52 protein-coding genes (1 of these 52 running past the window's edge) are annotated in these 56,402 nt (G+C 64.1%); 34 read left to right on the forward strand and 18 right to left on the reverse strand.

What is annotated here, in order from left to right:
- Window positions 1-205 precede the first annotated feature (205 nt).
- The 4 genes from leuA to HU766_RS05295 all read right to left on the reverse strand — a co-directional run bounded on the left by leuA (window position 206) and on the right by HU766_RS05295 (window position 5,463).
- Complete coding sequence (gene leuA / locus HU766_RS05280) at window positions 206-1,879, reverse strand: 2-isopropylmalate synthase (RefSeq protein WP_033701014.1); 1,674 nt, start codon at window positions 1,877-1,879, stop codon at window positions 206-208.
- A 366-nt stretch (window positions 1,880-2,245) separates the two neighbouring features.
- Window positions 2,246-3,073 carry a M23 family metallopeptidase gene (locus HU766_RS05285; protein WP_033701012.1) on the reverse strand — a complete coding sequence of 276 codons (828 nt, stop codon included), beginning with the start codon at window positions 3,071-3,073 and terminating at the stop codon, window positions 2,246-2,248.
- Window positions 3,074-3,076: 3 nt separating this feature from the next.
- Window positions 3,077-4,456, reverse strand: coding sequence for an exodeoxyribonuclease VII large subunit (gene xseA / locus HU766_RS05290; protein ID WP_033701011.1), 1,380 nt, complete (start codon window positions 4,454-4,456; stop codon window positions 3,077-3,079).
- 125 nt (window positions 4,457-4,581) lie between these two features.
- The gene (locus HU766_RS05295) at window positions 4,582-5,463 is read right to left on the reverse strand and encodes a LysR substrate-binding domain-containing protein (protein ID WP_186654245.1); all 882 of its coding nucleotides are present in this window, start codon (window positions 5,461-5,463) and stop codon (window positions 4,582-4,584) included.
- Window positions 5,464-5,560: 97 nt separating this feature from the next.
- On the opposite strand from HU766_RS05295, the gene HU766_RS05300 reads away from it, so the two are divergent.
- From HU766_RS05300 to tadA, 8 genes are all read left to right on the forward strand, one after another.
- Entirely contained in the window at window positions 5,561-6,316 is a 756-nt protein-coding gene (locus tag HU766_RS05300) for a sulfite exporter TauE/SafE family protein (protein WP_186654247.1), read from the forward strand.
- Between the two features lie 46 nt (window positions 6,317-6,362).
- Entirely contained in the window at window positions 6,363-6,920 is a 558-nt protein-coding gene (locus tag HU766_RS05305) for a hypothetical protein (RefSeq protein WP_033701006.1), read from the forward strand.
- Window positions 6,921-7,006: 86 nt separating this feature from the next.
- A complete protein-coding gene (gene guaB, locus HU766_RS05310) occupies window positions 7,007-8,476 on the forward strand; it encodes an IMP dehydrogenase (RefSeq protein ID WP_027595680.1) in 1,470 nt (489 codons plus the stop codon).
- A gap of 119 nt (window positions 8,477-8,595) precedes the next feature.
- Window positions 8,596-10,173 (forward strand): glutamine-hydrolyzing GMP synthase, encoded by a 1,578-nt coding sequence (gene guaA, locus HU766_RS05315; protein WP_027595681.1) that lies wholly within the window; start codon window positions 8,596-8,598, stop codon window positions 10,171-10,173.
- Window positions 10,174-10,311: 138 nt separating this feature from the next.
- A complete protein-coding gene (locus tag HU766_RS05320; RefSeq protein ID WP_186654250.1) occupies window positions 10,312-10,899 on the forward strand; it encodes a TetR/AcrR family transcriptional regulator in 588 nt (195 codons plus the stop codon).
- 85 nt (window positions 10,900-10,984) lie between these two features.
- Window positions 10,985-12,046 carry an FAD-binding oxidoreductase gene (locus tag HU766_RS05325; protein ID WP_186654252.1) on the forward strand — a complete coding sequence of 354 codons (1,062 nt, stop codon included), beginning with the start codon at window positions 10,985-10,987 and terminating at the stop codon, window positions 12,044-12,046.
- A gap of 117 nt (window positions 12,047-12,163) precedes the next feature.
- Window positions 12,164-13,546, forward strand: coding sequence for a multicopper oxidase family protein (locus tag HU766_RS05330; RefSeq protein ID WP_033701003.1), 1,383 nt, complete (start codon window positions 12,164-12,166; stop codon window positions 13,544-13,546).
- The gene (gene tadA / locus HU766_RS05335; RefSeq protein WP_186654254.1) at window positions 13,546-14,025 is read left to right on the forward strand and encodes a tRNA adenosine(34) deaminase TadA; all 480 of its coding nucleotides are present in this window, start codon (window positions 13,546-13,548) and stop codon (window positions 14,023-14,025) included. Before HU766_RS05330 ends, tadA begins: the two co-directional genes overlap by 1 nt.
- Window positions 14,026-14,080: 55 nt before the next feature.
- Here the strand turns inward: tadA and mltF are convergent, their stop codons facing one another.
- Window positions 14,081-15,538: a membrane-bound lytic murein transglycosylase MltF gene (gene mltF / locus HU766_RS05340; protein ID WP_186654256.1), complete on the reverse strand. Its 1,458-nt coding sequence runs from the start codon at window positions 15,536-15,538 to the stop codon at window positions 14,081-14,083.
- A 255-nt stretch (window positions 15,539-15,793) separates the two neighbouring features.
- Here mltF and purL point away from each other — a divergent pair, with 255 nt between their 5' ends.
- Complete coding sequence (purL, locus tag HU766_RS05345; protein ID WP_186654259.1) at window positions 15,794-19,693, forward strand: phosphoribosylformylglycinamidine synthase; 3,900 nt, start codon at window positions 15,794-15,796, stop codon at window positions 19,691-19,693.
- Between the two features lie 3 nt (window positions 19,694-19,696).
- Window positions 19,697-20,008, forward strand: coding sequence for an NGG1p interacting factor 3 protein, NIF3 (locus tag HU766_RS05350; protein ID WP_033700996.1), 312 nt, complete (start codon window positions 19,697-19,699; stop codon window positions 20,006-20,008).
- A 71-nt stretch (window positions 20,009-20,079) separates the two neighbouring features.
- Here the strand turns inward: HU766_RS05350 and HU766_RS05355 are convergent, their stop codons facing one another.
- The 4 genes from HU766_RS05355 to tatA form a co-directional block, all read right to left on the reverse strand.
- A complete protein-coding gene (locus HU766_RS05355; RefSeq protein WP_186654261.1) occupies window positions 20,080-22,137 on the reverse strand; it encodes an HET-C-related protein in 2,058 nt (685 codons plus the stop codon).
- Between the two features lie 99 nt (window positions 22,138-22,236).
- Window positions 22,237-22,980, reverse strand: a complete 744-nt coding sequence (gene tatC / locus HU766_RS05360) for a twin-arginine translocase subunit TatC (protein WP_186654264.1) — start codon at window positions 22,978-22,980, stop codon at window positions 22,237-22,239.
- The gene (gene tatB / locus HU766_RS05365; protein WP_186654266.1) at window positions 22,977-23,267 is read right to left on the reverse strand and encodes a Sec-independent protein translocase protein TatB; all 291 of its coding nucleotides are present in this window, start codon (window positions 23,265-23,267) and stop codon (window positions 22,977-22,979) included. The genes tatC and tatB overlap by 4 nt, the downstream gene beginning before the upstream one ends.
- Window positions 23,267-23,500 (reverse strand): twin-arginine translocase TatA/TatE family subunit, encoded by a 234-nt coding sequence (tatA, locus tag HU766_RS05370; RefSeq protein ID WP_033700993.1) that lies wholly within the window; start codon window positions 23,498-23,500, stop codon window positions 23,267-23,269. Before tatA ends, tatB begins: the two co-directional genes overlap by 1 nt.
- A gap of 146 nt (window positions 23,501-23,646) precedes the next feature.
- Between tatA and gspK the strand changes: the two genes are divergently transcribed.
- Complete coding sequence (gene gspK / locus HU766_RS05375) at window positions 23,647-24,612, forward strand: type II secretion system minor pseudopilin GspK (protein ID WP_186654269.1); 966 nt, start codon at window positions 23,647-23,649, stop codon at window positions 24,610-24,612.
- A 78-nt stretch (window positions 24,613-24,690) separates the two neighbouring features.
- On the opposite strand, the gene HU766_RS05380 is transcribed toward gspK, so the two are convergent.
- The gene (locus tag HU766_RS05380) at window positions 24,691-26,766 is read right to left on the reverse strand and encodes a PhoX family phosphatase (protein ID WP_186654271.1); all 2,076 of its coding nucleotides are present in this window, start codon (window positions 26,764-26,766) and stop codon (window positions 24,691-24,693) included.
- Window positions 26,767-26,990: 224 nt separating this feature from the next.
- On the opposite strand from HU766_RS05380, the gene HU766_RS05385 reads away from it, so the two are divergent.
- From HU766_RS05385 to HU766_RS05440, 12 genes are read left to right on the forward strand one after another with little or no spacing between them, the layout of a single operon-like run.
- Entirely contained in the window at window positions 26,991-28,631 is a 1,641-nt protein-coding gene (locus tag HU766_RS05385) for a lipoprotein UxpA (RefSeq protein ID WP_033700990.1), read from the forward strand.
- Window positions 28,628-29,053, forward strand: coding sequence for a pilus assembly protein PilZ (locus HU766_RS05390; RefSeq protein WP_095064066.1), 426 nt, complete (start codon window positions 28,628-28,630; stop codon window positions 29,051-29,053). The genes HU766_RS05385 and HU766_RS05390 overlap by 4 nt, the downstream gene beginning before the upstream one ends.
- A gap of 21 nt (window positions 29,054-29,074) precedes the next feature.
- Window positions 29,075-30,832: a type II secretion system secretin GspD gene (gspD, locus tag HU766_RS05395; RefSeq protein ID WP_186654678.1), complete on the forward strand. Its 1,758-nt coding sequence runs from the start codon at window positions 29,075-29,077 to the stop codon at window positions 30,830-30,832.
- Window positions 30,832-32,280: an ATPase, T2SS/T4P/T4SS family gene (locus HU766_RS05400; RefSeq protein ID WP_186654287.1), complete on the forward strand. Its 1,449-nt coding sequence runs from the start codon at window positions 30,832-30,834 to the stop codon at window positions 32,278-32,280. The genes gspD and HU766_RS05400 overlap by 1 nt, the downstream gene beginning before the upstream one ends.
- Window positions 32,281-32,283: 3 nt before the next feature.
- Window positions 32,284-33,486 carry a type II secretion system inner membrane protein GspF gene (gene gspF / locus HU766_RS05405; protein ID WP_186654290.1) on the forward strand — a complete coding sequence of 401 codons (1,203 nt, stop codon included), beginning with the start codon at window positions 32,284-32,286 and terminating at the stop codon, window positions 33,484-33,486.
- A 17-nt stretch (window positions 33,487-33,503) separates the two neighbouring features.
- Entirely contained in the window at window positions 33,504-33,938 is a 435-nt protein-coding gene (gene gspG / locus HU766_RS05410) for a type II secretion system major pseudopilin GspG (protein WP_033700983.1), read from the forward strand.
- 2 nt (window positions 33,939-33,940) lie between these two features.
- Complete coding sequence (gene gspH, locus HU766_RS05415) at window positions 33,941-34,378, forward strand: type II secretion system minor pseudopilin GspH (RefSeq protein WP_186654300.1); 438 nt, start codon at window positions 33,941-33,943, stop codon at window positions 34,376-34,378.
- Window positions 34,375-34,743 (forward strand): type II secretion system protein GspI, encoded by a 369-nt coding sequence (locus HU766_RS05420; protein ID WP_186654303.1) that lies wholly within the window; start codon window positions 34,375-34,377, stop codon window positions 34,741-34,743. The genes gspH and HU766_RS05420 overlap by 4 nt, the downstream gene beginning before the upstream one ends.
- Window positions 34,740-35,330, forward strand: coding sequence for a prepilin-type N-terminal cleavage/methylation domain-containing protein (locus tag HU766_RS05425; RefSeq protein ID WP_186654307.1), 591 nt, complete (start codon window positions 34,740-34,742; stop codon window positions 35,328-35,330). Before HU766_RS05420 ends, HU766_RS05425 begins: the two co-directional genes overlap by 4 nt.
- Window positions 35,327-36,412 carry a GspL/Epsl periplasmic domain-containing protein gene (locus HU766_RS05430; protein WP_186654310.1) on the forward strand — a complete coding sequence of 362 codons (1,086 nt, stop codon included), beginning with the start codon at window positions 35,327-35,329 and terminating at the stop codon, window positions 36,410-36,412. Before HU766_RS05425 ends, HU766_RS05430 begins: the two co-directional genes overlap by 4 nt.
- Window positions 36,409-36,795, forward strand: coding sequence for a type II secretion system protein GspM (gspM, locus tag HU766_RS05435; protein WP_186654313.1), 387 nt, complete (start codon window positions 36,409-36,411; stop codon window positions 36,793-36,795). Before HU766_RS05430 ends, gspM begins: the two co-directional genes overlap by 4 nt.
- Complete coding sequence (locus HU766_RS05440) at window positions 36,792-37,451, forward strand: general secretion pathway protein GspN (RefSeq protein WP_186654316.1); 660 nt, start codon at window positions 36,792-36,794, stop codon at window positions 37,449-37,451. Before gspM ends, HU766_RS05440 begins: the two co-directional genes overlap by 4 nt.
- A gap of 122 nt (window positions 37,452-37,573) precedes the next feature.
- Here HU766_RS05440 and HU766_RS05445 read toward each other — a convergent pair whose 3' ends face one another.
- The 4 genes from HU766_RS05445 to HU766_RS05460 all read right to left on the reverse strand — a co-directional run bounded on the left by HU766_RS05445 (window position 37,574) and on the right by HU766_RS05460 (window position 45,096).
- Window positions 37,574-42,100, reverse strand: a complete 4,527-nt coding sequence (locus HU766_RS05445; RefSeq protein ID WP_186654318.1) for a hemagglutinin repeat-containing protein — start codon at window positions 42,098-42,100, stop codon at window positions 37,574-37,576.
- 27 nt (window positions 42,101-42,127) lie between these two features.
- A complete protein-coding gene (locus HU766_RS05450; RefSeq protein WP_186654320.1) occupies window positions 42,128-43,807 on the reverse strand; it encodes a ShlB/FhaC/HecB family hemolysin secretion/activation protein in 1,680 nt (559 codons plus the stop codon).
- Window positions 43,808-43,968: 161 nt separating this feature from the next.
- A complete protein-coding gene (locus HU766_RS05455) occupies window positions 43,969-44,523 on the reverse strand; it encodes a L,D-transpeptidase family protein (RefSeq protein ID WP_033700971.1) in 555 nt (184 codons plus the stop codon).
- Between the two features lie 21 nt (window positions 44,524-44,544).
- Entirely contained in the window at window positions 44,545-45,096 is a 552-nt protein-coding gene (locus HU766_RS05460) for an NUDIX hydrolase (protein ID WP_033700970.1), read from the reverse strand.
- Between the two features lie 125 nt (window positions 45,097-45,221).
- Here HU766_RS05460 and HU766_RS05465 point away from each other — a divergent pair, with 125 nt between their 5' ends.
- The 5 genes from HU766_RS05465 (at window position 45,222) to purT (ending at window position 48,407) form a co-directional block, all read left to right on the forward strand.
- The gene (locus HU766_RS05465) at window positions 45,222-45,821 is read left to right on the forward strand and encodes a CoA pyrophosphatase (protein WP_033700969.1); all 600 of its coding nucleotides are present in this window, start codon (window positions 45,222-45,224) and stop codon (window positions 45,819-45,821) included.
- 57 nt (window positions 45,822-45,878) lie between these two features.
- Window positions 45,879-46,403: a gamma carbonic anhydrase family protein gene (locus tag HU766_RS05470; RefSeq protein WP_033700968.1), complete on the forward strand. Its 525-nt coding sequence runs from the start codon at window positions 45,879-45,881 to the stop codon at window positions 46,401-46,403.
- A complete protein-coding gene (locus tag HU766_RS05475) occupies window positions 46,396-46,602 on the forward strand; it encodes a DUF1289 domain-containing protein (protein WP_186654323.1) in 207 nt (68 codons plus the stop codon). The genes HU766_RS05470 and HU766_RS05475 overlap by 8 nt, the downstream gene beginning before the upstream one ends.
- 79 nt (window positions 46,603-46,681) lie before the next feature.
- Window positions 46,682-47,149, forward strand: coding sequence for a VUT family protein (locus HU766_RS05480; RefSeq protein WP_033700966.1), 468 nt, complete (start codon window positions 46,682-46,684; stop codon window positions 47,147-47,149).
- Between the two features lie 76 nt (window positions 47,150-47,225).
- Window positions 47,226-48,407 carry a formate-dependent phosphoribosylglycinamide formyltransferase gene (gene purT / locus HU766_RS05485; protein WP_047581517.1) on the forward strand — a complete coding sequence of 394 codons (1,182 nt, stop codon included), beginning with the start codon at window positions 47,226-47,228 and terminating at the stop codon, window positions 48,405-48,407.
- Between the two features lie 38 nt (window positions 48,408-48,445).
- Here the strand turns inward: purT and HU766_RS05490 are convergent, their stop codons facing one another.
- The 3 genes from HU766_RS05490 to HU766_RS05500 all read right to left on the reverse strand — a co-directional run bounded on the left by HU766_RS05490 (window position 48,446) and on the right by HU766_RS05500 (window position 52,050).
- Complete coding sequence (locus HU766_RS05490) at window positions 48,446-49,747, reverse strand: MFS transporter (RefSeq protein WP_186654325.1); 1,302 nt, start codon at window positions 49,745-49,747, stop codon at window positions 48,446-48,448.
- A 278-nt stretch (window positions 49,748-50,025) separates the two neighbouring features.
- Window positions 50,026-51,231 (reverse strand): transporter associated domain-containing protein, encoded by a 1,206-nt coding sequence (locus HU766_RS05495; protein WP_186654336.1) that lies wholly within the window; start codon window positions 51,229-51,231, stop codon window positions 50,026-50,028.
- A gap of 9 nt (window positions 51,232-51,240) precedes the next feature.
- Window positions 51,241-52,050, reverse strand: coding sequence for an inner membrane protein YpjD (locus HU766_RS05500; protein WP_033700961.1), 810 nt, complete (start codon window positions 52,048-52,050; stop codon window positions 51,241-51,243).
- 262 nt (window positions 52,051-52,312) lie between these two features.
- On the opposite strand from HU766_RS05500, the gene ffh reads away from it, so the two are divergent.
- The 6 genes from ffh (at window position 52,313) to HU766_RS05530 (ending at window position 56,376) form a co-directional block, all read left to right on the forward strand.
- Window positions 52,313-53,689, forward strand: a complete 1,377-nt coding sequence (gene ffh, locus HU766_RS05505) for a signal recognition particle protein (protein WP_033700960.1) — start codon at window positions 52,313-52,315, stop codon at window positions 53,687-53,689.
- A 235-nt stretch (window positions 53,690-53,924) separates the two neighbouring features.
- Entirely contained in the window at window positions 53,925-54,176 is a 252-nt protein-coding gene (gene rpsP, locus HU766_RS05510) for a 30S ribosomal protein S16 (RefSeq protein WP_016501232.1), read from the forward strand.
- Between the two features lie 5 nt (window positions 54,177-54,181).
- Window positions 54,182-54,718: a ribosome maturation factor RimM gene (rimM, locus tag HU766_RS05515; RefSeq protein ID WP_033700959.1), complete on the forward strand. Its 537-nt coding sequence runs from the start codon at window positions 54,182-54,184 to the stop codon at window positions 54,716-54,718.
- Between the two features lie 3 nt (window positions 54,719-54,721).
- Entirely contained in the window at window positions 54,722-55,474 is a 753-nt protein-coding gene (trmD, locus tag HU766_RS05520) for a tRNA (guanosine(37)-N1)-methyltransferase TrmD (RefSeq protein ID WP_033700958.1), read from the forward strand.
- A gap of 43 nt (window positions 55,475-55,517) precedes the next feature.
- A complete protein-coding gene (gene rplS / locus HU766_RS05525; protein ID WP_008094487.1) occupies window positions 55,518-55,868 on the forward strand; it encodes a 50S ribosomal protein L19 in 351 nt (116 codons plus the stop codon).
- A 100-nt stretch (window positions 55,869-55,968) separates the two neighbouring features.
- Window positions 55,969-56,376: an acyl-CoA thioesterase gene (locus tag HU766_RS05530; RefSeq protein WP_009683444.1), complete on the forward strand. Its 408-nt coding sequence runs from the start codon at window positions 55,969-55,971 to the stop codon at window positions 56,374-56,376.
- Window positions 56,377-56,379: 3 nt separating this feature from the next.
- On the opposite strand, the gene HU766_RS05535 is transcribed toward HU766_RS05530, so the two are convergent.
- Window positions 56,380-56,402 carry the final stretch of a sodium:proton antiporter gene (locus HU766_RS05535; protein ID WP_186654339.1) on the reverse strand. It continues 1,804 nt past the right edge of the window, so only the last 23 of its 1,827 coding nucleotides appear in the window; the start codon falls outside the window, past its right edge — the gene reads right to left on this strand; the stop codon is at window positions 56,380-56,382.

Raw genomic sequence — 56,402 nt, forward strand, 5'->3', positions numbered from 1 at the left:
CGCTACCATCTAGGTAGGCTGAGATGGCTGTGAGTTTGAACTGCTCTGTGTATTTGCCCATCGGTCCCCCCAAGGGTTGGATTTTTTGTCCAACTTCTTGGGGGCAGTCCATTCTGTGGGAGCGGGCTTGCCCCGCGAAAGGGCCAGTTCGGGCAATAAAAAAGCCCGCATCAAGGATGCGGGCTCTTGGCCATCAAACCGCAGCTTACGCCGCCTTGGCCTCTTGCTGGCTCAGCGAGCGGTTCAGCGCACTGAACAGCGCCTTGAAGCTGGCGGTGGTGATGTTCTCGTCGATGCCCACACCATGCACCGGGCGGCCACCGGCCACGCGCAGCTCGATGTAGGCCGCCGCCTTGGCGTTGGTACCGGCACCGATGGCGTGCTCGTTGTAGTCCATGATCTCCACGGCAATCGGCAGGCCGGCGACCAGGGCTTCCAGGGCGCCATTGCCCTTGCCGCGCCAGTGCAGGGTGGTTTCGCCTTCACCAGCGACTTCCACTTCCACGGCGCTGTGGCCGTTTTCTTCCTGCAGGCGGTGGCTGACCAGTGCATACGGGGCGTTGGCCTGGAGGTACTCTTTCTGCAGCAGGCTGTAGATCTGCTTGGCAGTCATTTCCAGGCCCAGGCGGTCGGTTTCACCCTGGACCACCTGGCTGAACTCGATCTGCATGCGGCGTGGCAGGCTGATGCCGTATTCCTGTTCCAGCAGGTAGGTGATGCCGCCTTTGCCCGACTGGCTGTTGACGCGGATCACCGCCTCGTAGCTGCGGCCGATGTCGGCCGGGTCGATCGGCAGGTACGGCACTTCCCACAGTTCGCCTTCCTGTTGCTTGGCGAAGCCTTTGCGGATGGCGTCCTGGTGCGAGCCGGAGAACGCAGTGTGAACCAGGTCGCCGACATACGGATGACGCGGGTGCACCGGCAACTGGTTGCACTCTTCGACGACCTTGCGCACGCCGTCGATGTCGGAGAAGTCCAGTTGTGGGTCGATGCCTTGGGTATAGAGGTTCAGTGCCAAGGTCACCAGGTCGACGTTGCCGGTACGCTCGCCGTTGCCGAACAGGCAGCCTTCGGCGCGGTCGGCGCCGGCCATCAGGCCCAGCTCGGTGGCGGCGATGCCGGTGCCACGGTCGTTGTGGCAGTGCAGGCTGATGATCACGCTGTCACGGCGGCTGATGTTGCGGCAGAACCACTCGATCTGGTCGGCGTAGATGTTCGGCGTGGCGACTTCCACGGTGGCTGGCAGGTTGAGGATGAGCTTGTGCTCAGGCGTTGGGTTCCACACTTCAATGACCGCGTCGCAGACTTCCTTGGCGAACTCCAGCTCGGTGGCGCTGAAGGTTTCGGGCGAGTACTGGAAAGTCCACTGGGTGTCCGGCTGCTGGGCAGCGTACTTGACGAACAGTTTGGCCGCGTTCACGGCGATGTCCTTCACGCCTTGCTTGTCTTGGTTGAAGACGATGCGGCGGAACGACGGGCTGGTCGCGTTGTACAGGTGGACGATGGCCTTCTTGGCCCCACGCAGCGATTCGAAGGTACGGGCGATCAGGTCTTCACGGGCCTGGGTCAGCACCTGGATGGTGGTGTCGTCCGGGATGTGGCCATCTTCGATCAGGGTGCGCACGAAGTCGAAGTCGGTCTGCGAAGCGGACGGGAACGAGGCTTCGATCTCCTTCACGCCAACCTGCACCAAGGTCTTCCAGAAACGCAGCTTCTTCTCCGCATCCATCGGCTCGATCAGCGACTGGTTGCCATCACGCAGGTCGGAGCTGCACCAGATCGGCGCTGCGGTGATGGTTTTCGATGGCCAGGTGCGATCAGGCAGGTCGATGGTCGGGAAGGCGCGGTATTTCTTCGAAGGGTCTTTGAGCATGGTCATGGAAGCAATCCTTTTGTATGCGGCCGAGATCGGGCCTGCCGAGCAATAACGAGATGAAGAGGCGAGGCGACGCGATTCAACCTGGTAGTCGTGCGCTGACCAGGCAGAGGCTGCGATGTTGTCGGAGCAGAATGAGGGTGCTGGAGGTTTTCATGCTTCAACCCTAAGCCAGCGGGGTGAGGGATGGCAAGTGTTCGCGAAAAATTGAGAGGAATGCTTAAAAAAAGCTGGATGGCGAGATTTTGTAGCGCTTATTGCTGCGAGGCTTTCGGGTTTTTGCGCTGTAGGTTTTGATGGCGCAAGACACGGGAAGTGGGGTGTCAGTGCCGGCTTCTCGCGGGTAACCCCGCGAAGAAGCCCGCCCTTTCAGGGCTGGAATGCACCAATGAAGATGGCCGGGTCCACCCGCGCATCATTCAGGCTGACATTCCAGTGCATGTGCGGCCCGGTAGCCCGCCCGGTCGAGCCAACCCGGCCAACCACCTCACCGCGGCGCAGCGCCTGCCCCACGGCCACATCGATTTTCGACATGTGGCAGAACATGCTGATGAAGCCCTGGCCATGGTCGACGAACACGGTACGGCCGTTGAAGAAATAATCACCCACCAAGATCACTTTGCCATTGGCCGGGGTCTTGATGGGCGTACCGGCGGGCACGGCGAAGTCCAGGCCGGCATGCGGGTTGCGCTCTTCGCCATTGAAGAAGCGGCGCACGCCGAACTTGCTCGACAGTGGGCCGTTGACCGGCTTGTCGAGAATCAGGTTGCTCGGCAGGGCCGGGCTGAAGCTGCGGTAGGCCTTGATCTGTTCGGCCAGTTCGCCCTCGATGCGCTTGAGGTCCGCCGGGTTCGGGTTGACCTGCCGCGTGTTCTTCAGGGTGATGCGCTGCTCGGGGTACTTCTTGCTCCCGACCGTGAAGGGCAGGCTGCGGCCGCCCTGGCTCAGCACGGCGGTGCCGGGCTTCTGGGTCAGCGGAATACCGACGATCGCCAGCCAGTTGTCCTGTTCCTTGACCACCAGCACCGGCTTGCCGTCAAAGCGTGCATTCGGCGCCGTGCTGGCAGGCCCCAGGTCGACCACGGCCACGCCGCCGGGCACCGGCTTGTTCAAGGTACGGGTGATGTAGCTGGCCTGAGCGCCGCAGGCCAGCAACAGCAGGGAAAGGGCGAGCAGGGGCGCGAACAGGCGGGGCATGGTTCAGTCCAGTAGTGAGAGGGTAACGGGCGTCAGGTGGTTGTCTTCGACCCGCACCTGCAGTTCGCCTTCATTCAGGCGAGCGGTCAGGCGCTGGCCGTTGTGGGTCTGCTCGGCGCTGCGGATGGCCTGGCCGCGCTCATCGAGCAGGATGCTGTAGCCGCGGGCGAGGGTGGCCAGCGGGCTGACCACTTGCAGCGTCTGCAGTTGGGCCTGGAAGCGCTGGCGACGGTCCTTGAGCACCTCGCGCATGGCCCGGGGCAGGCGTTCGGCAAGGCTGTCCAGGCGCTGGTTCAGCAGCTTCAGGGTGCGCCCCGGGTGCTGCGCGGCCAGGCGGGTATCAAGGCGCCCCAGGCGCTCGCGGCGCTGGTTGAGGTTGCCGAGGAAAGCGCGACGCAGGCGCATGTCCAGATCGTCCAGGCGCTGAGCCTGCTGGCGCAGACGCTCGCCTGGGTGGCGCAGGCGCCGGGCCAGCGACTCCACGCGCAGGCGGTCGTGGCTCAGGCGGTTCTGCATGCGCAGCAGCAGGCGCCGTTGCAGGCTGTCGAGGCGGTGCTGCAAGCCACTGTTGTCGGGGGCCAGCAGTTCGGCGGCGGCGGACGGGGTGGGCGCGCGGACGTCGGCGACGAAATCGCAGATCGACACGTCGGTCTCATGGCCGACGGCACTGACGATAGGCGTGACACAGGCGGCCACGGCGCGGGCCACGGCTTCTTCGTTGAAGCTCCACAGGTCTTCCAGCGAGCCGCCGCCGCGTGCCAGGATCAGCGCATCGAAACCAAGGCTGTCGGCCAGTTGCACGGCGCGCACGATCTGGGCGATGGATTCGCGGCCCTGCACAGCGGTGGGTATCAGGTTCAGTTCGACTTGCGGGGCGCGGCGGCCGAATACGCTGATGATGTCGCGGATCACCGCGCCCGTGGGCGAGGTGATGATGCCGATGCGTTGCGGATGCGCCGGCAGCGGTTTCTTGCGTTCGGCGCTGAACAGGCCCTCGGCGCCGAGTTTCTCTTTCAGTGCTTCGAACGCCAGGCGCAGCGCACCGTCACCGGCCGCTTCGACGGTGTCGAGGATCAGTTGGTAATCGCCACGCCCTTCGAACAGCGAGACTTTGCCGCGCACCCGCACCGCCAGGCCGTCACGCAGGGCCTGGCGGACCCGCGTGGCGTTCTGGCGGAACAGCGCGCAGCGCACCTGGGCGCCGCTGTCCTTGAGGGTGAAGTACATGTGGCCGGAGGCCGGGCGGGCGAGGTTGGAAATCTCGCCTTCCACCCAGACGCTGCGGAACACGTCTTCCAGCAGCACCCGGGCGCGGCCGTTGAGCTGGCTGACGGTGAGGACCTCGCGGTCCAGGCCGAGTCGTTCGAAGGGGTCTCTGATCATGGCGGGCATCATAAAGGACATCGGGGGCGGTTGTCTGTGTCGGGGCTGGGAGGTGAGAGGATTGGCGGACGTGGGGCTGCCAGTGCAGGGCGCAGAATAACCACCGTCATGCACTACGGGCCCCATCACCCCCCCAACATCGCCGCCAGAAACTGCCGCACCATCACCCCCGCATCGCGCCTGCAGGCCAATGCCACGGTGCTCTCACAAGGTTCCCCCAACCCCACGAACCTGACCGATGCCGGCGCAATATCACGCATGCATTCAGGCAATAGCGCCACCCCGAACCCCGCCTGAATCAGCTGTAATTGCGTGGTCTTGCGTGAAATCACCTGGGCTGCCTGCGGAAAGAACCCAGCCTCCATGCACAACGACGCCGACAGGTAGCTCAACCCGCCACGATCACGGTGCGGGATAGAGATGAACCGCTCCCCACGCAACTGCTCCAGTCGCACGACTGCCTCTTCAGCCAAAGGGTGCCCCGCCGCAACGGCCAGCAACAACGGCTCGCTGAACAGCTCATGCAGCACCACCCCCTCATGCTGGCGCAGCACCGGCAGCCGCAGCAGGCCGATATCCAGCCGCCCAGCGGCAATATCCTCCAGCTGCGCCTCCGACGACTGCTGCGCGATTTCCAGCGAGATCCCTGGGTGGCCCTGCAAGTAACAGCCCAGGCGAGCCAGCAGCGGCCCGGTCAGCGGCACGGTACTGGAATGGTTCAGGCGCAAGCTGCCTTGCAAGCCATCCCCCACGTCACGGGTGATGCGCTCAGCGTGCGTCAGGTCGGCCAGCAAGCGGCGGGCACGCTGCAAAAAGGCGTCCCCGGCAAGCGTCAGCCGTGGCCGCCGGGCGGTACGTTCGAACAACGGCGTTCCCAGGTGCTGCTCCAGCTCCTTGATCTGCCGGCTCAGCGCCGATTGGGCGATATACAGCCGCTCGGCGGCAACGCTGAAGCTACCGCTTTCAGCGATCTCCACGAAGTAACGCAACTGGCGGATCGACGTCATGTCATGCCTTTTTGAGATAGGTAATGGCAAAAAGGCATATTAGTCGGCATGGCTCATGGCTGGCTAACCTTTGCATGACCTTCCAGGAACACACGCCATGCTCACCCAATTGCCATTCTCCGGCCTCGATTGGCTGCCCATCCTGCTCGGTGTCGGCCTGGCCTACATCGTCTTCGGCATTGCCGGTTTCGGCACCGCGCTGGTGGCCGGCCCGGTGCTGATCCACTTCATGCCGCTGTCGCGCATCATCCCGCTGTTGGTGCTGCTGGACTTCGTGGCGGCCTTTGGCAACCTGCTGCCGTCGCGCCGTGATGTGGTGCGTGGCGAACTGCTGCGTCTACTGCCCTTCATGGCGATAGGCTGCACCCTGGGCGTGGTGTTTCTGCTGCGGCTCAAGGCTGACGTGTTGCTGTTGCTGATGGGGTTGTTCGTCAGCGCCTATGCGGTCTATGGCTTGGCGGTGAGGGTGCGCCCGGCGAACCTTTCAGGCTTCTGGGCGGTGCCCATGGGCACGGTGGGGGGCTTGTTCGGTGCGTTGTTCGGCAGTGGCGGGTTTCTCTATGCCCTCTATCTGAGCGCGCGCCTGGAGGCCAAAGAGCAGGTGCGCGCTACCCAGAGCGCGTTGATCAGTTGCAGTACCGTGGTGCGCCTGTCGCTGTTTCTGATCGCCGGAGTCTACGCCGACAGCAGCCTGCTGTTGCTCGCTGCCTGCCTGTTGCCGGTGATGTTCGTCGGCCTGTGGGCCGGGCGCCGGCTGACCCTGAAGCTGTCCCGCGAGGCTTTTGTGCGCCTGGTCACCTGGCTGGTGCTGGCCAGCGGCCTGGCCATGATCGGTCGCTACCTGAGCCTGTGAGCGGTAGAATTGCTGCATTACCGCAGTTCGCAGGCTTGCCTCTTTAATGAACACCCAGAGCATCATCGTCCCCAAGCTTTCCACCGTCCCGGCTCACGAGGCCCGCGCCCGGGCGATCGTGCGCTGGCTGGTGCGCGAGAAAGTCATCGAGGAACAACTCACCACCTGCGGTCGCACCGGCAACCGCATGGGCCATGCCCTGGCCGACGGTGCGCGCAAGGTGGCCCTGCACCCGGACAAACTGCCGTTCGGCGAACAAGCCAACGGCCTGGAGATCATGCTCAAGCGCTGCATCTATACCCCGACCAACGGTTTTCTCGAAGAAGCCGGCTGCCCGGAGTGCCGGCGCGAGGTCGGCGAGCCGCTGTTCGAGAGCCTTGAAGAGTGGATGCCAGGGGTCAGTGACAACTTCACCTGCCCGCTGTGCGGCTTCGAAGACGACATCAACGGCTTTCTTTACCTGCAGCCATGTGCCTTTTCCAACCTGGGGTTCATCTTCAACAACTGGGGCGAGGCCGGGTTCACCCAAGCCTTTCTCGACAGCTTCGCTGACTGGCTGGACCAGCCAGTGGCCGTGGTGCAGGTAAAACTGCCACAAGGCTGACCGAAGGCCCTTATTTTGCATTGAGCGGCGCGCCGTGCATGAGTATAATGGCGCGCTTCCATTTTTCCCGCCCGGGAGCCCCCGCGATGCTGCGTATCAGCCAAGAAGCCCTGACCTTCGACGATATCCTCCTTGTACCTGGCTATTCCGAGGTACTGCCCAATGAAGTCAGTCTCAAGACCCGTTTGACTCGTGGCATCGAGCTGAACATTCCGCTGGTTTCCGCTGCCATGGATACCGTGACCGAAGCGCGTCTGGCCATTGCCATGGCTCAGGAAGGCGGCATCGGCATCATCCACAAGAACATGACCATCGAACAGCAGGCCGGCGAAGTCCGCAAGGTCAAGAAGTTCGAGGCTGGCGTGGTCAAGGACCCGATCACCATCGAAGCAGACGCCACCGTGCGCGACCTGTTCGACCTGACCCGCCTGAACAACATTTCGGGTGTTCCAGTGCTGGAAAACGGCGACCTGGTCGGCATCGTCACTTCCCGTGACGTGCGCTTCGAAACCCGTCTGGATGCCAAGGTCCGCGATGTGATGACGCCGAAAGAGCGTCTGGTCACCGTGCGCGAAGGCGCCAACAAGAACGAAGTCCGCGAGCTGCTGCACAAGCACCGCCTTGAAAAAGTCCTGATCGTCGACGACAAGTTCAGCCTCAAGGGCATGATGACCGTCAAGGACATCGAAAAAGCCAAGGCCTACCCGCTGGCCAGCAAGGACGACCAAGGTCGCCTGCGCGTCGGCGCCGCGGTCGGTACCGGCAAGGACACCGGCGAGCGCGTAGCCGCCCTGGTTGCCGCCGGCGTTGACGTGGTGGTGGTCGACACTGCCCACGGTCACTCCAAAGGCGTGATCGACCGCGTGCGTTGGGTCAAGGAAACCTACCCGCAGGTTCAGGTGATCGGCGGCAACATCGCCACCGGTGCCGCGGCCAAGGCCCTGGCTGAAGCTGGCGCTGACGCCGTCAAGGTCGGCATCGGCCCAGGTTCGATCTGCACCACCCGCATCGTCGCCGGTGTCGGCGTACCGCAGATCAGCGCCATCGCCAACGTCGCTGCCGCACTGGAAGGCACTGGCGTGCCGCTGATCGCCGACGGTGGCATCCGCTTCTCCGGTGACCTGTCCAAGGCCATCGTTGCCGGTGCTTCCTGCGTGATGATGGGTTCGATGTTCGCCGGTACCGAAGAGGCCCCGGGTGAAGTCGAACTGTTCCAGGGCCGTTCCTACAAGGCTTACCGCGGCATGGGCTCGCTGGGTGCGATGGCACAGGCGCAGGGCTCTTCCGACCGTTACTTCCAGGACTCCTCGGCCGGTGCCGAGAAGCTGGTACCGGAAGGTATCGAAGGCCGAGTGCCGTACAAGGGCGCCCTGGCTGCGATCATCCACCAGCTGATGGGCGGCCTGCGTTCGTCCATGGGCTATACCGGCAGCGCGACCATCGAAGAGATGCGTACCAAGCCGGAGTTCGTGCGCATCACCGGTGCCGGCATGGCCGAGTCCCACGTGCATGACGTGCAGATCACCAAAGAAGCCCCTAACTACCGGGTCGGCTGAGGCCTCCAGCGGTAAGTAGCAAGCTTCAAGCGGTAGTTGCGTTGCAGCAGCTACCGCGTTTTCCCCGATCAACTTGCAGCTCGCAGCTAGACGCTTGCAGTTGCACCAGAGATTGAGTCATGGCCCTCGACATTCACGCTCACCGCATCCTGATCCTCGATTTCGGTTCCCAGTACACCCAGCTGATCGCCCGCCGTGTGCGCGAAATCGGCGTGTACTGCGAACTGCATCCGTTCGACATGGACGATGAAGCGATCCGCGAATTCAACCCGCGCGGCATCATCCTCGCCGGCGGCCCCGAATCGGTACACGAAGCCAACAGCCCGCGCGCGCCGCAGGCCGTGTTCGACCTGAACGTACCGCTGCTGGGCATCTGCTACGGCATGCAGACCATGGCCGAGCAACTGGGCGGCAAGGTTACCGGGTCGGACCTGCGCGAATTCGGTTACGCCCGCGTTGACGTGGTCGGCAAGAGCCGTCTGCTCGACGGCATCGAAGACCACGTGGACGCTGACGGCGTACTGGGCCTGGACGTCTGGATGAGCCACGGTGACAAGGTCACCCAGATGCCAGGCGACTTCCACGTGCTGGCCAGCACCCCGAGCTGCCCGATCGCCGGCATGTTCGACGACGCGCGCGGCTACTACGGCGTGCAGTTCCACCCGGAAGTGACCCACACCAAGCAAGGTGGTCGCATCCTCTCGCGCTTCGTCCAGGACATCTGTGGTTGCGAAGCCCTGTGGACCCCGTCCAACATCGTCGAAGACGCCATCGCCCAGGTGCGTGAGCAAGTCGGTTCGGCCAACGTCCTGCTGGGCCTGTCTGGCGGCGTCGACTCGTCCGTGGTTGCCGCGCTGCTGCACCGCGCCATCGGCGACCAGTTGACCTGCGTATTCGTCGACAACGGCCTGCTGCGCCTGCACGAAGGCGACCAGGTGATGGCCATGTTCAAGGAGAACATGGGCGTCAAGGTGATCCGTGCCGACGCCGAGGCGCAGTTCCTGGGCAACCTGGAAGGCGAAGCGGACCCGGAGAAGAAGCGCAAGATCATCGGCCGCACCTTCATCGACATCTTCGATGCCGAAGCCAGCAAACTGGACAACATCCAGTTCCTGGCCCAGGGCACCATCTACCCGGACGTGATCGAGTCGGCTGGCGCCAAAAGCGGCAAGGCCCACGTGATCAAGTCGCACCACAACGTCGGTGGCCTGCCTGAGGAAATGAACCTCAAGCTGGTCGAGCCGCTGCGCGAATTGTTCAAGGACGAAGTGCGCAAGATCGGCCTGGAGCTGGGCCTGCCGTACGACATGGTCTACCGCCACCCGTTCCCGGGCCCGGGCCTGGGCGTGCGCATCCTGGGTGAAGTGAAGAAGGAATACGCCGACATCCTGCGTCGCGCCGACCACATCTTCATCGAAGAACTGCGCAAGGCCGACTGGTACCACAAGACCAGCCAGGCCTTCGTGGTGTTCCAGCCGGTCAAGTCGGTGGGTGTCGTGGGTGACGGCCGTCGCTACGCCTGGGTCGTGGCCCTGCGTGCCGTCGAAACCGTGGACTTCATGACCGCGCGTTGGGCACACCTGCCGTACGAACTGCTGGAAACCGTCAGCGGCCGTATCATCAACGAAATCGAAGGCATTTCGCGCGTCACTTACGACGTCTCGAGCAAGCCGCCTGCCACCATCGAGTGGGAGTGATCGGGCGTCCGGCTGTGGCCGGAACCCGTTAGCCAAAAAGCCCGCATTGCTGCGGGCTTTTTCGTTATTGACGGGCAGGTTGTCAGCGCCTGGCGCGTTGGCGAAAATACATGCAGTTTGTATGTAAAGGAGAGAGTGATGGTCCGTCGCACGCGCGCCGAAATGGAAGAAACCCGCGCCACGTTGTTGTCCACTGCGCGCCAGGTGTTCAGCGAGCATGGCTATGCGGGTACCTCGATGGATGAGCTGACCGCCAGGGCGGGCCTGACGCGGGGGGCGCTCTATCACCACTTCGGCGACAAGAAGGGCCTGTTGGCGGCAGTGGTGGAGCAGATCGATGGTGAGGTCGACGCGCGACTGAACAGCATCTCCGAGAATGCCGGCGATGCCTGGGAGGGCTTGCGACAGCGTTGCCGTGCCTACCTCGAAATGGCACTGGAAGCCGATATCCAGCGCATTGTGCTGCGTGATGCCCGGGCAGTGCTGGGGGGCGCCTCGCAGGAATCGCATCTGCACTGCCTGGCAACGATGCAACGGCTGGTTCAGAACCTGATGGAGCAAGGCGTGCTGGCTCCGGCCGAGCCGCGGGCGCTGGCCTCACTGATTTATGGCGGCCTGGCCGAAGCCGCGTGCTGGATTGCCCAAGGCGAGGAGGGCGACGCACGCCTGTCGCAAAGCCTTGTCGCACTTGAGCTGTTGCTGCGCGGGTTGCTGGCCAGGCCCTGAGCGGCTCTGGGTACGATTGTTCACAGACGCTCAGGCTGTAATTGCGCACACTGCGCTTCTTCGGCTTTGCGCAAGGACAATCGCAATGGCAGGCAACATTCCTCATGTAGTGGTGGTGGGCGGCGGTATCCTCGGCGCGTCCGTCGCCTGGCACCTGGCGCGGCGTGGTGCTGCGGTCACTGTGCTCGAGCGCGAGCGGGGCGTTGCGCGGGGTGTCACCGGGCACTCCTATGGTTGGGTGGGCACGGGCAGCCGCCTGCCGTCTGCAGACCCGGCATGCTTTGCCCTGGAACAGCGTGCGCTGGCACAGTTCCCCCGTCTGACGCAGGCACTCGGCCCACTGCCGGTGGCGGCGCAAGGTGGCTTGATATGGCTCGACAGCGAGGAGCAGACCCTTGCCATGCTCGCCGAGCAGCAGGCGGCCGGGGTTTCGATGGCCGCAGTGGGGCGTGAGCGCATCCGCGAGCTCGAGCCTGGCCTGGTGCAGCCACCCGGCATGGCTATCTGGGCTCCGGACGATTTCGCGGTCGAACCTGATGTACTGGCCCAGCGCTTGTTGGCGGCAGCGCAGGCTGAAGGCGCTCGGGTACTTGAGGCGCGCGAGGTACTGGCGCTGGAAGTGCAGGGTGCGCGCATTACCGGTGTACGTACCGGTCTGGGCATCGTGCATGCGGATGTCGTCGTGCTGGCCAATGCCATGGGGGCTCAGCGCCTGGCCCGTCAACTGGGGCAGGAACTGCCTATCCATGAAGCACCTGCGGTGTTGCTGCGCTTCGGTGCAGCGCAGGTGCCGCTGCGCCATCTGCTGTATGGGCAGGGGCTGGAAGTACGGCCAGGGCTGGGCGGCGGTTTGCTGTCGGCAGCCGATTTCCCTGGTGAAGAGGGTATGGCCGAACTGGGTCGCGAAAGCCTGCAGGCGGTTGCCAGCCTGTTCCAGCCGGAGTGCGAACTGTCGCTGCAATCGATACGGGCGGTGTACCGGCCCAAGACCGACAGCGGCCTGCCACTGCGCACGTTCCTTGACGGGTGCGAAGGGCTGTACGTCATGGTCGCTCACCCGGGCGTGATACTGGCGCCAGCACTGGGCTACGAGGCTTGTGAAGACATTCTCAAGGGGCAGGTCCATGGCGATGCATATGCCTGCTGAACACCCGCTGCGACAAGACTTCACTTAATATTTCGCAAATGCAGGTGTATCGTATTCGCCCTTCATTGCCAGCCCTGCTGGCAGCTGGCTTGCGCAATAAACGAGGTACCCGCACCAATGTCCTTCACCCGTCGACAAATGCTCAAGGGCCTCACCGGCCTGGTTGTGGTAGGCCTGGGCGCCGGAGGCGCGGCGCGGTACTGGCTGGGCAAGGTCGAGGACGAGAATGCCGGGCACGACTACGAACTGATCGCCGCGCCCCTGGAAGTGGAGCTGGTGCCGGGCTTCAAGACCGAGGCCTGGGCCTTTGGCCCGTCGGCGCCGGGCACCGAATTGCGGGTGCGCCAGGGGACCTGGCTGCGGGTGCGTTTCATCAACCACCTGCCGGTCGAAACCACCATCCACTGGCACGGCATCCGCCTGCCGCTGGAAATGGACGGCGTGCCCTATGTGTCGCAACTGCCGGTCAAGCCTGGCGAGTACTTCGACTACAAGTTCCGTGTGCCGGATGCCGGCAGCTACTGGTACCACCCGCACGTCAGCAGCTCCGAAGAGCTTGGCCGCGGGCTGGTCGGGCCGCTGATCGTCGAGGAGCGCGAGCCTACCGGGTTTCTGCACGAGCGCACCCTGAGCCTGAAAAACTGGCACGTGGACGAGCAAGGCGCCTGGCTGCCGTTCAGCATCCCCCGCGAGGCCGCGCGCAACGGCACTGCCGGGCGGCTGATCACCATCAACGGCCAGCCCGATTCGGTGACCGAGTTGCCCGCCGGCCAAGTGGTGCGCTTGCGCCTGCTCAACCTGGACAACACCTGGACCTACCGCCTGAACCTCAAGGGCAACTGCGAGGCCAGGATCTACGCGCTCGACGGCAACCCGGTCACCCCGCGGCCACTGGACGACGATTACTGGCTGGGGCCAGGCATGCGTATCTGCCTGGCGATTCGCATTCCTGAGGCGGGTGAGGAAATCTCCCTGCGCGACGGTTTCGTGCGCCTGGGCACCTTGCGTTCGGTGGCCAGCAACGACGCCCCCAGCGACTGGCCGCCAGCCTTGCCGCCGAACCCGGTGGCCGAGCCGGACCTGGAGAATGCCGAAAAGCTCAACTTCAATTTTGAATGGGTCGGCAAGGTCTCGGTCAACACCGAGAACGGCAGGCCGCCGAGCCTGTGGCAGATCAACGGCCAGGCCTGGGACATCACCGACAAGACCTGCGCCGACCGGCCCATCGCGACGCTGCAGAAGGGCAAGAGCTACATCTTCGAGCTGAAGAACATGACCCAGTACCAGCACCCGATCCACCTGCACGGCATGAGCTTCAAGGTGATCGCTTCCAACCGCCGTGAGATCGTCGAACCGTGGTTCACCGATACCTACCTGCTGGGCAAGAACGAGCGCGCCCAGGTCGCTCTGGTGGCGGATAACCCAGGGACCTGGATGTTCCACTGCCACGTCATCGATCACATGGAAACCGGCCTGATGGCCGCGATCACGGTGGTCTGATGCGCCCGCAAATCATCGATCGCAGCCGCGATCAGGAATTCATGCGCCTGGCCCTGACACTGGCCGCCGAAGGGGCGGCGATGGGTGAGGTGCCGGTGGGGGCGGTGCTGGTGCAGCATGGCCAGGTGATCGGGCAGGGCTTCAACCGGCCGATCGTCGACAGTGACCCCAGCGCCCATGCCGAAATGGTCGCCATTCGGGCAGCCGCCAAGTCAGCGAGCAATTATCGGCTGCCGGGCAGCACGCTGTATGTGACCTTGGAGCCCTGCAGCATGTGCGCGGGGTTGATCGTGCATTCGCGGGTAGCGCGGGTGGTGTACGGGGCGCTGGAGCCCAAGGCGGGGATCGTGCAGAGCCAGGGGCAGTTCTTTGGCCAGGGCTTCCTCAATCATCGGGTGATGGTAGAAGGTGGGGTGTTGGCCGAGGAGTGCGGGGCGATCTTGAGCGAGTTTTTCAAGGCTCGGCGGGCCATGCGCTAGCCTGTGCGGGCCTCTTCGCGGGGCAGGCGATCGACAGTGGCCAGGCCGGCAACGGTCACATCGGCGGCGACTGCTCTGCCGGCTTGTCCTTGTTGACCCCGGGCACATGCAAGTTGCCTTCGGCCATCTGGCCCTCGAGCTGCGGCTGGGTCACCCAGGTGAGGATGTCGTAGTAGCGGCGGATGTTGGCCACGAAGTGCACCGGCTCGCCGCCACGGGCATATCCGTACTTGGTCTTGCTGTACCACTGCTTCTGCGCCAGACGCGGCAGCATCTTCTTCACATCCAGCCACTTGTTCGGGTTGAGCTTCTCACGCTTGGCCAGGGTGCGGGCGTCTTCCAGGTGGCCGCTGCCGACGTTGTAGGCGGCCAGCGCGAACCAGGTGCGGTCGGGTTCCTGAATGCTGTCGTCGAGCTGCTGCTTGATCAGCATGAAGTACTTGGCACCGCCCTGGATGCTCTGCCTCGGGTCCAGGCGGTTGGATACGCCCATGGCCTGCGCCGTGCGCTGGGTGAGCATCATCAGGCCGCGCACGCCGGTCTTGGACGTGACTTCCGGCTGCCACATGGATTCCTGGTAGCCGATGGCCGCCAGCAGGCGCCAGTCGACCTGCTCGACCTTGGCGTAGCTCTTGAAGTGCTTCTCGTACTTGGGCAGGCGCTGCTGCAGGTGCTGGGCGAAGGTGTAGGCGCCAACATAGCCGAGTACATCCACATGGCCGTAGTAGCGGTCTTTGAGGCGCTGCAGGGTGCCGTTCTTCTGGGCCTTGTCGAGGAACTCGTTGACCTCGTTGAGCAGGCTGTTGTCTTCACCGGCCGCCACGGCCCAGCGCTGATCGCGGGTATCGCCCAGGTCGAAGGCGACCCGTACGTTGGGGAAATACACCTGGTTCATCGCCAGTTCGTTGGAGTCGACCAGGGTCAGGTCGATCTGGCCTTCATCGACCATGCGCAGCAGGTCGACCACCTCGACGGCGTCGGATTCTTCGTATTCCAGGCCTGGGTACTGTTTTTTCAGCTCGGCCAGCTGGTCGGCATGGCTGCTGCCTTTGAGCACCATGATCTTCTTGCCGACCAGGCCCTTGGCCTCTGTGGGGCGGGAGCGGCCGTTGCGATAGATGACCTGTGGAGTGACTTCCAGGTAGGGATGAGAGAATTTTGCCTGGGCCTTGCGCCGCTCGCTGCTGACCAGGCCGGCGGCGGCCAGCACCGGGCCGGAGGGCTTGCCCAGTTCGTCGAACACTTGATCAAGGTTGTCGGCGGTCTCGATCTGCAGCTTTACGCCGAGATCGTCGGCGAAATGCTTGACCAGCTCATATTCGAAGCCGGTTTCGCCGTTGCGGTCCTGGAAATAGGTGGCCGGGCTGTTGCGGGTGATGACGCGCAGCACGCCATCCTCCTTCACGCGCTCTAGGGTGCTGGGTTTTTCAACACAGGCACCGAGCATCAGAAAGAGTCCGGTTGCGAGAAGCCATTTGGCGTAACGCTGGCGCAGAGCAGTATGGGCGAACATAGCTTGCAGTATACGCAAAGGACGAGGGCCGCCATATCTCGACAACGGTTAGCTTGTCTGGTAGCGCGTTGTGTGCTTCGGCGGGCTTGGCTGAGGATTGTGGCGCCAAACCCTCAGCAAACACGTGATTTTTTTTGACCCCGAAGTCCGGTTCCGCCGCCCGGCAGCATTGCCCTCTGGCGGGTGCCGAAAGCCGCGGAATTAGGCTAGAATGCACGGCCTCTAAGCACACCCCTTCCTGAGGCTGTCCCGACGATGTTGATCCTGCGCGGCGCTCCTGCCCTTTCTGCCTTTCGCCACGGTAAATTACTCGAGCAACTGAGCCAGAAAGTCCCCGCTGTTACTGGTTTGTATGCCGAATTCGCCCACTTCGCCGATGTCGATGGCGAGCTGACCGCCGACCAGCAGCAGGTGCTGGGCCGTCTGCTCAAGTACGGCCCGAGCGTGCCGGTACAGGAGCCGACCGGCCGCCTGTTCCTGGTCGTGCCGCGCCTGGGCACCATTTCGCCCTGGGCCAGCAAGGCCAGCGACATCGCCCACAACTGCGGCCTGCAGTCGATCCAGCGCCTCGAGCGCGGCATCGCCTACTACGTAGCCGGCAACCTGAGCGAGGCCGACGCACAGGCCGTCGCCGCCGAGCTGCACGACCGCATGACCCAGCGCGTGCTGGCCCAGCTGGAGCAGGCTTCCGACCTGTTCAGCCACGCCCAGCCCAAGCCGATGACCTCGGTCGATATCCTCGCCGGTGGCCGCGATGCGCTGGCCAAGGCCAACGTCGACCTGGGCCTGGCCCTGGCCGAAGACGAGATCGACTACCTGGTCAACGCCTTCCAGGGGCTCAAGCGCAACCCGAACGACATCGAACTGATGATGTTCGCCCAGGCCAACTCCGAGCACTGCCGCCACAAGATCTTCAACGCCAGTTGGGACATCGACGGCCAGGCGCAGGAAAAAAGCCTGTTTGGCATGATCAAGAACACCTACCAGATGCACAGCGAAGGCGTGCTGTCTGCGTACAAGGACAACGCCTCGGTGATCGTCGGCAACGTTGCCGGCCGTTTCTTCCCGAACCCTGAAACCCGCCAGTACGGCGCGGTGCAGGAGCCGGTGCACATCCTGATGAAGGTCGAGACGCACAACCACCCGACCGCCATCGCGCCGTTCTCCGGTGCCTCCACCGGCTCCGGCGGCGAAATCCGCGACGAAGGCGCCACCGGCCGTGGCGCCAAGCCCAAGGCTGGCCTGACCGGCTTCACCGTGTCCAACCTGCGCATCCCGGGCTTCGAGCAGCCATGGGAGCAGGCGTACGGCAAGCCTGAGCGCATCGTCGACGCCCTCGACATCATGGTCGAAGGCCCACTGGGTGGCGCTGCGTTCAACAACGAATTCGGTCGCCCGGCCCTGACCGGTTACTTCCGTACCTTCGAGCAGGCGATCAACACCCCCCACGGCGAAGAAGTGCGCGGCTACCACAAGCCGATCATGCTCGCCGGCGGCATGGGCAACATCCGTGAAGAGCACGTGCAGAAGGCCGAGATCACCGTCGGCGCCAAGCTGATCGTGCTCGGCGGCCCGGCCATGCTGATCGGTCTGGGTGGCGGTGCAGCTTCGTCGGTCGCCACCGGCGCCAGCTCCGCCGACCTGGACTTCGCCTCGGTACAGCGCGAAAACCCGGAAATGGAGCGCCGTTGCCAAGAGGTCATCGACCGCTGCTGGCAGCTGGGTGACAAGAACCCGATCGCCTTCATCCACGACGTCGGCGCGGGGGGTATTTCCAACGCCTTCCCTGAGCTGGTCAACGACGGTGGCCGTGGTGGCCGCTTCGAACTGCGCAACGTGCCCAACGACGAGCCGGGCATGGCCCCGCACGAAATCTGGAGCAACGAATCGCAGGAGCGTTACGTGCTGGCCGTCAGCGCCGTCGACTTCGACCGTTTCCAGGCCATCTGTGAGCGCGAGCGTTGCCCGTTCGCCGTGGTCGGCGAGGCGACTGAAGAGCCGCACTTGACCGTGACCGACAGCCACTTCGCCAACACCCCAGTAGACATGCCGCTGGACGTGTTGCTGGGCAAACCGCCGCGCATGCACCGTTCGGTCACCCGCGAAGCCGAGCTTGGCGATGAGTTCGACCCAAGCACACTGTCGCTGGCCGATTCCGTCGAGCGCGTGCTGCACCACCCTGCGGTGGCCAGCAAGAGCTTCCTGATCACCATCGGCGACCGCACCATCACTGGCCTGGTGGCCCGCGACCAGATGGTCGGCCCATGGCAGGTGCCGGTGGCCGACTGCGCCGTTACCGCGACCAGCTTCGACGTCTACACCGGTGAAGCCATGGCCATGGGTGAGCGCACCCCGCTGGCCCTGCTCGACGCCCCGGCGTCCGGCCGCATGGCCATCGGCGAAACCCTGACCAACCTGGCGGCCTCGCAGATCGAAAAACTGTCCGACATCAAACTGTCGGCCAACTGGATGTCCGCCGCCGGCCACCCCGGTGAAGATGCCCGTCTGTACGACACGGTCAAGGCCGTAGGCATGGAGCTGTGCCCTGAGCTGGGTATCACCATCCCGGTCGGTAAAGACTCGATGTCGATGAAGACCAAGTGGAGCGAAGGCGGTGTCGAGAAGAGCGTGACCTCGCCGATGTCGCTGATCATCACTGGCTTCGCCCCGGTCACCGACATCCGTAAAACCCTGACCCCGCAACTGCGCATGGACAAGGGCGAAACCGACCTGGTCCTGATCGACCTGGGCCGCGGCCAGAACCGCATGGGCGCCTCGATCCTGGCGCAGACCCACGGCAAGTTGGCCAGTGCCGCACCGGACGTCGACGATGCCGAAGACCTCAAGGCCTTCTTCGCCGTGATCCAGGGCCTCAACGCTGACGGCCACCTGTTGGCTTACCACGACCGTTCCGACGGTGGCCTGATGACCACCGTGCTGGAAATGGCCTTCGCCGGCCATTGCGGCCTCGACCTGGAGCTGGACACGCTGACCAGCAAGCCGGAAAAAGCCGCCGCCATCCTCTTCAACGAAGAGCTGGGTGCGGTAATCCAGGTTCGCCAGGATGCCACGCCAGACGTACTGGCTCAGTTCAGCGCCGCTGGCCTGGGTGAAGACTGCGTTGCGGTGATCGGCCAGCCGATCAACAACAGCGAAGTCGTCGTGCGTCTGAACGGCGAGGCGCTGTTCAAGGGTGACCGTCGCCTGCTGCAACGCCAGTGGGCCGAGACCAGCTACCAGGTTCAGCGCCTGCGTGACAACGCCGAATGCGCCGACCAGGAATTCGACGCGCTGCTCGAAGAAGACAACCCGGGCCTGTCGGTCAAGCTGGGCTTTGACGTCAACGATGACATCGCAGCGCCGTACATCAAGAAAGGCGTGCGCCCGCAAGTGGCGATCCTGCGTGAGCAGGGCGTCAACGGCCAGGTCGAGATGGCTGCCGCCTTCGACCGCGCCGGCTTCGCCGCCATCGACGTGCACATGAGCGACATCCTGGCTGGCCGTGTCGACTTCGAAGCCTTCAAGGGCCTGGTTGCCTGCGGTGGTTTCTCGTACGGCGACGTGCTGGGTGCCGGTGAAGGCTGGGCCAAGTCGGCGCTGTTCAACGCCCGTGCCCGCGATGCCTTCCAGGCCTTCTTCGAGCGTACCGACAGCTTCGCCCTGGGCGTGTGCAACGGTTGCCAGATGATGTCCAACCTGCACGAGCTGATCCCTGGCACCGAGTTCTGGCCGCACTTCGTGCGTAACCGCTCGGAGCAGTTCGAAGCCCGTGTGGCCATGGTCGAGGTGCAGAAGTCCAACTCGATCTTCCTGCAGGGCATGGCCGGTTCGCGCATGCCGATCGCCATCGCCCACGGCGAAGGCCACGCCGAGTTCGCCAACGAAGCAGCATTGCTGGAAGCCGACGTGTCCGGTTGCGTGGCCCTGCGCTACGTCGACAACCACGGCAAGGTCACCGAAACCTACCCGGCCAACCCGAACGGTTCGCCGCGTGGTATCACCGGCCTGACCAGCCGCGACGGCCGTGTGACCATCATGATGCCGCACCCGGAGCGTATGTTCCGCGCCGTGCAGAACTCCTGGCGCCCGGATGAGTGGCAGGAAGATGCCGCGCTGATGCGTATGTTCCGCAACGCGCGGGTGTGGGTGAACTAAGGCGTGTACAAGCTCGCCTTCTTCGTCCCGGCCAGCCACGTCGAGGTGGTCAAGGCCGCTGTGTTTGCCGCTGGCGGCGGACGCATCGGCGACTATGACCACTGTGCCTGGCAAACCCTGGGCCAAGGCCAGTTTCGCCCGTTGGATGGCAGCCAGCCATTTCTCGGGCAAGCCGGGCAGGTCGAGGTGGTGGAGGAGTGGAAGGTGGAGCTGGTGGTGGCCGATGACCTGATTACCCAGGTCGTCGCCGCGCTCAAGCAAAGTCACCCTTATCAGACGCCTGCCTACGAAGTCTGGCCATTGGCTGCCTTCTGAGCAGTCACGTGGCAGGATGTGCAATGAAAAGGCCCGGCAGGCAACTGCCGGGCCTTTTCATTGGGATTGCGTTAGATGGGGAACGCAATCCTGAGCGTTTCGTAGTAATGCTGCAGGGAATAGTTGTCGTCGTTACCGAGCTTTTTCAAGCGTTCGAGTGACGCTTGCATTTCTTGCTGGCGACGCTGTATCAGGCGGGTAGGGTTACAGGCTTCTTCGATTTTTTCGGGGTTGGCGGCGGCCCAGTCTCTGGCCATTTTCTCGTACCAGGTATTGTCACCCGGGTGGCTGAAGTAGCTGCTGGCCAGATAGGCGGGTTGGCGCTGGGCATTACCCTCCCATGCCTCTTTCATCGCTCTTGCTACCCGCTCGACGGCATCTTGCGCCAGCAACGCTGCCAGCTCGTGAAGGGGGTGGGTAGCGTGGTCCTTGGCCAGCTGCGAGTGCGAAACGATGGCCTCACTGTCGGTATTCGGGTCGCTGTTGAAGGCGGTCTGCAGGGGGCCGATGCTGTCGCCTGCCCATGTCGCCAGCTTCTGCATGAGCCAATTCTTTGCAAAGTTGACCGAATTCAGTGGCAGGTCCCGGGCCCACCGGACACCTTGTACTAGGCGCAACAGCGGGTTGCGCGCGGCGATGTCACGTTGGCGCAGGGTCAATTCATAGGCCTCTTTCATCTCGGGATAATCGCTACCCTCAAGCAAGATCGACAACGCTTGTTCATTGTCGCTGCGCTCCCCCGCCTCGATCGGCCTGAAGGCAAGGGAATTGGTCGGGAAGAGGATCCTGGCCAACGGCTCGGCCACACTGCCGATGACGTCCAAGCCGCTGAACCGGCCGGTTACCACCGGGCACGGGTGTTTTGCCCCGATAAGGTCGGTGGACCACGCGGCAACATCGGCATGGCCAATCTTGCGCAAGCACAGTTCGACGTAGTTGGAGTGGGCGAACAAGTCTTCGAGCACATGCAGTGCTTCGCCGAGGTTGCGCATGCCGGTGGCTGTCTTCCCTTCGGCTTTTGCAGCGTCGAGCTTTTTGCTCATATAGCGCAGTGAAGTCTTGAAATACATCATTACCGAATACTTGGGGTGCGGCACATTGAGCGGATTATCGCGCCGCACCAGTGCTTCGAACTCGGGGTCAATGGTGCGAGGGTCGATCGCCGCTTCGTCGAGGTTAATGGGGTTGTCGATGTGCTCCGAGGGCCGGTACACCCCAAGCAAGGCAGGCGTGACGGTATAGGCCTCGCGGCCTTGCGGGGTGTTCTGCAAGGCGTGGAATTTTTTCAACGCGAGAAAATCCACCAGCTTGGTCAGTGTCTGTCGGGTGAACATGGCCGGGAATTTCGCTTCTGCACCCGGCGCGCGGACGATCTTGGGGTCGATCAGTTGTGAATGATCACGCAGCCAGTTGCCAAAGTAGATTGCCTGGCACTGCTCAGCAGTAAAGCCCACGCGGGTCAGGGCCACCTTTTCGATGGTCTCGTGCGCATGCGTTGCGTCGCCATGGTCTTCTATTTCGGCAGCGAAGCGCTTGTGTCGGGTGCCCCTTTCCGGTTCGTCGGGTGCTGCTTCAAGGGCCGGCAAGGTCAACTGGATCGGGCCGTCGTAGGCGGCGCTGGTGTAATGGGCAAAACTCACGCCGTCGCCGGGGATCTGGTCGAAGTACGTCAGCATGGCGGCGTAGTGAGTCGCCAACCCTTCGGGCGCCTCCAGCAGCACGGCAGCGGTGTCAGCTTGAGTGCTATCGGCCAGGTCATTGCGCAACAGATTATCGATGTGCAAGGCGAATGCTTCGATCAGCGCGATCAGCAGGGTGGGTGTTGTTTCCGGTTGCGCGAGGGCTTTTTCGATCGCCCCCGTGTCCACATCGATCACCCGGCGCTGGTAGTCGTAGACCGCCACCGACTCGCCCTGGTCGACCATGTTAAACGCTGGGTTGGTCACGGTGTCGTCGGCCAGCGCAGCCCTCAATGCTTCCAGGCGTGCAACGGGGATGTTCGCGTCGAATACCGGTAACAGTACCTGGGAGAACAGCAACTCATTCGAAGCGCGGGCAAATCTTTTCAATTGCTCCAGCGCGTAAGTGCTCTGGAAGCTCGGCGTGAAGTGGGTGTCGTTTGTGCTCATGGCCATTCTCGTTGCTGTCGGAAATGGCCATGGTGCATCGCTGTTATTCAGGCGAGCAGCGGGAAGTGACTCCGGGGCCGCGGGGCATCAGCGCCTCGCTCAGGGGTGGGCAGCGGGCTTGTGCAATGCCCCGCACGCCAACAACCCCACCTCGAACAGCACCCACATCGGCACCGCCAGCATCGTCTGCGAAAACACGTCCGGCGGCGTCAGAATCATCCCCACCACAAAACAGCCGACAATCACGTAGGGCCTGCTGCGCCTGAGCGTTGCGACATCCGCTAGCCCCACCCACACCACAATGAACGTCGCCACCGGGATCTCGAAGGCCAGCCCGAACGCCAGGAACAGCGCCATGATGAAGTCCAGGTACTGGCTGATGTCGGTCATCATCGCCACGCCATCGGGCGTCACGCTGGCGAAAAAGCCGAACATCATCGGGAACACCAGAAAGAACGCAAACGCCATGCCGGCATAGAACAGCAAAATGCTCGACACCAGCAGCGGCAGGGCAATGCGCCGTTCGCGGCGGTACAGGCCCGGCGCCAGAAACCCCCACGCTTGGTGCAGCAACAGCGGCATGGCGACGAACAGCGCGCACATTGCGGTCAGCTTGAAAGGGGTCAGAAAGGGTGAGGTGACACTGGTCGCGATCATGCTGGCGCCTTCCGGCAGGAAGCGGCGCAGCGGTTCGGAGATCAGTGTGTAGAGGGGCTGGGCGAAGGGGAACAGCCCTGCGAATACCAACGCGACCACTGCCAGGCAGCGCACCAGGCGCTTGCGCAGCTCGCGCAGGTGCTCGGTCAGCGGCATAGCTGCCGCAGGGTCCATGGCGAGGCTCATGAGGCATTCTCCCTGGGCACTGGGACGGTTGCCGGGTCATTGGCCGGTTGTGCGGCAAGGCTGATGCCCTGGCGAATGTCCTGCTCAAGGCGCTGCAGGGGCTCGCTGTCGAAGTTGGGCAACTCGATCTCCCGTTCCATCTGTGCGCGCAGGCCCTGCATGGCCCTGCGTGCCTGGCCCAGGCCGCGCCCGAGCGTACGTGCCGCAACCGGCAGCCGCTCGGGCCCGAGCACCAGCAGTGCGACGATGCCAACCAGCAACAACTCGCTGAAGCCTACCTCGAACATCAGGCCTGACGGTCCGTTTGCGACTGCGCCGTAGCCTGGCCGGCCAGCGGTGCCTGCTGCTGCACCTGAGCCGGGCCGGATGGGTTGGCTTCGTTGTCACCGCCCATGGACTTGCGAAACCCTTGTATGGCTTCGCCAACATCGCTGCCCAAGCCCTTGAGGCGCTTGGTACCAAACAGCAGGAATACGATCATCAGTACGATCACCAGTTGCCAGATGCCAATGCCACCCATTGCGACCACTCCTGTAAGGCCATGAAAAGGAAGGGTAATCCTGCCTCGCGTAGATGACGCGAACATGACGGAAGGGCGATTGCCATCTACCTGCAACAACTGGCGTGTTGACTGGCGCTTTTACAGGCCATGAGAGGCGCACGCGGATGGGCGGCAGACGACAGCAGGGCGCGGCCCTGCTGATGGTAATGGTGGTGTTGGCGATGCTCGCGGCAGGTATGGCCTGGCTGGTGGAGGATGGCCGGCGCCAGGTCGATGAAGTGCGCCTGTTACACCAGCGGGTGCAGGTGCGGGCGATGGAACAGGCCGGCCTGGCCTATGCCGAGCAGGCGCTGCGCGACCCGGCCTGGCGGCTTAGCCCGTTGTTCTGGCAGGCGTTGCGTGGGCAGCCGCTGGACTACGACTTTGGCGCAGGCCAGGCGCAATTGCAGGTACGCGACCAGCACGCCTGCTTCAACGTAAACGCTTTGCTCGGTGCCGACGGTGAACGTGCCGAGCGCCAGTTGCGCCGCCTGCTGGGCGATGACATGGCGGCCGAGCGCCTGGTCGACGGCCTGGCCGACTGGCTCGACAGTGACAGCGATGCGCGTTTGCAGGGGGCCGAGAGTGCCCAGTACCTGCGCCAGCAACCCCCGCGCCTGGCGGCCAATCAAGCGATGCTCGACACCAGCGAGCTGAACCTGCTGCTGGAGCCGGACGCCACGCGCCAGCGCCGCTACCCGATGCTGTGCGCCCTGCCGCAGACCACGGGCTGGCGCTTGAACGCCAATGCCCTGGGGTTGGAGCATCTGCCGTTGCTCGATGCCCTGTATGAGGGGCGGTATCCGCGTTCGCTGCTCAGCCGCATCGTCAGTGGCCGGCCGGCATCAGGCTATGTGGATGCGGCGGCGCTGCGCCAGGCGTTGGGGGCGGTGGATGATGAGACGTTCGAACGGTTGAGCGAAGGGTTGCTGCTCAACAGTGGGCACTTTGTGTTGCAGCTGTCGTTCGAGGAAGAGGGGCGGGTGATGCGCAGCGCGTTTCAGGTCGAGGCGCTGGGGGTGGTGCAGTGGCATGCGCGGGTGCCGGCGCAGCAGGTGCGGGTGAAGAGTCGTGAGCCGATACTCTGGTAAACCTCGCCGGCCTCTTCGCGGGCTTGCCCCGCGAAGAGGCCGGTACAGCCAGCGCGAGGCTGACGGCCCGGCGCCTGGTCAGGCGGTGCCGATCTCCCCGCCATCATCACGCTGAATCACCACGGTCGAAGCCCGCGGCCTTACCGTAGCCCCCGCCGGGGTAGCATCGGTAGCCTTGTCGGTATACGGCCAGTTCTCCGGATGCTGGATGTTCACGAACATCGATTTGTTGTCCGGGCTGAAGGCAATCCCCGTCACCTCGCAGCCGTTCGGCCCAACGAAGAAACGCCGCAGGTCCATCTGGTTCTGCGCGTTGACTGGCACCTGTTTGCCCGTGGCATCCACCAGGTCCGTCGGGATCACCGCCAGCAACTGGTCGTTGGTGTAATCGGTCAGGGTGCTCTCACCGTTGTCGGTCTCGAACCACAACACGCCACGGCTATCGAAACTCATGCCATCGGGGCTGGCGAACTGGTTCAGCTCGGTCAGCCCGGAGCGGTTGATGTCGGCGGTGCCGGCAGCGTTGGCGCCAAACACGAAAATGTCCCAGGTGAAGCTCAGCTGATCGTCGCTGTCGTGCCAGCGGATGATGTGGCCGTGACGGTTCGGGCCACGCGGGTTGGCGGCGTCGACTTTTTCCGGGGTGCGCGCGCTGTTGTTGGTCAGGGTCAGGTAGACATCGCCATTGAGCGGGTTGACTGTGGTCCATTCCGGGCGGTCCATTGGGGTCGCGCCCACGGCATCGCCCGCACCGCGAGTGTTGAGGATGATACCCGGCAGGTCACCGTACAGCGCGCCAAGGGTGCTGCCGCCGGTGGTGGCAGTGGCCACGTCGAGCAGCAGCCACACGCCTGTGCCGTCGGCATTGAAGCGGGCCACGTAGAGCTTGCCCTGGTCCATGTACTTGGCCCCGGTGGCCAGGCGGTCGGCCGGGCTTGCGTCGGCGGCGTCCCACACGGCGGTGGAGACGAACTTGTACAGGTACTCGTTGTTCGAGTCGTCGCCCATGTACCACACCAGCGGCTTGCCGGCCACCGGCAGGCCCGGGCAGCAGCCTTCGTGGCGGAAGCGCCCCAGTGCCGTCCGCTTAGTCGCCAGGGTGGCGCTGTTGTACGGGTCGATTTCGACGATGTAGCCGTAAGTGCTGGCTTCGTTGCGGTAGTCGTCGGTGGCGCTGGCGCCTTTGACGGTGACGTCGAAACGGGTGAATTCGTCGGCCACTTCGGTGCTGTCACCGGCAGCACTTTCCCATTTGTACTGGCCGCTGGAGGTGCCCACGCCGATGCGGCGCTGGTCTTCGGGGCGGGTGCCCTTGTTGACGAAGATGCCCGGCCAGTTCTCTTCACAGGTCAGGTAGGTGCCCCATGGGGTGTAGCCGTTGCCGCAGTTGTTGTTGGTGCCGCGGCAGTGGGTGCCGGCGCTGGAGTACTTGGTCTTGACGTGGTCGGTGCCGCGCAGCGGGCCAGTGATTTCCATGCGCGAGGCGGTGGTGAAGCGGCGGTTCAGCGGGTCGTTGTCGACCACCTGCCAGCGCCCGCTGACCTTCTGCAGGCGCACCACGCCAGCGCCGTGGGCGTTGATTTCTTTGCGGATCTCTTCGGCCGGGCGCTTGCCGTTGGCATCGAGGGTCGGGCCAGCCGGGTGCAAGGCGGCAGCATCGATGTACTCGAAGTTGATCGCCAGCAGGCCGTCTTCGGAGCTGCCATTGATCGGGAAGAAGTGCATGCCGTCGTGGTGCATGCCCATGGCATTGGCCTGGTCGGCCGAGGTGTTGCTGCCATCGGACTTCCACGGGCTGGCATTGCTGTTCAGCGGCGTGCCCCAGGGCGCCAGCACGTAGGCGCTGTAGCCTGCGGCGACGACACAGGCATCGGTGCGCGAACCTGGGATGGACTGGAAGCCCAGTGCCAATTTCGGGACTTCCGGTTCGGTAACAGGTGGCTCCGTCACCGGTGGCTCGGTGACAGGATCATCGTGATCGGAACCACCACCGTCGAAGCAGCCTGTCAGGCCGGTACCGGCGATCATGGCGATGGCGGCGCCCAGGCTGCCACGCATGATGCTGCGGCGGCTGAGGTAGGCGTCCATGACGTTGGCCATCGGCATATTGCCGCTGTGGTTCCGGTCCAGGTTGTCGCCGGTATCTCGACTCATCAGGGTGTCCTTATGTTTGGCTGAGTTGAAGGAAACCGCGACTTTAGAGCGCAAGTGTGATGATTCCTTGGCAGAAATGTTAACGAGTGCTTAAAACTGTCGGTTCTTAGATATGTGTCCGACAGATCAATTTGGAATTGCTGTCGGATTTCTGCCATCAAACTGTCATGCGAACGCCGCAACATCCGGGCCCAACGTGAACGTGGATAAGGATGGCGGGTTCGATGGCAAGCAGTGTTAACAGGCGCGAAGTGATCAGCTGGATGGGTGTCGGTGCCTTGGCACCGTTGCTCGGCGCCTGTTCCGCCTTGCCGGGGCCGCGCGGTGGCAATGCCCGCCTGGACTTGCTCTATGTCGCCGACACCCTCGATGCCCGCCAACCCGGCCGGGCTGTGGTCCCGGCGACGCGCCTGGGGCCGGTCAGCCACCTCGGGCGTGCGCCGTGGATGACCGGTGCCAGCGCCAGCATCGCCTTTCCGCAACTGGCGCCACTGCTCGATGCCGGCCGGGCCGACGAGGCCAACCTGGGTGGCTATGCCGTACTCGGCGCATTGCTGGAGCAACTGCGTGGCGAGGCCGGTGCAGGCAACAGCCTGACCCTGGAGAACGGCCAAGGTTGGAATGGCAGCGGCCTGGCCTACCTGACCCAGGGTGAAAGTGGCGTGCAAGGCAGCCAACTGCTGGGCAGCGAAGCGCGGGTCAGCAGTGACGAGCGCGTGCTCTGGCCACAGCGCAGCGCAGCACTCTACCGCCAGGCGTCCGCCACTACGCTTGGCGCCGGGCTCGCTGACGAACAACGCCAGGCCCTTGGGCTCGAACCCCTGCAGCTGTTCGAACGGGGCGGCGCGCGCATTGCTGTGGTCGGTGTCACCGACCCTTACGCGCAAGACCAGAAAGCCTCCCTCAAACAGTGGTATCAGGCCTTGCTGCCGGTTTTCCAACAGGCCCGGCGCGAGGCCGACCTGGTGGTGGCCCTGGCCGATGTCGGTACCGGGCCGGGGCTGTGGCTGGCTGAACGGCTGCCGGCCATCGACCTGTTACTGTGCGCACGTGGCCAGGACCTGTGGCCAACACCGGTGCAGGCCACCCAGGCCAGCGGCCGCCGCGTGCCGGTGCTGTTCGCCGGCTGCCGGGGCAGCGGTGCGTTTCGCTTGCGCTGCCAGCAGGTAGCGGGGCAATGGCAGTTCGAGGGGCGCTTCTTCCCGACGTTCGAACAGACGCTTTCACCGGCAGCGCAGGTGCGTGCCGGGCAATTGCAGGCGCAGTTGAACCAACAGCGCGCCGGCCACGCGGCGTGGCTCGATCAACCGCTGGCCCGCGCGCCCCAGGCGCTGTGGCGGCGTGACACCCGTGGCGGCAGCTGGGACCGCCTGCTGCATCAGGCTTTGGCCGATGACGGCAGCCTGCCGGTGTTGCTGCCGGGCCTGCGTTACGACTGCCCGTTGGCGGCGGGTACAGCGATTACCCGTGAGCACCTGATCAGCCTGACCGGCGGTTACCCGGCCCCGGTGGTCGAGGCTCCGGCCCGGCAGGTCGAACAAGTGCTGGAAAATGCCGCGGAACAGCTGTTTGGCGACCCGTTGCTGCTGGACAACAGCCAGGACCTGCCGCGCTGGCAGGGCCAGGCCTGGCAAGTCAGCTACAGCCCCCAGGGCAAACGCATCAGCGGCTTGCAGCCGAGCGAGGGGTTGTGCCGCACGTTTGGCCTGCAGTTCGCGTCGCAGGCCGGCGAGCCGCTCTGGCAGCGGGTAGAGGCGTGGCTGGCACGGCAGGCGCCTGACTGGCAACTGACAGCGCTGCAATGGCCCGAAGTGCGCTATGTGCAGGGCCACCCAGGCTGGCACCCCCGGCAGATGGCTTCGTGAGCTTCGCTTCGCGGCTGATCACTGGTGGCTGCCTGACCCTGGCCGGCTGGCTCGCTGCACAGTGCGTGTTGCAACTGGGCCGCCAGCCACAACCGGCCAGCCGCTCGCCGGCCACCGAGACGCAACTGCCGGGGTTGATGGTCGGCCACTGGCAGGCACCCGTCGACGACGGCGCGATCGTCATCACCCGTTTGCCCCTGCACTACCTCGGTGGCCTCAAGGCCCAGCCGTTGTCGGCCAGCGTGGTGGTGCTGCGTTACGAACAGCAAGTGCGCACCCTGGCCCGCGGCCAGCGCCTGGCACCGGGGATCGTGCTGCAGGACATCGACAGCGATGGCCTGATTTTCAATAACCAGGGGCGGCGTGAACGCCTGCCCTGGCCGCCACGCCCCGCCGTGACCGGCCTCAAGCGGCAAGGATGAACGATGCCTGTTAAATACTGCATGGCGGCTGCACTGAGCCTGGCCTTGGCCGTGGGCCTGCCGGTTGCGAGCGCCGAGGAGCCGGTGTTCGATGACGACGGCACGCCGATGTACGAGGTGAACTTCGTCGACACCGAGCTGGGTGAATTCATCGACAGCGTGTCGCGCATCACCGGTACCACGTTCATCGTCGACCCGCGGGTCAAGGGCAAGGTCACCGTGCGCACCGTCGACCTGCACGACGCCGATGCCATCTATGACATCTTCCTCGCCCAACTGCGCGCCCAGGGCTACGCCACCGTCGACCTGCCCAATGGCAGCGTGAAGATCGTCCCCGACCAGGCAGCGCGCCTGGAACCGGTGCCGGTGGAGCCTGCCGGGCAGCAGGGCGAAGGCAGCGACAGCGTGGCGACCCGGGTATTCAATGTGCGCAACGCCGCCACCGAGCAGGTGCTTGGCATACTCAAGCCATTGATCGACCCACGGGTTGGGGTGATCACCCCGTACCCGGCGGCGCACCAGTTGGTCGTCACCGACTGGCGCAGCAACCTCGAACGCATCGCCAGCCTGCTGCGTCAGCTCGACCGCCCCAGCGAGACGGCGGGCAGCAGCAGTACCCAAGTCATCTACCTGCGGCACGCCACGGCCAGTGAAGTGGTCAAGGTGCTGCGCGGGCTCAGCCAGGAAGGCATGGCGCCGGCAGAAGGCGTGGCCGAGGGCGAAGCCAAGGACCGGCCGGTGATGGCCGCCCCCGGTGGCTCGGGCATTCGCCTGGAATACGAAGAGGGCACCAACGCTGTAGTCATGGTCGGCCCCGACAGCGAGCTGGCCGCCTACCGTGCCATCGTCGAGCAGCTGGATATCCGCCGTGCCCAGGTGGTGGTCGAGGCGATCATCGCCGAGGTGTCCGACAGCAGTGCCCAGGAGCTGGGTGTGCAGTGGCTGTTCGCCGACGAGAAGTTCGGTGCCGGTATCGTCAACTTCGGCAGCAACGGGGTGAACATCGCCAACATCGCCGGTGCTGCCGCCAGCGAAGACACCGAGGCACTGGGCAAGCTGTTGTCTGCCACCGCCGGGGCCACTGCCGGCATCGGCCACTTCGGCGGCGGTTTCAACTTCGCCATGCTGGTCAATGCGCTCAAGGGCAAGAGCGGCTTCAACTTGCTGTCCACGCCAACCTTGCTGACCCTGGACAACGCCGAGGCGTCGATCCTGGTTGGCCAGGAAGTGCCCTTCGTCACTGGCTCGGTGACGCAGAACAACGCCAACCCCTACCAGACCATCGAGCGCAAGGAGGTCGGGGTCAAGCTGCGGATCAAACCGCAGATCAACATCGACAACAGCGTGCGCCTGGACATCGTCCAGGAGGTCTCGTCGATTGCCGACTCCAGCGCTGCCAGCGATGTGATCACCAACAAGCGTGAGATCAAGACCAAGGTCATGGTCGAAGACAACGGCCTGGTGATTCTGGGCGGCCTGATCAGCGACGAGCTGAGTACCAGCAACCAGCGCGTACCGCTGCTGGGTGACATCCCCTACCTGGGCCGCCTGTTCCGTTCCGACGCCAGCAAGAACACCAAACAGAACCTGATGGTCTTCATTCGCCCGCGCATCCTGCGCGATGGGCCGAGCCTGGCCGGGCTCAGCGAAGGCAAGTACCGCACCCTGCAGCAGACCACCCCGCTGCAGTTGCCGGACCTTGCCGGTGCTGAAGGCGCCACGCCGCTGCTGCAGGTGTTCCCCGCCAGCCGGGCGCGCCTGGACGGCGGTAACTGGTGATGCTGCCCTATCGGCTGGCACGCCAGGCAGGCCTGGCCATGACCCCCGCGCAAGACGGCTGGCAATTGTGGCTGCGCCGCGACGCTGACAGCGAGGTGTTGCAGGAGCTGCTGCGGGTGCATGGCCAGCCCGGTGCGCTGGCCTACCTGGAGCCCGCAGCATTCGACGAACAACTGGCACAGCTGTATCAGGGCGGCGATGCGGCCACCGCAGCGCTGATCGAAGGTATCGGCGACCAGGTCGACCTGGACAGCCTGATGAGCGAGATGCCGCGCATCGAGGACTTGCTCGAAAGCGATGACGAGGCGCCGGTGATCCGCCTGATAAACGGGCTGTTCGGCCAGGCCTTGCGCCTGCGTGCCTCGGATATCCATATCGAGACCTTCGAACAGAGCCTGGTGGTGCGCCTGCGGGTCGACGGCCACCTGCGCGAGGTGCTGCGCCCGCCGCGGGCGCTGTCGGCGATGCTGGTGTCACGCATCAAGGTCATGGCGCGGCTGGACATCGCCGAGAAACGCCAACCCCAGGATGGCCGCATCACCTTGCGGGCGGCAGGGCGCGAGGTCGATGTGCGGGTCTCGACGCTGCCGGGCATTCACGGTGAACGGGTGGTGATGCGCGTGCTCGACAAGCAGGCCAGCCTGCTGGCGCTGGACAACCTGGGCATGCCGGCCGCCGTGCTGCAAGGCCTGCGCAGTTGCCTAGCGCGGCCCAATGGCATCGTGCTGTCCACCGGCCCTACCGGTTCGGGCAAGACCACCACGCTGTACGCCAGCCTCAACAGCCTCAACGATGGCAGCCGCAACATCCTCACCGTCGAAGACCCGGTGGAGTACGCCATCGCCGGCATCGGCCAGACGGCCATCAACCCACGCGCCGGGCTGACCTTTGCCAGTGGCCTGCGCGCAATCCTGCGCCAGGACCCGGATGTGATCATGCTCGGCGAAATCCGTGACCAGGAAACCGCACAGATAGCTGTGCAAGCCAGCCTCACCGGCCACCTGGTGCTCTCGACCCTGCACACCAACAGCGCGGTGGGGGCAGTGACCCGCCTGCGTGACATGGGCATCGAACCCTTTCTGATCGCGTCGTGCCTGCGCGGTGTGCTGGCGCAGCGCCTGGTGCGGCGGCTGTGCCAGTGTGCGGTGGCGCAGCCGCTGCAAACCGCCGAACGTGACTTGTGGCCCGAGCTGTGTGCGCTGGGCAGCAGTTACCACGCCGTCGGTTGCGAGCACTGCCAGGGCAGTGGCTATGTCGGGCGCCTGGGCCTGTACGAGTTCATCGAGCTGGACGCCGGCCTGATCGCGCTGCTGTACGACGGCGCCAGTGAGCAAGCCATGCAGGATTACCTGGCCGACCGTCGGCGCAGCCTGGTAGCCATGGCCAGCGATTGCCTGGCGCGTGGCGAGACCAGCCTGGCCGAAGTGTTGCGCGTGGTGCAGGGCTGAGCCATGCCGACCTATCGTTATCAAGCCGTCGACCTGGCCGGCAAGACCCACAAGGCCAGCCTGCAGGCCGACAGCGAGCGCCATGCGCGCCAGCTGTTGCGTGACCAGGGCCTGTTCGCCCGCCAGTTGCAGCGCCACGAGGCAGGCGTGCGGCAACCCCGCCGCCAGCGCCTGAGCCGTGCGCAACTGTGCGAACTGACCCGCCAGTTGGCGACCTTGACCGGCGCGGGGATCCCCTTGGTCGACGCCCTGGCCACCCTCGAACGGCAATTGCGCCAGCCTGCCTTGCACAGCGTGCTGGTGGCCTTGCGCGGTTCGCTCGCCGAAGGCCTGGGGCTGGCGCGCAGCCTGGCCCGCCAGGGGGCGCCGTTCAGCGGCCTGTACTGTGCGCTGGTCGAGGCCGGTGAGCGCTCCGGGCGCCTGGCCCAGGTGCTCACGCGCCTGGCCGATCACCTGGAGCAGGTGCAACGCCAGCAGCACAAGGCGCGTACTGCATTGATCTACCCCTGTGTGCTGATGGGGGTGTCGCTTGCCGTGGTGATCGGCCTGATGACCTTCGTGGTGCCCAAGCTCACCGAGCAGTTTGCCCACGCCGGGCAGAGCCTGCCGTTGATAACCGCCTTGCTGATCGGCCTGAGCCAGGGGCTGGTGCACGCCGGGCCCTGGTTGCTGGGCCTGGCGATGCTGCTGACGCTGCTCGGTGGCTGGCTGCTGCGCAAGCCGCACTGGTGCCTGCGCCGTGATGAGTTGCTGTTGCGCCTGCCGCGTGTGGGCGGCCTGTTGCAGGTGCTGGAAAGCGCGCGGCTGGCACGTAGCCTGGCGATTCTCAGCAGCAGCGGCGTGGCCCTGCTCGAAGCCCTGCAGGTGGCCACCGAGACAGTTTCCAACCGGCGCATCCGCCTGGCCATGGAGCAGGTGCGCCAGCAGGTGCAGGGCGGCACCAGCCTGCACCGCGCGCTGGATGCCTGCCAACAGTTTCCGCCGTTGCTGGTGAACATGGTCGGCAGCGGCGAGGCCAGCGGCACCCTGGCCGACATGCTGGAACGGGTGGCGGACGACCAGGAGCGCGGTTTCGCCCGCCAGGTGGACACCGCCATGGCGCTTTTCGAACCGCTGATGATCCTGGTGATGGGCGCCGTGGTGCTGTTCATCGTGCTGGCGGTGCTGCTGCCGATCATGCAACTCAACCAGGGCCTGCAATTGTGAACACAAGGAGTACTTCCATGCAGCATCGTCGTAACCGTCAGCGTGGCTTCACCCTCATGGAGATCATGGTGGTGATCTTCATCATCGGCCTGTTGATCGCCGTGGTCGCACCCAGTGTGCTGGGCAACCAGGACAAGGCCATGCGGCAGAAGGTCATGGCAGACCTGGCCACACTCGAACAGGCGCTGGACATGTACCGGCTGGATAACCTGCGTTTTCCCAGTAACGAGCAAGGCTTGGCTGCGCTGGTGAAAAAGCCCGAGCAGGCGCCGCTGCCGCGTGCCTGGCGCAGCGATGGCTATGTGCGCCGCCTGCCGCAAGACCCATGGGGGACGCCGTACCAGTACCGCATGCCTGGCGAGCATGGGCGCGTTGATGTCTATTCGCTGGGTGCCGATGGTGTGCCTGGCGGCGAAGGGCAGGATGCCGACCTGGGTAACTGGGCGCTGTAAGGGTGCGCCGTGAACAAGGCTTCAGCCTGATCGAATTGCTGGTGGTGCTGGCCATCGCCGGGTTGATGTCCAGCCTGGCCGTGGCCTGGCTCGACAGCGGCAAGACGAATGTCGACCAAGCCCTGCAACGCCTGGCGGCCGAAACCCGGACCCAGGCGGCCCTGGCCCGCCATGCCGGGCAGTTGCGCGGGTTGCGCTGGACTGGCCAGCGGCCGGAGTTTGTCCGCCGCGAGGGCGACGCCTGGGTGGTCGAGACCGTCGCGCTCGGCGACTGGCCCAAGGGCCTGCGCCCGGACTGGCCCGCCAGCGCGCATCCGCATCTTCTGTTCACGCCGCAAGGCTGGGCTCAGCCGGGCTCGGTGCGCTGGCACTGGGCCAAAGGCAGCCAGCAATGGGCCTGGCGCAGCGATGGCAAGCTACAGCTGGCGCCACTGCCATGAAGCGCCAGCAGCGCGGTTTCACTCTGCTGGAAGTGACCGTGGCCCTGGCGATTGCCGCCGTGCTGGCGGTGATCACCAGCCAGGTCCTGCGCCAGCGCCTGGCGGTGCAGGACAACCTGCAGCAGCACCGCCTTGGCCTGCTGTGCGCGCGCGAGCTGCAAGCCCGTTTCGTCGTCGAACAGTACTGGCCGACCAGCAACCAGGTGGGCGGCCAACTGAGCCAGGGCGGCCAGCTGTGCCATTGGCAGATGCGATTGCGCCGCACCGGCGTGCGTGACCTGCGCCGGGGCGAACTGCAGGTGTTCGGCGACCGCGACCAGCGGCTGCCGCTTGGCCAATACAGTGTTTTTCTGGAGCGCCCATGAAGCGGCATCAGGCAGGCCTTACCCTGATCGAACTGATGGTCGCGCTGGCCCTGACCGCGCTGCTCGGCATCATGCTAGCGGCATTGGTCAACGGCTGGCTGAAGGTGCGTGAGCGGTTGCAGGTGAGCAGCCAGCAAACCTCGGTGCTGGATTTTTGCCTGGCGCTGGAGCGGCGCCTCGACAGCCCGGTGCTGCGCCGGGTGTACGAACAGCGTCTGCCCTTGGCCAGCCGCTGGTTCGATTGGCAACCCGCGAACGGCCAACTGCTGTGGGTGGCTGCCACCGGCCTGCCTGAAGCTGAAGGCGGGTCGCGCCTACAGCGCCAGCGCTTGCGCTTCGAGGCGCGCGAGCAGCGTGTGTTGCTGGAGAGTTCGGCCGACCTGTATGCCGCGACTGCTGCGCGCTGGGTGTTGCGCGAGCAACTTGAAGGGGTGAGCAAGGTGAACGTTTTGTATCACCAGGGCGGCCGCTGGCAACCCTGGCCTTCCGATCAACCGGCGCACCCCGGCCGTGGTGTGCGCCTGGAGCTGCAGCGTGATGGAGCACCGTATGTCTGCACTTTCGTTATTCCCTGGGGGCGTTCATGAAGGTTGATTGGCGTCGACGTTCGCCGGCCCGGCCTTGGCTGTTGTTGCGCCCAGGCAGCCCTTGGGACTGGCTGTTGGTCGAGGGCGGTATCGCGCAGCGCCAGGGGCAGGGCGAGCCCCCGGCGAACCTGCAGGCGCGGGTGGCGTTGATCGTGCCTGCCGAGCACTGCAGCCACTTCCAGTTGCCCGCACCGCCGGGGCTCAGGCGTGAAGAATGGCCATTGTTGCTTGAAGACCGCTTGCTGCAGAGCGCGGATGAGGTGGTGTGTGGATGTTTGGGCCGTGAAGCCGGGCAGGTGCGGCTACTGACCGTGGCACGTCAGCACCTGGAGGGCTGGCGCGGGCAGTGTGTGGAATGGGGGGTGTCGGTCGAGTGTTGCTGGGCCGAATTTCAGTTGCTGCCTGTTCCTGAGGCGGGTGTGGCCTGGTGTTGGCAGAAGCCGGGCGGGTTCAGCTTGATGAAGGGGCTGAGCGAAGGCGCGGGCGAACGCTGGCTGGCCTGGCCTGATGCGCTGGGCGATGTGCGGGTCGAACCCTGGCCGCAACTGCGCAGGGTGCCGCTCGAGGGGCGCTGGCCCGACGAGTTGGCGCCGCTCGACAGCCTGCCTGGCCTGTTCGAGCAGCGACGACCTCGCACCTTTGTTGGCCCCTCGCGAGCGCAGCGTCAGCTGCTTGCCGCCTGCCTGCTGCTGGCCTGCACCTGGGGCGGCCTGTGGTTGGCCCAGCAATGGCGCCAGGTGCAGCTCTGGCAAGCCCAGGTGCTTGCCGTGACCAGCGAGCAGGCAGGGCCGCGGCAGGCGGCGCAGGTGCTCAAGCGCCTGCGCGAAGCCGAACTGCAACAGCAATTGCGTGTGCGTCAGTTGGCAGACTTGCAGGGGCGCTTGCAGGCCTGGTTGCAAGCGCATCCCGGCTGGCGCCTGCAAGCCGTGCGCTTCGACGGCCAGCGCTGGCATGTGCGCGTGGAGGGGGAGGGGGCCGCACCGCCCTGGGGCGAGATGGCCAGTGCTGTTGGGGCACAGGTGCAAGTGAACGGGGATGCATCGTCGACCCGTGTGGTTTTCGACCTGGAGGTGGCGACATGAACCGGGACTGGGTTCAGCGCCATCGCCTGGCACTGGCCGGGGGGCTGATTGCGCTGCTGTCGAGCGTGCTGGTTGTACGCGAAGGACTGGCGCAATGGCACGCGCTTGGCCAATGGCGGGGGTTGGCGCAGGCGGCGGCAGGTTTGCAGGGGGGCGCGCCGCTGAGCTTGGAGCGTCTGCACCAGTCGGCGCAAGCGCGGCGCATCGAGTTGCAGGAGGTGGTCGCACAGGGTGAGACCTGGCACATGCAGGGGCAGGTGGCCGATGAGCAGGCCCTGCTGGGCTGGGTCGTTTCGCTGCAGAGCGAGGGCGCGCAACCGTTGCAGTGGGGGTTGGAGCACGCCCCCAACGGCCTGCGTTTTGACCTGGTGCTGCGGCCATGAGCCGGGGCAGCGTGGCGTGGCTGCTGTGGGTGTTTGTCCTGACCTTGCTGGTGGAGCTGCCGGCCAGTTGGCTGGTGCGTGGGTTCGGCCTGCCGGCAACGGGAGTGAGCGGCAGCTTGTGGCAGGGGCAGGCGACACAGCTTGGGCCGTTCGGGCCATTGCAGTGGGCCGTGCAGCCCTGGCGTTTGCAGGGCCAAGGGGCATTGGGCTTTCAGGGGCAGGCCTGGCAGGTGCGGGTTGAAGGCTGGCCTTGGCGTTGGCGCCTTGACGTTCAGCCCACAGCGGCGCAGGTGACTGTGCCTGCGGCCTATCGCCTGGTTGGGCAATGGCAGGGTACGCTGCGGGTGCACGGTGCGGGGCGGCGATGCCAGGCTGCCGAGGGGCGTATCAGTGTCACGGACCTGGCGCTGAGTGAGCCCTGGTCGTTGGGGTTAGGGCAGGGATGGCTCGAGGTGCAGTGCCGAGGTGGTTGGCATGTGCTGGGGCAGTTGGCGCAGCAGGGGCAGCATCAGTTGCAGGTGGATGCGCACCTGCTGGGGCGACAGGCCCAGGTCACCCTCGCGTTGCAGCCCGATGCCGCCCTGACGCCGCTGCTGCGCGGTGCGCAATGGCTGGGGCCAGAGGCGACAGCGGGGCAGCGGCTGATCAGGTGGTAATCACTTGAGTGAGGTCGCGGCCATTGATAGATCGCTATCTTACTGATTTGTAAGGTTTATCTGTGGGGTCGGCCAAGTCACCACATCATGGGTGGGTTCATGAAAGCGTCGACGGGCAACGGTTACTGCGCCTTGCCTTGCACGCTCGATACCCACTGCTCGCTGCGGTTGTGCCCGCTGGTGCGCAATAGCCCCAGGTCAAGCGCATTCTCACCGTCTGCAGCGCCCTTGCCTTTGGTGAACTCGGCCACGGCAGTGCCCAGGTCCACCGGCGAGTTGGACGCATCGATCGACACATCGCGGCGGTAGTCGCTGCCATTCAGGGTTTCACGGGTAACGGCATTGGCGTTCAACTCGACAGCGCCTTTGCCCGATTGCAGCCGGGCGCCCACCAGGTGGGCATCGCCACCGACCTTGAGGTCAAGCCCTTCACTGCCCTTGAGCGTGGCCTGCCTGGTCACGGTGTCGCGCTGTTGGTGTGAGACCTCCAGGCGCAAGGTCGGGGAAAAACCAGGATCGGCTTTGCTCAAGGCAGCGCCGGCTTTTTTGCCGATTTTGTCACTCAGCGGCCCAGCCAGCGCGTTGGCGGCGTTGGTGTAGCCCTGCGGGTTCTTCTCCTGGCTCAGGCGCAGGTCGCCTTTCACGCTCAAGCTGTCGACGCGGTCCTTGCGGCTGGCAACACGCAGGTCGCCGCCAACATCACCGTTTATGCGCCCGGCTTCCAGGCTGGCACCTTCGATGCGCGTGTCGCCACGGCTTTGCCACTGGATTTTTTCGGCGCGCAGTTGGCTGGCATTCCACGTGTGGTTGTCACGCTTGTCCAGCGCTACCTGGGCGCGGCCATGCAGGCCGAGGGTATCGGTAGCGCCCTTGGCCATGTTGAAGCCGGCCCCGGCCGTGATGTCGAGGTTGTCGCGTTGCTCGCGGTCGCTTGAAGCTTCGATCAGCATGCCGCCGCTTGCGGCGTTGAGCTCGATTTGTTCGGCCGAGGCTTGCAGGCCCTCAAGGTGCACGGCGATGTCCTCCCGGGCACGGCTGCTGAGGGTGAGCTTGCCCGCGCTTTCGAAGCTGGCATTGACGGCCTGGCTGGCGTCTTCGTTCTGCTTGCCATGGTTGAAGTGACCGCCGACAGCGCCACCCTTGGTCGCGCCAGTCTTGGCTGCCAGCTCCAGGCCGCCACCCAGGCTGCCGCCCTTGGCCTGCTGAGTATTGCTGGCCGCAGTGACCTGCAAACGGCCACCACTCTCCAGCAAGGTATCGCCGACCTTGGCTTCACGGCTGCCGATACGCGTGCCTTCCAATACAAGGTCTGCCTCACTGCTCAGATGCACAGCGCCCTTGGCATCGATCTGCGCCACCTGCGCCTTGGTCTGCGCGCTGTTCTGCTGGTTGTGATCCAGGTAGCCACGGGTGTCGACGCCGGTGCTGCCGGGGCGGTTGCCGACCTTGGCCCAGGCATTACCGTCAAGCTGCTTTGAGGCCTGGCTGTTACGGTCAGTGGCCTGCGGTAACGACAGCGTGGCGCCGCTACGCATCACCACAGCGCCGTCGCCACCGTCGATGCGCGTGCCCTCGTACTTGCCATCGCTGCCCAACTGCACCTGGATACCCTGTTGGCCATAGAGGCTGCCGGGCACGGCGGTACTGGCCAGGTCGTGTTTATCCAGCGAGCCGCCTTTACCGGCAATGCGTACATTGAGATCGTTACCGGTGCTGGTGTCTACGCGGGCATCGCCGCCATAGGCCAGGCGCTGTACGGTATCGGCCTGGGTGTTTTCGGCGGCGCTCAGGTGGTGCTGCGTGGCATCGATCAAGAGCTTGCCGGCGTTGGCCTTCCACGCGGTACCCTGGTCATCGATGACATCGGCCTTGACCTCGACTGCAGCCCCCGACAGCTCACTCACCTGGGCAAAGCCGCGGCGTTGGTTTTCCAGGCGCTTGAGGTGGTCTATGGTCATGTCGGCACCGGCGCTTGGCGCCACCATCGCGTCTTCAGGCGCGCCCTGCTGGAAGCGCGCCGCCTCTTCGCCCAGCACCAGCCGTTCGATGGGGCGGGTCAGGTCACGGTATTCGACGCTGGCGCCCAGGCTGCCTGCCCCGTTGTTGGTGACGCTTTCACGCTCTTGGGTATTGTGCACGGCACGGTTCTCGATGTGCTTGGCGGTTACGTTCAGTTGCTGGCCAGCTTCGACGCGCGCGGCTTCGGTAAGCAAACGCTCGGCGTCCAGCTTCACGTCCCCACTGGCCTGCAACTCGCTGCGTTGGACGGTGCTGTCGCGTTCGAGCTGGCTTTGGGTGTTGTGATGGCCTGCGAAAGCGCTGCCCAGTCGATCGATACCCCCTGTCACTTTCAAGCGGCCTCCACTCTGGCTGTCGTTGCTGACGGACTCGCGTTCATTGCGGGTTGCGCCAAGGCTGACCTGTTTGGCGGCCACAGTGAGTTCGCCAGCGCTTGCCACGACCTTGGAGCCATTGACCTGCAGGTCGGCATCGCTTTGCAGATCGACCGAAGCGCCTTTCAGTTCGCTGGCGACCTGCGTTGTTTCCTGCACCTTGCCCGTCGTGTTGGCGACCTGGTAGCCCACGCTGGCTTCGTACTGGCGTGATTGCGGTTTGCCGTCCTGTGCCTCCTGGGTCTGCCGGGCGCCGGCACTGAAGCCGCGTTGCTGTTGATCGGTTTGTGTTTCGCTGCGCGACTGCGCGCTGTCGATCGTCAGGTCGCCCTTGGCCTGCACCTGCAGGTGCTTGCCGGCTTCGATTCTTGCCCCGTGGATGCGTAGCTCCTCGGCGCTGGCCAGGCGCAGGTTGCTGCTGGACGAAACGTCGCTGAGCAGTACCTGGTCCTTGCGTGTGGTGTCCTTGCGATCGCTGCCGATCAGGCCGAACAGTTTGCTGTTGCCCTGATGGTCAGTCGACGTGCTGCTGCCGTGGTCGGCCTCGATCGCCAGCAGGCCCTTTTCGCTGTACAGCACCGAATCTTCCTTGCCGTGCACCTTGCTACCTTTGATGGTGACCTGGTCAGCCGTCATGTTCAGCTTGCCGTCTGCCGTCACACTGCTGCCAACCACCGTCTGCCCTTGCGTGTCATTACCCTTGCGATCACCGAAGAAAGTCCCGGAGACCAGGTCGCCGCGGTAGTTGCGCTGTGTGCCGCTGTCCTGCAATGCAGTGGTGCCGATCTCGACTTGCCGCGCCTTGATCTGCATGTCGCTGTTGCTGTGCAGCGTGCTGCCTTGAACCGTGAGGGTATCGGCCGCAGTGAGGGCCATGCGCTCGGCATTCAACGTGCTGCCCCGGGCTGTTTCCCGGGTTTGCTCGGTGTCGCGGTCACCGCGCCACAAGTCCTTGCGGTGACGTACCTGTTCTTTGATGTGCTGGCTGTCGATGCCTGCCACGATGTCCAGTTTGCCGCCACTGTCGACGTTCAATTCGCCGCCCGCCTTCACGTCGGCGGCTACCAGGCGCATGTCAGCGCCCGATTGCAGCATTACGCTGTCTTGGCCGTGCAACTGCGTGCCGTGCTGCTGGTTTTGGGTGGTGGTGCGCTCGCGGTTGTAGGTTTCGCGGGTGACGAAGAGAAACTTCTTCTTCCAGTTTTCGCGGTCGTGTTCGGTGTTTGCCAGGCTGTCGGCATCCAGGGTGAGTGACTGGCCGGCCTTGACCACCACCTGTTGCGCCTGCCCATCGACGGCCCGCAGGGTCAGGTCATGCGCGGCGCTGAGGTTCAGTGCGCCCCGTTCGCTGTGCAGTTCGCTGGGGTTGTCCGCCTTGCCGCTGATGTGCAGGGCGCCGGCCGAATGGATGTCGATACCGTCGCCGGCATGCACCTTTGCCGGCCCCATGCGCACCCCCGCGCCGTCAGCGGTGCTCAGCACACGGATACGCCCGGCACGCATGGCACCGAACAGGGTGGCATCGACACTGCCCTGTTCGCCGGGCAGGTGTTCGACCACCTGCCCGCTGGCGTGATCGATGCGGTTGCGGCCAACCGTGACGTTCAATTCATTGGCAGCCATGAGCAAGCCTTTGCTGTCTATGCGCGGCGCGATCAGATCAAGGGCACCGGTGCTGTTGCTCTGGCCGTCGTCGAGTACCTGCAGGGAACCACTGGCGTTGAGGGTGTCGAGGTATTTGAGTTGCTGGTCCTCGAATTCCGGGGTGCCGACCACGAAGCCTGCGCGGGTGGTGTTGATGAAGCTGCCGCCGTTGAGGGTGATGCCATTGGGGTTGGCCAGGATGTAGTCGGCCGGGCGGCCGAAGATTTCCTGCGGCCCCTCGATCAGCGAAGCGTTGCGGCTGATCACCTCATTGAGGATGGTCGAGGCGGCCTGGCCCTGGAACTGCGGGTTGGCTGCAAGGGCGCCGGCCAGTTGCGACTGGCCCGCCTGCGTGGCGTTGTTCAGCACTACGCCGGGGTTGCCGACGTTGTAATCGAGGAACTGGTTGTGCGACAGGCCGCCAGCGTTGGGTGCAACGATGTCGATGACCGGGACGCCATGGCCGTTGTTGATGAGCGGGGTGCCTGCAGGGCCGCTGGCAGCTTCCAGGCCGCCCGAGGCTTGCGCGGTGCTGGAGCCGAGCAGGGCGAGGAAGATGGCCCAACGCAAGGTATTGGGGTGGGTAGACGTCAGTTGCGAGAGTGTTTGCATGTTCTCGTTCTCTTTGTTGTGGGTGAATCAGATGTTCAGGTGCCACTCCAGTACCCAGAAGCCCGGCTCCAGAAGCGTGCGGGGCCGGTCGCTGGTGTACAGGGCGCGTTGATAATCGAGGCGCAGGCGACTGTCGGGCAGGCTCACTTCGATGCCGGCCGCAGCACCGGCCAGGCGCAGGACGGGGCTGTCGCTGGCGAGCTGGGTCCAGCCAAGGTCGAGGCCGACGTAGGGGCGCACTTGCAACGGTGCCGCCCAGGCGGGGCTCAGCGGGCGGCTCAAGGTGTTGCGCCAGGCCGCGCCAGTGGCGCCGGCGTAGGTGTGCAGGCGGAAGCCGCGTACCGCCGAGTCGTCGCTGGCCAGCAGTTGTTCGACGGCGGGCAGTGGGTCGGGGCTGTACTGCAGGCCGAGTTCGCTTTGCCAGCGCCAGGGCTGAGGCGCTGCGCCTTGGCGAAGGTGCAGGAGGGTGGCGCGGTATTTGACGAAATCGCTGCGCAGCCCGTTGCTGCGCATGGCCGGGTTGTCCTTGGACAACCCCTTGAGGCCGTGGGCGACCCCCACATACCCGTTCCACAGCCCATTCTCGAGCCAGAGCCACTGCAGGCCGGCCTCGACGCTGGTGAGGGTAGGGCTCTGCAAGTCGACGACAACGCCGCCGGTGCGGTTGACCATCTGCTTGCGGTCCACCCGAGTACTGGCGCTGAGCATGCCCTGCTGATTGCGCCACAGCACGCGCTCGGCGCTCACGCCCTGGAAGCGGCTGCGGCCACTGCTGGTCTGTTGCCCGTGCGGGATGGGGGCGTTGTAACGCAGTTGGCTGGCGTTAAAGGCGAATGTCCACGGACCGTAGGGGATGCTGTAGTACACCGTGATGCCCGTGCTGGTGCCCGGCGCATCGAAGACGGTGCTGGCCAGCCACAGGCGCAGGTCGTCGTTTAGGCCCAGCGGGCTGTCCAGGCCGACCCCGAGGTTCAGGCGATGGCGGCCGGTCAGTTCACTGCCGCGGTTGTCCAGGCGGCCGTCCAGATGCCAGCGCGAGGCGACTTTGTGGGGCTGAACGCGCACGCGGGTGCCGCCTTGCAGTTCGCCGGGGAGCAAGTCGGCACTCAAGTCGTAGGCACGCAGGCGGTTAAGCTGGTCGAGACCTTGCTCCAGGTCCGGGAGGTACAGCGGCTGCCCCAGTACGCCAGGAAAAGCACCGCGCAAGGAAAGGGGCAGGTCGGCGCCGAGCTCGATCGACTCGACAAAACCTTCGCTGATGACGATATCCAGCGGGGCGTCATCTTCGGGGGGCTGGCGCAAGTAGGGGCGGCTGGTCGGGTAGCCGGCCTGGACATAGCGCTGGGTAATCGCCTTGAGCAGGCGGTTGATATCGGCGATGCCCATGCAAGGTTGCATCAGCGGCACCACGGTCGCCTCCAGTGCTGTCCCCGACACGTGTCGATGGCCGGCCAGGCGCACGCCGCTCACCGCCCAGCAGTGGCTGTCGCCAGTCTGTGCACTCTGACTGTGCTGATTACCTTGCGCAGCAGGCACCCGTTGCCAGCGCTCAAGGCGTTGTTGCTGTTCCAGTTGCCGCAGCGTTTGCTGCTGATCGCGCAACTGTTGGCTAGCCAGGTCGTCGGCCAATGCCTGGGCGCTGGTCATCACCCCGGTCAGGCAGCAGACCAGCAGCCTGCAGGCAATGATGAGAATTCGGTACGGCATTCAAGCACCCCGCAGAGGACGTACGGATTTCGTATTCGTCTGCGTGGATGCTAAGAATTAAGTGATTGGCTTGGATGCAGTACCCTGCCTAAGCGGCTGTCAGGCGGGTTCTCGTTTAGGGTGCGAAAGCTCCTACAGGATGAGTCGGCATGCAGGACGTGTCAGGGACGAATCTCGATCAATGTACCGTCCTTGACCAGCTCCCAGACTTCCTGCATGTCGTGGTTGCGCATGGCGATGCAACCTTCGGTCCAGTCCAGTGTGTGGAAGTACCACTCGGGGTAGTCATCATTGACCGGTGTGCCGTGGATCATGATCATGCTGCCGGCACTCACGCCTTCGCGGGTGGCGCGTGCGGCATCTTTGATGTTGGGGTAGGAGATGTGCATGGCCAGGTTGAAGCGGTCGCTCTGCTTGCGCCAGTCCAGCCAATAGAGGCCCTCGGGGGTCTTGCGGTCACCTTCGCGTTCCTTCGCGCCCTTGGGCTGCTTGCCCAGGGAAATGCGGTAGGTCTTGAGCGGTTCGCCGCGGCTGATCAGTTGCAGGCGGCGCTCGGACTTGATCACCAGCACCTTGTCGATCAGCGGTTGCATGGCCTGCTGCGAGGGCGACGATGTTTGCGCTGCCGGCAGGGGCTTGCGCACGATGGTCTCGGTGAAGGCCGCCTGGGACACCGAGGTAACGCAAAGGCAGAAAAGGGCGAGCAACCAGCGCATGAAACGGTATCCCTGATGACGTTAGGTGGTGGACGTGACATTCATCGGTGGCAGGTACTCATGGCCTATGGGGTAGTGCTGCCCGATGCGGTCGCGATAGTAGCATTCTAGTGTGCGTGTGACGGTGCGGAAAGCCAGCGCGTCCCACGGTATCTCATGCTCCTCGAACAGCCGCACTTCCAGGCTCTCGATACCCACATCGAAGCGCAGGTCGGCCAGTTCGGCGCGGAAGAATACATGCACCTGGTTGATGTGCGGCAGGTCGAACAGCTGGTACAGGTTCATGGGCCCGACCTGGGCGCAGGCTTCCTCGACGGTTTCACGACGGGCGGCCTGGTCGAGGGTCTCGCCGTTCTCCATGAACCCGGCCGGTAAGGTCCAGTAGCCACGGCGTGGCTCGATGGCGCGCCGGCACAGCAGCACCTGGCTACCCCAAGTGGGCAGGACCCCCGCCACGATGTTGGGGTTCTGGTAGTGAATGGTCTGGCAATACTCGCAGACATACCGCAGGCGGCTATCGCCCTCGGGTATCCGCTGAATGACCGGCTGGCCGCACGCGCTGCAGAATTTCATGCTTATCTTCCCTTATGACAGGGCTATCTTGGCGTGGCAGCCGGGCGGCCGCAAGCGCACAGGGCTTGGGTGCTTCTCGGCTTTGGTGCATCATGCAAGACAGGCCTTGGATACGAGAGTGCGCAATGCTGGACGAGCTACTTCGCCGAATGAGCAACCATGAACCCGCATCACTGGAAACCGACCGACGGTTTCCCGAAGCGGCGGTACTCTTGCCCATTACCCGCAGCGAAGCGCCCGAACTGGTCTTGACCCTGCGCGCCAAGGGCTTGTCGACCCACGGTGGCGAAGTCGCCTTCCCGGGTGGCCGGCGCGACCCTGAAGACCCGGACCTGGTGTTTACCGCCCTGCGCGAAGCCGAAGAAGAAATCGGCCTGCCCCCTGGGCTGGTGGAAGTGATTGGCCCGCTCAGCCCGCTGATCTCACTGCACGGCCTGAAAGTGACGCCATTCGTCGGGCTTATTCCCGATTTCGTCGAGTATCGCGCCAACGATGCCGAGATCGCGGCAGTATTCACCGTGCCGCTGGAATTCTTCCGCCAGGACCCGCGTGACCATACTCACCGTATCGATTACCAGGGCCGCAGTTGGTATGTGCCCAGTTACCGCTACGGCGAATACAAGATCTGGGGGTTGTCGGCGATCATGATCGTCGAGCTGGTCAACCTGCTGTATGACGCCGGCATCAGCCTGCATCAACCCCCGGAGCGTTACATCGAGATCTGAGCGGGGCCCACCCCGCCGTCTGCTACAAACCGCCGCCGTTTATCCTGAGGAGCGAGCATGAAATATCGCCTGGGCGACCTGCGGGTCGACAGCCACCCCACCAGCTGGATCGCGCCCAACGCCACCGTGATCGGCAATGTGCGCCTGCAGGCCCGTGCCAGCGTGTGGTTTGGCGCTGTATTGCGCGGTGACAACGAACTGATCGACATCGGCGAGGACAGCAATGTCCAGGACGGCACCGTGATGCATACCGACATGGGTTCGCCGCTGACCCTGGGCAAGGGCGTGACGGTTGGCCATAACGCCATGCTGCATGGCTGCACGGTCGGCGATTACAGCCTGGTCGGCATCAATGCGGTGATCCTCAACGGAGCCCGCATCGGCAAGCACTGCATCATCGGCGCCAATGCGCTCATCCCCGAGGGCAAGGAGATCCCTGACGGTTCGCTGGTGATGGGCTCGCCGGGCAAGGTGGTGCGTGAACTGAGCGAGCAGCAGATGCGCATGATCGAGGCCGGTGCCGCGCACTATGTGCACAATGCCCAGCGCTATGCGCGCGAGCTGGTAGCTGACGATGAGTGAGGTCATTGCCGTCGAGCGCCCGGTCGCTTCGCCTTGCGTCAGCATCTGCGCGCTGGACGAGCAGGATATCTGCACCGGCTGCCAGCGTACCGTGGCCGAAATCGGTCGCTGGGGGCGGATGGACAACAGCGAGCGTCGCGCCGTACTGAAACTGTGCCATGAGCGGGCGGTGGCCGCTGGGTTGATCATGGGGCAATGATTCGGCGCTGGCTGCCTCGCAGGTTTACCCGCGAAGCAGCCAGCGGTAATCTGTACGGCTTGCCCACAGATTACCCGCCATGTTCTATCTCATCGCCTATATCAGCAGCGTAGTGCTGATCAACTACGCCTTCTCCAGCGCCCCGCACCTGGACATCATCTGGTCCGCCTGGGGTGGCCTGGTGTTCATCCTGCGCGACATGGTGCAGACCCGCTTCGGGCATGGCGCCCTGGTCGCCATGCTGGTGGCCCTGGTGTTGTCCTACATCACCTCGGAGCCTGCCATCGCCCTGGCCAGCGCCACGGCGTTTTTCGTTTCCGAGCTGATCGACTGGCTGGTGTTCAGCATCACCCGTCGGCCCCTGCGTGACCGCCTGTGGCTGAGCTCGGCGTTGAGCATTCCGGTCGATACCTTCATTTTCTTCGGCATGATCGGCGCGCTGACCCCTGCCGTGATCGGCACGGCCATGGCCTCGAAGTTCGCCGGTGTCACCGCCGTGTGGCTGGCCATGGCATTTCGCGCCCGGCGGGCTGCCGCGGTCGGTTGATGGTGTAGAATACGGGGCCTTTTTCAGCGGGCGGCGCTTAGCCTGGCGCAGCCCCGGACGCCTTCGAGGACCTGAAATGACCCGTATCGGAACCCCATTGTCGCCCACCGCGACCCGTGTACTGCTCTGCGGCTGCGGTGAGCTGGGCAAGGAAGTGGTGATCGAGCTGCAGCGCCTGGGCGTCGAAGTGATCGCCGTGGACCGCTACGCCAACGCGCCGGCCATGCAGGTGGCGCACCGCAGCCATGTGGTCAACATGCTCGATGGCGTCGCCCTGCGCGCGGTGATCGAGGCCGAGAAACCGCACTACATCGTCCCCGAGATCGAAGCCATCGCCACCGCGACCCTGGTCGAACTGGAGAGCGAAGGCTTCACCGTGGTGCCCACCGCCCGTGCCACCCAGCTGACCATGAACCGTGAAGGCATCCGGCGCCTGGCTGCCGAAGAGCTGGACCTGCCGACCTCGCCGTACCACTTTGCCGATACCTACGAAGACTACGCCAAGGCCGTGGCCGATGTCGGCTACCCGTGCGTGGTCAAACCGGTGATGAGCTCATCGGGCAAGGGCCAGAGCCTGCTGCGCAGCGATGCCGACCTGCAGCAGTCCTGGGACTACGCCCAGGAAGGCGGGCGTGCCGGCAAGGGCCGGGTGATCATCGAGGGCTTCATCGACTTCGATTACGAAATTACCCTGCTGACCGTGCGTCATGTCGGCGGCACCACCTTCCTCGAGCCTGTCGGCCATCGTCAGGAGAAAGGTGACTATCAGGAATCGTGGCAGCCCCAAGCCATGAGCCCGAAGGCCCTTGCCGAGTCGCAGCGAGTGGCCAAGGCGGTCACCGATGCACTGGGCGGGCGTGGCCTGTTCGGCGTGGAGCTGTTCGTCAAAGGCGACCAGGTGTGGTTCAGCGAAGTGTCGCCGCGCCCGCACGACACTGGCCTGGTGACCTTGATCTCCCAGGACCTGTCGCAGTTCGCCTTGCACGCCCGCGCCATTCTCGGCCTGCCGATCCCGGTGGTGCGCCAGTTCGGGCCGTCGGCGTCGGCGGTGATTCTGCCGCAGGGGCAATCGCAGCAGACCAGCTTCGCCAACCTTGGTGCTGCGCTGAGCGAGCCGGATACGGCCATTCGCCTGTTCGGCAAGCCGGAAATCAACGGCCAGCGCCGTATGGGCGTGTGCCTGGCGCGTGACGAATCGATCGAAGCGGCGCGGGCCAAGGCGACCCGTGCTTCGCAGGCGGTCAAGGTCGAGTTCTGATCTGAAATGGCTGGGGGCGCAAAGCGCCCCCAGCGTCTTCACAGTTCGGTATGCCGGGTCTCTTTAAGGCACAGCACAGCAATCAGACTGATCACCGCCGCCACCGAAACATACCCGCCCACCCAGCTCAAGCCGCCCATGCTCACCAGCTTCTGGGCAAAGAACGGCGCCGCCGAAGCCCCCACGATGCCACCCAGGTTATACGCCGCCGACGCGCCGGTATAACGTACGTGGGTCGGGAACAGCTCGGGCAGCAACGCCCCCATTGGCGCGAAGGTCACCCCCATCAGGAACAGCTCGATGGCCAGGAACAGCGCCACACCTGTGGTCGAGCCCGAGGTCAGCAGCGGTTCCATGGTAAAGCCCGAAGCCACCGCCAGCAGGCCGCCGACGATCAGTACCGGTTTGCGCCCGTAGCGGTCGCTGAGCCAGGCCGACAGTGGCGTGGCCAGGGCCATGAAGACCACCGCAAAGCACAGCAGGCCAAGGAACGTCTCACGGCTGTAACCCAGCGTGGACACGCCGTAGCTGAGCGAGAACACCGTCGAGATGTAGAACAGCGCGTAGCACACCACCATCGCCGCAGCACCCAGCAGGGTTGGCACCCAGTGCTTGGCGAACAAGTCGACCACCGGCATCTTCACGCGCTCATGCTGGGCAATGGCTTTGGCGAACACCGGGCTCTCTTCGAGCTTGAGGCGCACATACAGGCCCACCAGTACCAAGGCGGCGCTGAGCAGGAACGGAATGCGCCAGCCCCATTCACGGAATTGCTCGTCACTGAGCACCAGGGCCAGAGTCAGGAACAAGCCGTTGGCAGCCAAAAAGCCGATTGAAGGGCCCAGCTGCGGGAACATGCCGAACCAGGCGCGCTTGCCCGGTGGTGCGTTTTCGGTCGCCAGCAGCGCCGCGCCGCCCCATTCGCCACCCAGGCCCAGGCCTTGGCCGAAGCGCAGCAGGCAAAGCAGGATCGGCGCCCACACGCCAATGCTGTCATAGCCGGGCAGCACGCCGATGGCGGTGGTGGAGACGCCCATCAACAGCAGCGACGCCACCAGGGTCGATTTGCGGCCGATACGGTCGCCAAAGTGGCCGAACAATGCCGAACCCAGCGGGCGTGCGAGGAAGGCGATGCCGAAGGTAAGAAAGGCCGCGAGCATCTGCGCGGTGCCCGACCCGGAGGGGAAGAACACCGGGCCGATCACCAGCGCGGCGGCAGTGGCGTAAACGTAGAAGTCGTAGAACTCGATGGCAGTGCCAATGAAGCTGGCGGTGGCCACCCGCGCGGGCGAGTTGACCGGCGCGGCAGGCGCTTGGGCATAGGTGCTGCTGGTGGTCATTAAGTAGGTCCCTAACAGTCTGGTCGTGCGCCACGGGCTTGATCCGCGAGGGTGCGTGCTGCCTCAATGGGCAGGCACCGTTGCACGGACGCCGAAGCGTATTGTTCTTTTGCTCGCTCGACTGACGATAGCCCAGGGGGGGTAGGGGCGGGCGCGGGTACTGTTCGGGGTATTGAAGCAGGGCCGCAGGGCGTGTCAGTGGTGCGGACTGGCCGTGGGCCGCCGGGTGCGGGTAGCAGGCGGGACGGCGGGGCTGGGTAAGCGTGACCCGAGTATAGCTAGCGGGTCACGGTCCACACCAGTACCTTGCTGGCGCAATTGTCCTCTGTTTCGAGGATTTCCAGGCGATATCGGCCGATCTTCAGGCAAACCGCACTTTCCGGGATGCTTTCAAGCGCTTCGGTGACCAACCCGTTGAGGGTTTTCGGCCCGCCATCGCAAGGCAGGTGCCAGCCCAGGGTGCGGTTGATCTCGCGCAGCGAGGCGGTGCCTTCGATGACGAAGGTGCCGTCGGCCTGGGGGTGTACGTGCGGGTTGTCCAGCCCCTGTTCGTCTTCGAATTCGCCAACGATTTCTTCGAGGATGTCTTCCAGGGTGACGATGCCCAGCACCTCGCCGTATTCGTCCACCACTACGCCCAGGCGGCGTTGCTGCTTGTGGAAGTTCAGCAACTGCATCTGCAGGGGTGTGCTTTCCGGAACGAAGTAGGGTTCGTAGCAGGCGCCGTGCAGCTTCTCCAGGGTCAGCTCTGCCCTGGGCAGCAGGTGGCTGATCAGCTTGGTATTGAGGATCGCTTCAACCTGGTTGATATCGTTGTGATAGACCGGCAGCCGGGTGTGCCGGCTGACGATCAACTGCTCGATGATGCGTTCGATCGGCTCGTCCAGATTGATACCATCGACTTCGTTGCGCGGCACCAGGATGTCGTTGACGGTGACTTTGTCCAGCGACTGCAAACCATCGAGCAGCCCGTGGCGCACTGGCTCGTGCGCTTCGTCTTCGTCGAAGTCGTCATCTTGCTGTGGGTGCAGGGCCACCGCCGTAGGCTGCGCACGGAACGGGCGCAGGATCAGCTTGGCGCAACCATCGAGCAGGCAGGCCAGTGGCTGGAGGATAGCCAACGGCACCTTCAGCAGGTTGGCACCCAGGCTGACGAACGCCTGTGGGTTACGCCGCGCCAGGCGCCGCGGCAGGAACTCGGCAAACACCAGCAAAGCCAGGGTGGCGCCCAGGCCGGCCAGCCAGAAACCGTGTTCGCCGCTGTAGCGCTGGCCGATCAGGCAGGCCAGGCCCAGTACCAGCAGCTTGCCCAGGCTGGCGCACAGCACCAGTGCCTGGGCGGGCAGGGGGGCTTGCCCGTCGTCTCCATTGCGCAGCGAACCATTGAGTTGCAGGCGTGCGGCATCCACGGCGCTGAACAGCGCCGACCACAGCAGCGACAGTGCCAGGGTGCCGAATAGCGGGGCGTACGGCAGGGTGTCCATGGGCGGCCGTCAGATATGCAAGATGAATTCGCGGACCAGCTTGCTGCCGAAATAGGCCAGCATCAGCAGGCAGAAACCGGCCAGCGTCCAGCGGATCGCTTTGTGGCCACGCCAACCCAGGCGGGTGCGGCCCCACAGCAGAACACTGAACACCACCCAGGCGACGCAGGCCAGCAAGGTCTTGTGCACCAGGTGCTGGGCGAACAGGTTGTCGAGGAACAGCCAGCCGGAAATCAGCGACAGCGAGAGCAGACACCAGCCGGCCCAGAGGAAGCCGAACAGCAGGCTTTCCATGGTTTGCAGCGGCGGGAAGTTGCGGATCAGCCCGGACGGGTGCTTGTTTTTCAACTGGCGGTCCTGCAGCAACAGCAGCAGCGACTGGAATACGGCAATGGTGAACAGGCCGTAGGCCAGGATCGACAGCAGGATATGCGCAAGGATGCCGGGCTCTTCGTTGATCAGCGGCACGGTGCCCGGTGGCGCGAACTGGGCCAATAGCGCCGTGACCGCACCCAGCGGGAACAGCAGCACCAGCAGGTTTTCCACCGGGATGCGCAGGCACGCCAGCAGGGTCAGGGTGATGACCGCCACGGCGATCAGGCTGGCGGCGCTGAAGAAGTCGAGGCTCAGGCCCAGCGGGGTGATCAGCTGGAAGAACAGGGCGCCGCTCTGGGCGATCACAGCAAGGGCACCGAGCAAGCCCAGCAGCCGTTTGTCGGACTTGCGGCCCTGGGCCAGGTGCGAACCCTGGTAGAGGGTCGCAGCTATATAAAGGCCGGCGGCGATCAGGTTGGGGATGAGGCTGGGTGAGGAGAACATAAGTCCTGGTTGGCGAGCCTTAAAGAGACGGAGTTTGGCATAGTGAGCTGCAAGCTGGAAGCCGTAAGCTACAAGCAAGGGCTGATGTGCAGGCTGGGCGCTTTTCCTTGTGGCTTGCAGCTTTGAGCTTGCCGCTCGGAAGCCAAGGTGTGCGCCGCCGTTACACTTCGCTATAATCGCCGCCTTGCTGTGCCCTGGGGGTGTGCATTTCCCCCTCGGCGCCTGACAAACCTCGGCTTTTACTGGGCCAGAAAGGATCACCATGTTCGAAAACCTGACCGACCGCCTGTCACAGACGCTGCGCCATGTCACCGGCAAGGCCAAGCTGACTGAAGACAACATCAAGGACACGCTGCGCGAAGTACGCATGGCGTTGCTCGAGGCCGACGTTGCCTTGCCGGTGGTCAAGGATTTCGTCAACAGCGTCAAGGAGCGTGCGGTCGGTACCGAAGTGTCGCGCAGCCTGACCCCGGGCCAGGCCTTCGTGAAGATTGTCCAGGCCGAGCTGGAAAGCCTGATGGGCGCGGCCAACGAAGACCTCGCGCTGAACGCCGCACCACCGGCCGTAGTGCTGATGGCTGGCTTGCAGGGTGCGGGTAAGACCACCACCGCCGGCAAGCTCGCGCGCTTCCTCAAGGAGCGCAAGAAGAAGAGCGTGATGGTGGTGTCGGCCGACGTCTATCGCCCGGCGGCGATCAAGCAGCTGGAAACCCTGGCCAACGACATCGGCGTGACCTTCTTCCCGTCCGACATCAGCCAGAAGCCTGTCGCCATCGCTGAAGCGGCGATTCGCGAAGCCAAGCTCAAGTTCATCGACGTGGTCATCGTCGACACCGCCGGCCGTCTGCACATCGACGCCGACATGATGGACGAGATCAAGGCGCTGCATGCCGCGGTCAAGCCGGTCGAGACCTTGTTCGTGGTCGACGCCATGACCGGCCAGGACGCCGCCAATACCGCCAAGGCCTTTGGTGAAGCCCTGCCGCTGACCGGCGTGGTGCTGACCAAGGTCGACGGTGATGCCCGTGGCGGTGCCGCACTGTCGGTGCGGGCCATTACCGGCAAGCCGATCAAGTTCATCGGTATGGGTGAGAAGACCGAGGCCCTCGAGCCGTTCCACCCCGACCGCGTCGCGTCGCGCATCCTCGGCATGGGCGATGTGCTCAGCCTGATCGAGCAGGCCGAGCAGACCATCGACAAGGCCAAGGCTGACAAACTCGCCAAGAAGCTGAAGAAGGGCAAGGGCTTCGACCTCGAAGACTTCCGCGACCAGCTGCAGCAGATGAAGAACATGGGCGGCCTGGGCGGCCTGATGGACAAGCTGCCGAGCATTGGCGGGGTCAACCTGTCGCAGATGGGCAACGCCCAGGGCGCGGCCGAGAAGCAGTTCAAGCAGATGGAAGCGATCATCAACTCCATGACCCCGGCCGAGCGCCGTGACCCTGAACTGCTCAGCGGTTCGCGCAAGCGCCGCATCGCCATCGGCTCCGGCACCCAGGTGCAGGACGTCGGCCGGCTGATCAAGCAGCACAAGCAGATGCAGAAGATGATGAAGAAATTCTCTGCCAAGGGCGGCATGGCCAAGATGATGCGCGGCTTGGGCGGCATGATGCCTGGCGGCGGCATGCCCAAGCTGTAAAACCGATTCAGGCCAGTGGCGGCAAGCCCGCCGCTGGCCGGAACCCGCTTCGGCGGGAACACTGTCGCCTCATGAGCAGGCGGCTAAATAGCAGATCAGCAGGCTGGCCTTTTTGTTTGAAGTAAAAAGGCATTTGCAAATGTCCGGATATTCCTTGAGAATGTGCGGCCTTTCGGGCACCCGTGTGCCCGCTGTGCATCATGATTTGCAGCACCGACTACAGGAACGATGTTCAATGCTTACCATTCGTCTTGCCCGTGGCGGCTCCAAAAAGCGCCCGTTTTACCAACTGACCGTAACCGACTCGCGTAACCCGCGTGACGGCTCCCACATCGAACAGGTTGGCTTCTTCAACCCGATCGCTCGTGGTCAGGAAGTTCGTCTGTCCGTTAAACAAGACCGCGTTGCTCACTGGCTGAGCATCGGCGCACAGCCGTCTGAGCGTGTTGCTCAGCTGCTGAAGGAAGCTGCCAAGGCTGCTGCCTGAACTGTATGAACGCGACGCCAGAAAAGGCTGACGACCTCATCGTCGTTGGCAAGATTTTTTCGGTTCACGGCGTTCGCGGCGAGGTGAAGGTGTATTCCTTTACCGATCCGATTGAAAACCTGTTGGATTACCGTAACTGGACGCTTCGGCGCGAAGGGTCGGTCAAGCAGGTAGAGCTGGTCAGTGGCCGTTCCAATAAAAAGGAGCTGGTCGCCAAGCTCAAAGGGCTCGACGATCGTGACGAAGCGCGTCTTCTGAGCGGTTACGAGATTTGCATCTCGCGCAGCCTTTTGCCCAACCTGACGGACGACGAGTACTACTGGTACCAGTTGGTCGGTCTGAAAGTCATCAACCAGGACGAACAGCTGTTCGGCACGGTTGATCACCTGTTGGAGACCGGCGCGAACGATGTAGTGGTGGTCAAGCCTTGCGCAGGCAGCCTGGATGACCGTGAGCGCTTGTTGCCCTATACGGCGCAATGTGTGCTGGCAGTCGACCTTGAAGCCGGTGTGATGCGGGTCGAATGGGACGCGGATTTCTAACTGATGGGTAACCTTCGCGTAGAAGTCATCACGTTGTTCCCCGAGATGTTCTCGGCCATTACGGAGTACGGCATTACCAGCCGCGCGGTGAAGCAGGGCTTGTTGCAAGTCACTTGCTGGAATCCGCGGGACTACACCAGTGATCGCCACCACACGGTGGATGATCGGCCTTTTGGCGGTGGTCCGGGGATGGTGATGAAGATCAAGCCTCTGGAAGATGCACTGGCCAGTGCCAGGCAAGCGACCGGAGCAGCGGCAAAGGTGATCTACCTTTCGCCACAAGGCCGCAAGCTGGATCAGCAAGCGGTCAAAGGCTTGGCCGAACAGGAATCTCTGATCCTGATCGCCGGCCGTTATGAAGGCATTGACGAGCGTTTTATTGATGCTCATGTCGATGAAGAGTGGTCGATTGGTGACTATGTGCTTTCCGGTGGTGAGCTACCGGCCATGGTACTGATCGATGCGGTTACGCGGCTGCTGCCCGGAGCTTTAGGGCATGTAGGCTCGGCGGAGGAAGATTCCTTCACCGATGGCTTGCTGGATTGCCCGCACTACACCCGACCTGAGGTGTATGCGGATCAGCGTGTACCCGACGTGTTGCTAAGTGGCAACCATGCACATATCCGGCGATGGCGGATGAAGCAGTCCCTTGGTAGGACCTTCGAACGACGCGCCGATCTTCTGGAAAGTCGCTCACTTTCTGGAGAAGAGAAAAAGCTGCTCGAGGAATACCTCCGCGAGCGGAACGATAGTTAACGTATCGATGGTGGATCACGTTTGTCCACCTTAGGAGCACAGCATGACTAACAAAATCATCCAGCAGCTCGAAGCAGAGCAGATGAGCAAGGAAATCCCGACCTTCGCACCAGGCGACACCATTGTCGTCCAGGTTAAAGTGAAGGAAGGTGAGCGTTCCCGTCTGCAGGCGTTCGAAGGCGTTGTTATCGCCAAGCGTAACCGTGGTCTGAACAGCGCCTTCACCGTGCGCAAGATCTCGAGCGGCGTTGGTGTTGAGCGTACCTTCCAGACCTACAGCCCGCAAATCGACAGCCTGGCCGTGAAACGTCGTGGTGACGTGCGTAAAGCCAAGCTGTACTACCTGCGCGACCTGTCCGGCAAAGCCGCTCGCATCAAGGAAAAACTGTCCTGAGTACAGTTTGCCCGGTGGCCATGGCCGCCTAGCGAGAAAAAAAGCAGCCTTCGGGCTGCTTTTTTGCGTTTTGAAACTTAAGAAAGCGATGTGACCAGACATGACTACCCGAGACCAGGAAATCCAGCGCCGCACCGAGCTTTCGGTAACCCGCGTGACCAAGGCGGTATTCCCCAACACTACCAACCATCACAACACCCTGTTTGGCGGCACCGCGCTGGCCTGGATGGACGAAGTGTCGTTCATCGCCGCCACACGCTTCTGCCGCTTGCCATTGGTGACGGTTTCGACCGACCGCATTGACTTCAAGCACCCGATCCCGGCGGGTTCGATCGTCGAGCTGGTGGGCACGGTGATCAAGGTGGGCAACACCAGCTTGCAGGTGCAAGTGGATGTGTTCGTCGAGAACATGTACCTGGATGGCCGCGAACGGGCGATCCATGGTGTGTTCAGCTTTGTCGCCATCGACGAAGACAAGCGGCCGGTGCCGGTGCTGCCCCAGGCCTGACGCTCAACCTGGCGTGGTTGCAGCGT

Source organism: Pseudomonas sp. SWRI77, assembly GCF_014269105.1.
Classification (GTDB): Bacteria; Pseudomonadota; Gammaproteobacteria; order Pseudomonadales; family Pseudomonadaceae; genus Aquipseudomonas; species Aquipseudomonas capeferrum.

Bases quoted from the DNA above. Each gene is read 5' to 3' on its own strand.
- leuA (WP_033701014.1), bottom strand. From the start codon at position 1,879: ATGACCATGCTCAAAGACCCTTCGAAGAAATACCGCGCCTTCCCGACC.
- HU766_RS05285 (WP_033701012.1), bottom strand. From the start codon at position 3,073: ATGCCCCGCCTGTTCGCGCCCCTGCTCGCCCTTTCCCTGCTGTTGCTG.
- xseA (WP_033701011.1), bottom strand. From the start codon at position 4,456: ATGATCAGAGACCCCTTCGAACGACTCGGCCTGGACCGCGAGGTCCTC.
- HU766_RS05295 (WP_186654245.1), bottom strand. From the start codon at position 5,463: ATGACGTCGATCCGCCAGTTGCGTTACTTCGTGGAGATCGCTGAAAGC.
- HU766_RS05300 (WP_186654247.1), top strand. From the start codon at position 5,561: ATGCTCACCCAATTGCCATTCTCCGGCCTCGATTGGCTGCCCATCCTG.
- HU766_RS05305 (WP_033701006.1), top strand. From the start codon at position 6,363: ATGAACACCCAGAGCATCATCGTCCCCAAGCTTTCCACCGTCCCGGCT.
- guaB (WP_027595680.1), top strand. From the start codon at position 7,007: ATGCTGCGTATCAGCCAAGAAGCCCTGACCTTCGACGATATCCTCCTT.
- guaA (WP_027595681.1), top strand. From the start codon at position 8,596: ATGGCCCTCGACATTCACGCTCACCGCATCCTGATCCTCGATTTCGGT.
- HU766_RS05320 (WP_186654250.1), top strand. From the start codon at position 10,312: ATGGTCCGTCGCACGCGCGCCGAAATGGAAGAAACCCGCGCCACGTTG.
- HU766_RS05325 (WP_186654252.1), top strand. From the start codon at position 10,985: ATGGCAGGCAACATTCCTCATGTAGTGGTGGTGGGCGGCGGTATCCTC.
- HU766_RS05330 (WP_033701003.1), top strand. From the start codon at position 12,164: ATGTCCTTCACCCGTCGACAAATGCTCAAGGGCCTCACCGGCCTGGTT.
- tadA (WP_186654254.1), top strand. From the start codon at position 13,546: ATGCGCCCGCAAATCATCGATCGCAGCCGCGATCAGGAATTCATGCGC.
- mltF (WP_186654256.1), bottom strand. From the start codon at position 15,538: ATGTTCGCCCATACTGCTCTGCGCCAGCGTTACGCCAAATGGCTTCTC.
- purL (WP_186654259.1), top strand. From the start codon at position 15,794: ATGTTGATCCTGCGCGGCGCTCCTGCCCTTTCTGCCTTTCGCCACGGT.
- HU766_RS05355 (WP_186654261.1), bottom strand. From the start codon at position 22,137: ATGAGCACAAACGACACCCACTTCACGCCGAGCTTCCAGAGCACTTAC.
- tatC (WP_186654264.1), bottom strand. From the start codon at position 22,980: ATGAGCCTCGCCATGGACCCTGCGGCAGCTATGCCGCTGACCGAGCAC.
- tatB (WP_186654266.1), bottom strand. From the start codon at position 23,267: ATGTTCGAGGTAGGCTTCAGCGAGTTGTTGCTGGTTGGCATCGTCGCA.
- tatA (WP_033700993.1), bottom strand. From the start codon at position 23,500: ATGGGTGGCATTGGCATCTGGCAACTGGTGATCGTACTGATGATCGTA.
- gspK (WP_186654269.1), top strand. From the start codon at position 23,647: ATGGGCGGCAGACGACAGCAGGGCGCGGCCCTGCTGATGGTAATGGTG.
- HU766_RS05380 (WP_186654271.1), bottom strand. From the start codon at position 26,766: ATGAGTCGAGATACCGGCGACAACCTGGACCGGAACCACAGCGGCAAT.
- HU766_RS05385 (WP_033700990.1), top strand. From the start codon at position 26,991: ATGGCAAGCAGTGTTAACAGGCGCGAAGTGATCAGCTGGATGGGTGTC.
- gspD (WP_186654678.1), top strand. From the start codon at position 29,075: ATGGCGGCTGCACTGAGCCTGGCCTTGGCCGTGGGCCTGCCGGTTGCG.
- HU766_RS05400 (WP_186654287.1), top strand. From the start codon at position 30,832: ATGCTGCCCTATCGGCTGGCACGCCAGGCAGGCCTGGCCATGACCCCC.
- gspF (WP_186654290.1), top strand. From the start codon at position 32,284: ATGCCGACCTATCGTTATCAAGCCGTCGACCTGGCCGGCAAGACCCAC.
- gspG (WP_033700983.1), top strand. From the start codon at position 33,504: ATGCAGCATCGTCGTAACCGTCAGCGTGGCTTCACCCTCATGGAGATC.
- HU766_RS05420 (WP_186654303.1), top strand. From the start codon at position 34,375: ATGAAGCGCCAGCAGCGCGGTTTCACTCTGCTGGAAGTGACCGTGGCC.
- HU766_RS05425 (WP_186654307.1), top strand. From the start codon at position 34,740: ATGAAGCGGCATCAGGCAGGCCTTACCCTGATCGAACTGATGGTCGCG.
- HU766_RS05430 (WP_186654310.1), top strand. From the start codon at position 35,327: ATGAAGGTTGATTGGCGTCGACGTTCGCCGGCCCGGCCTTGGCTGTTG.
- gspM (WP_186654313.1), top strand. From the start codon at position 36,409: ATGAACCGGGACTGGGTTCAGCGCCATCGCCTGGCACTGGCCGGGGGG.
- HU766_RS05440 (WP_186654316.1), top strand. From the start codon at position 36,792: ATGAGCCGGGGCAGCGTGGCGTGGCTGCTGTGGGTGTTTGTCCTGACC.
- HU766_RS05445 (WP_186654318.1), bottom strand. From the start codon at position 42,100: ATGCAAACACTCTCGCAACTGACGTCTACCCACCCCAATACCTTGCGT.
- HU766_RS05450 (WP_186654320.1), bottom strand. From the start codon at position 43,807: ATGCCGTACCGAATTCTCATCATTGCCTGCAGGCTGCTGGTCTGCTGC.
- HU766_RS05455 (WP_033700971.1), bottom strand. From the start codon at position 44,523: ATGCGCTGGTTGCTCGCCCTTTTCTGCCTTTGCGTTACCTCGGTGTCC.
- HU766_RS05460 (WP_033700970.1), bottom strand. From the start codon at position 45,096: ATGAAATTCTGCAGCGCGTGCGGCCAGCCGGTCATTCAGCGGATACCC.
- HU766_RS05465 (WP_033700969.1), top strand. From the start codon at position 45,222: ATGCTGGACGAGCTACTTCGCCGAATGAGCAACCATGAACCCGCATCA.
- HU766_RS05470 (WP_033700968.1), top strand. From the start codon at position 45,879: ATGAAATATCGCCTGGGCGACCTGCGGGTCGACAGCCACCCCACCAGC.
- HU766_RS05475 (WP_186654323.1), top strand. From the start codon at position 46,396: ATGAGTGAGGTCATTGCCGTCGAGCGCCCGGTCGCTTCGCCTTGCGTC.
- HU766_RS05480 (WP_033700966.1), top strand. From the start codon at position 46,682: ATGTTCTATCTCATCGCCTATATCAGCAGCGTAGTGCTGATCAACTAC.
- purT (WP_047581517.1), top strand. From the start codon at position 47,226: ATGACCCGTATCGGAACCCCATTGTCGCCCACCGCGACCCGTGTACTG.
- HU766_RS05490 (WP_186654325.1), bottom strand. From the start codon at position 49,747: ATGACCACCAGCAGCACCTATGCCCAAGCGCCTGCCGCGCCGGTCAAC.
- HU766_RS05495 (WP_186654336.1), bottom strand. From the start codon at position 51,231: ATGGACACCCTGCCGTACGCCCCGCTATTCGGCACCCTGGCACTGTCG.
- HU766_RS05500 (WP_033700961.1), bottom strand. From the start codon at position 52,050: ATGTTCTCCTCACCCAGCCTCATCCCCAACCTGATCGCCGCCGGCCTT.
- ffh (WP_033700960.1), top strand. From the start codon at position 52,313: ATGTTCGAAAACCTGACCGACCGCCTGTCACAGACGCTGCGCCATGTC.
- rpsP (WP_016501232.1), top strand. From the start codon at position 53,925: ATGCTTACCATTCGTCTTGCCCGTGGCGGCTCCAAAAAGCGCCCGTTT.
- rimM (WP_033700959.1), top strand. From the start codon at position 54,182: ATGAACGCGACGCCAGAAAAGGCTGACGACCTCATCGTCGTTGGCAAG.
- trmD (WP_033700958.1), top strand. From the start codon at position 54,722: ATGGGTAACCTTCGCGTAGAAGTCATCACGTTGTTCCCCGAGATGTTC.
- rplS (WP_008094487.1), top strand. From the start codon at position 55,518: ATGACTAACAAAATCATCCAGCAGCTCGAAGCAGAGCAGATGAGCAAG.
- HU766_RS05530 (WP_009683444.1), top strand. From the start codon at position 55,969: ATGACTACCCGAGACCAGGAAATCCAGCGCCGCACCGAGCTTTCGGTA.